The sequence below is a fragment of the Pseudomonas sp. JV241A genome, from assembly GCF_900275665.1.
In the GTDB taxonomy this organism is placed as follows: domain Bacteria; phylum Pseudomonadota; class Gammaproteobacteria; order Pseudomonadales; family Pseudomonadaceae; genus Aquipseudomonas; species Aquipseudomonas wadenswilerensis.
This window is the reverse complement of the sequence record NZ_OPYO01000013.1, coordinates 1-57,671: the sequence shown is the minus strand read 5'-3', so window position 1 is coordinate 57,671 and position 57,671 is coordinate 1. Positions and strand designations below refer to the sequence as shown.

General features: G+C 59.6%; 49 protein-coding genes and 2 pseudogenes (1 of these 51 running past the window's edge). 14 read left to right on the top strand and 37 right to left on the bottom strand.

From position 1 onward, the window contains the following. The 20 genes and pseudogenes from hisH to mtnA all read right to left on the bottom strand — a co-directional run. Positions 1-488 carry the 5' portion of an imidazole glycerol phosphate synthase subunit HisH gene (hisH, locus tag JV241A_RS06865; RefSeq protein ID WP_134061699.1) on the bottom strand. Its footprint begins 127 nt before the window's first position, so 488 of the gene's 615 nt are visible here — the first part of the coding sequence; the start codon lies at positions 486-488; its stop codon lies beyond the left edge, outside the window. Continuing rightward, positions 485-1,633 (bottom strand): N-acetyl sugar amidotransferase, encoded by a 1,149-nt coding sequence (locus JV241A_RS06860; RefSeq protein WP_134061697.1) that lies wholly within the window; start codon positions 1,631-1,633, stop codon positions 485-487. Before JV241A_RS06860 ends, hisH begins: the two co-directional genes overlap by 4 nt. 33 nt (positions 1,634-1,666) lie before the next feature. Continuing rightward, on the bottom strand, positions 1,667-2,884 hold the full coding sequence (locus tag JV241A_RS06855) for a glycosyltransferase (protein ID WP_134061695.1): 1,218 nt from the start codon (positions 2,882-2,884) through the stop codon (positions 1,667-1,669). A 4-nt stretch (positions 2,885-2,888) separates the two neighbouring features. Next, complete coding sequence (locus JV241A_RS06850; RefSeq protein WP_134061693.1) at positions 2,889-4,070, bottom strand: hypothetical protein; 1,182 nt, start codon at positions 4,068-4,070, stop codon at positions 2,889-2,891. Further along, on the bottom strand, positions 4,067-5,440 hold the full coding sequence (locus JV241A_RS06845) for an oligosaccharide flippase family protein (RefSeq protein WP_134061691.1): 1,374 nt from the start codon (positions 5,438-5,440) through the stop codon (positions 4,067-4,069). The genes JV241A_RS06850 and JV241A_RS06845 overlap by 4 nt, the downstream gene beginning before the upstream one ends. Then, a complete protein-coding gene (locus tag JV241A_RS06840) occupies positions 5,440-6,528 on the bottom strand; it encodes a DegT/DnrJ/EryC1/StrS family aminotransferase (RefSeq protein ID WP_134062049.1) in 1,089 nt (362 codons plus the stop codon). Before JV241A_RS06840 ends, JV241A_RS06845 begins: the two co-directional genes overlap by 1 nt. After that, entirely contained in the window at positions 6,521-7,111 is a 591-nt protein-coding gene (gene wbpD / locus JV241A_RS06835; protein ID WP_134061689.1) for a UDP-2-acetamido-3-amino-2,3-dideoxy-D-glucuronate N-acetyltransferase, read from the bottom strand. Before wbpD ends, JV241A_RS06840 begins: the two co-directional genes overlap by 8 nt. 259 nt (positions 7,112-7,370) lie before the next feature. Then, positions 7,371-8,321, bottom strand: a complete 951-nt coding sequence (gene wbpB / locus JV241A_RS06830; protein ID WP_134061686.1) for a UDP-N-acetyl-2-amino-2-deoxy-D-glucuronate oxidase — start codon at positions 8,319-8,321, stop codon at positions 7,371-7,373. A gap of 72 nt (positions 8,322-8,393) precedes the next feature. Further along, complete coding sequence (gene wbpA / locus JV241A_RS06825; RefSeq protein ID WP_134061684.1) at positions 8,394-9,707, bottom strand: UDP-N-acetyl-D-glucosamine 6-dehydrogenase; 1,314 nt, start codon at positions 9,705-9,707, stop codon at positions 8,394-8,396. Between the two features lie 216 nt (positions 9,708-9,923). Continuing rightward, complete coding sequence (locus JV241A_RS06820) at positions 9,924-11,270, bottom strand: Wzz/FepE/Etk N-terminal domain-containing protein (protein ID WP_233673627.1); 1,347 nt, start codon at positions 11,268-11,270, stop codon at positions 9,924-9,926. A 178-nt stretch (positions 11,271-11,448) separates the two neighbouring features. Continuing rightward, on the bottom strand, positions 11,449-12,504 hold the full coding sequence (locus JV241A_RS06815; protein ID WP_134061680.1) for a Wzz/FepE/Etk N-terminal domain-containing protein: 1,056 nt from the start codon (positions 12,502-12,504) through the stop codon (positions 11,449-11,451). Positions 12,505-12,680: 176 nt separating this feature from the next. Further along, the gene (locus JV241A_RS06810) at positions 12,681-12,899 is read right to left on the bottom strand and encodes a lipopolysaccharide assembly protein LapA domain-containing protein (RefSeq protein ID WP_134061678.1); all 219 of its coding nucleotides are present in this window, start codon (positions 12,897-12,899) and stop codon (positions 12,681-12,683) included. A 20-nt stretch (positions 12,900-12,919) separates the two neighbouring features. Next, positions 12,920-13,219, bottom strand: a complete 300-nt coding sequence (ihfB, locus tag JV241A_RS06805) for an integration host factor subunit beta (protein WP_134061676.1) — start codon at positions 13,217-13,219, stop codon at positions 12,920-12,922. A 246-nt stretch (positions 13,220-13,465) separates the two neighbouring features. After that, a complete protein-coding gene (gene rpsA / locus JV241A_RS06800; RefSeq protein ID WP_115085827.1) occupies positions 13,466-15,142 on the bottom strand; it encodes a 30S ribosomal protein S1 in 1,677 nt (558 codons plus the stop codon). A 125-nt stretch (positions 15,143-15,267) separates the two neighbouring features. Further along, positions 15,268-15,954 carry a (d)CMP kinase gene (cmk, locus tag JV241A_RS06795; protein ID WP_115085826.1) on the bottom strand — a complete coding sequence of 229 codons (687 nt, stop codon included), beginning with the start codon at positions 15,952-15,954 and terminating at the stop codon, positions 15,268-15,270. Beyond that, positions 15,951-18,191 carry a bifunctional prephenate dehydrogenase/3-phosphoshikimate 1-carboxyvinyltransferase gene (locus tag JV241A_RS06790; protein WP_177414840.1) on the bottom strand — a complete coding sequence of 747 codons (2,241 nt, stop codon included), beginning with the start codon at positions 18,189-18,191 and terminating at the stop codon, positions 15,951-15,953. Before JV241A_RS06790 ends, cmk begins: the two co-directional genes overlap by 4 nt. Positions 18,192-18,235: 44 nt before the next feature. Next, complete coding sequence (gene pheA, locus JV241A_RS06785; RefSeq protein ID WP_134061674.1) at positions 18,236-19,330, bottom strand: prephenate dehydratase; 1,095 nt, start codon at positions 19,328-19,330, stop codon at positions 18,236-18,238. Then, entirely contained in the window at positions 19,330-20,415 is a 1,086-nt protein-coding gene (serC, locus tag JV241A_RS06780; protein ID WP_166675659.1) for a 3-phosphoserine/phosphohydroxythreonine transaminase, read from the bottom strand. Before serC ends, pheA begins: the two co-directional genes overlap by 1 nt. Positions 20,416-20,607: 192 nt before the next feature. Next, positions 20,608-23,157 (bottom strand): annotated as a pseudogene (gene gyrA / locus JV241A_RS06775) (DNA gyrase subunit A); the annotation flags it as partial. Positions 23,158-23,435: 278 nt separating this feature from the next. After that, a complete protein-coding gene (mtnA, locus tag JV241A_RS06770) occupies positions 23,436-24,512 on the bottom strand; it encodes an S-methyl-5-thioribose-1-phosphate isomerase (protein WP_134061668.1) in 1,077 nt (358 codons plus the stop codon). Between the two features lie 108 nt (positions 24,513-24,620). Here mtnA and JV241A_RS06765 point away from each other — a divergent pair, with 108 nt between their 5' ends. The 4 genes from JV241A_RS06765 (at position 24,621) to JV241A_RS06750 (ending at position 28,250) form a co-directional block, all read left to right on the top strand. Continuing rightward, on the top strand, positions 24,621-25,952 hold the full coding sequence (locus tag JV241A_RS06765) for a TRZ/ATZ family hydrolase (RefSeq protein ID WP_134061666.1): 1,332 nt from the start codon (positions 24,621-24,623) through the stop codon (positions 25,950-25,952). Between the two features lie 61 nt (positions 25,953-26,013). After that, entirely contained in the window at positions 26,014-26,712 is a 699-nt protein-coding gene (ubiG, locus tag JV241A_RS06760) for a bifunctional 2-polyprenyl-6-hydroxyphenol methylase/3-demethylubiquinol 3-O-methyltransferase UbiG (RefSeq protein ID WP_115085820.1), read from the top strand. Between the two features lie 2 nt (positions 26,713-26,714). Next, the gene (mupP, locus tag JV241A_RS06755) at positions 26,715-27,386 is read left to right on the top strand and encodes an N-acetylmuramic acid 6-phosphate phosphatase MupP (RefSeq protein ID WP_115085819.1); all 672 of its coding nucleotides are present in this window, start codon (positions 26,715-26,717) and stop codon (positions 27,384-27,386) included. A gap of 123 nt (positions 27,387-27,509) precedes the next feature. Next, positions 27,510-28,250, top strand: coding sequence for a YciK family oxidoreductase (locus JV241A_RS06750; RefSeq protein WP_010224149.1), 741 nt, complete (start codon positions 27,510-27,512; stop codon positions 28,248-28,250). Positions 28,251-28,252: 2 nt separating this feature from the next. Here the strand turns inward: JV241A_RS06750 and JV241A_RS06745 are convergent, their stop codons facing one another. The 7 genes from JV241A_RS06745 to JV241A_RS06715 form a co-directional block, all read right to left on the bottom strand. Continuing rightward, a complete protein-coding gene (locus JV241A_RS06745; protein WP_115085818.1) occupies positions 28,253-29,047 on the bottom strand; it encodes an iron-containing redox enzyme family protein in 795 nt (264 codons plus the stop codon). 36 nt (positions 29,048-29,083) lie between these two features. Further along, positions 29,084-31,540 carry an EAL domain-containing protein gene (locus tag JV241A_RS06740; RefSeq protein WP_115085817.1) on the bottom strand — a complete coding sequence of 819 codons (2,457 nt, stop codon included), beginning with the start codon at positions 31,538-31,540 and terminating at the stop codon, positions 29,084-29,086. Between the two features lie 105 nt (positions 31,541-31,645). Continuing rightward, positions 31,646-33,478 carry an ABC transporter ATP-binding protein gene (locus JV241A_RS06735; protein WP_115085816.1) on the bottom strand — a complete coding sequence of 611 codons (1,833 nt, stop codon included), beginning with the start codon at positions 33,476-33,478 and terminating at the stop codon, positions 31,646-31,648. Beyond that, the gene (locus JV241A_RS06730; RefSeq protein ID WP_115085815.1) at positions 33,471-34,103 is read right to left on the bottom strand and encodes a DsbA family protein; all 633 of its coding nucleotides are present in this window, start codon (positions 34,101-34,103) and stop codon (positions 33,471-33,473) included. The genes JV241A_RS06735 and JV241A_RS06730 overlap by 8 nt, the downstream gene beginning before the upstream one ends. Before the next feature lie 3 nt (positions 34,104-34,106). Beyond that, entirely contained in the window at positions 34,107-35,045 is a 939-nt protein-coding gene (locus JV241A_RS06725; protein WP_115085814.1) for a rhodanese-related sulfurtransferase, read from the bottom strand. Between the two features lie 107 nt (positions 35,046-35,152). Beyond that, complete coding sequence (locus tag JV241A_RS06720; RefSeq protein ID WP_115085813.1) at positions 35,153-35,452, bottom strand: BolA family protein; 300 nt, start codon at positions 35,450-35,452, stop codon at positions 35,153-35,155. A 15-nt stretch (positions 35,453-35,467) separates the two neighbouring features. Beyond that, on the bottom strand, positions 35,468-35,989 hold the full coding sequence (locus JV241A_RS06715; RefSeq protein WP_038994023.1) for a DUF2059 domain-containing protein: 522 nt from the start codon (positions 35,987-35,989) through the stop codon (positions 35,468-35,470). A gap of 156 nt (positions 35,990-36,145) precedes the next feature. On the opposite strand from JV241A_RS06715, the gene JV241A_RS06710 reads away from it, so the two are divergent. Then, positions 36,146-37,540: a class II fumarate hydratase gene (locus tag JV241A_RS06710; RefSeq protein WP_115085812.1), complete on the top strand. Its 1,395-nt coding sequence runs from the start codon at positions 36,146-36,148 to the stop codon at positions 37,538-37,540. 1 nt (position 37,541) lies between these two features. On the opposite strand, the gene JV241A_RS06705 is transcribed toward JV241A_RS06710, so the two are convergent. Then, positions 37,542-38,498 (bottom strand): DMT family transporter, encoded by a 957-nt coding sequence (locus JV241A_RS06705; RefSeq protein WP_134061664.1) that lies wholly within the window; start codon positions 38,496-38,498, stop codon positions 37,542-37,544. 210 nt (positions 38,499-38,708) lie between these two features. Further along, positions 38,709-40,202 (bottom strand): polyphosphate:AMP phosphotransferase, encoded by a 1,494-nt coding sequence (pap, locus tag JV241A_RS06700; protein WP_115085810.1) that lies wholly within the window; start codon positions 40,200-40,202, stop codon positions 38,709-38,711. Positions 40,203-40,337: 135 nt separating this feature from the next. Between pap and mnmC the strand changes: the two genes are divergently transcribed. From mnmC to JV241A_RS06675, 5 genes are all read left to right on the top strand, one after another. Further along, a complete protein-coding gene (gene mnmC / locus JV241A_RS06695; protein ID WP_115085809.1) occupies positions 40,338-42,353 on the top strand; it encodes a bifunctional tRNA (5-methylaminomethyl-2-thiouridine)(34)-methyltransferase MnmD/FAD-dependent 5-carboxymethylaminomethyl-2-thiouridine(34) oxidoreductase MnmC in 2,016 nt (671 codons plus the stop codon). A 150-nt stretch (positions 42,354-42,503) separates the two neighbouring features. After that, positions 42,504-44,291, top strand: coding sequence for an N-acetylglutaminylglutamine amidotransferase (locus tag JV241A_RS06690; RefSeq protein ID WP_134061662.1), 1,788 nt, complete (start codon positions 42,504-42,506; stop codon positions 44,289-44,291). A 3-nt stretch (positions 44,292-44,294) separates the two neighbouring features. Beyond that, positions 44,295-46,040 (top strand): N-acetylglutaminylglutamine synthetase, encoded by a 1,746-nt coding sequence (gene ngg / locus JV241A_RS06685; protein WP_134061660.1) that lies wholly within the window; start codon positions 44,295-44,297, stop codon positions 46,038-46,040. Positions 46,041-46,054: 14 nt separating this feature from the next. Next, complete coding sequence (locus tag JV241A_RS06680) at positions 46,055-47,239, top strand: osmoprotectant NAGGN system M42 family peptidase (protein WP_115085806.1); 1,185 nt, start codon at positions 46,055-46,057, stop codon at positions 47,237-47,239. Positions 47,240-47,305: 66 nt separating this feature from the next. Continuing rightward, positions 47,306-47,533, top strand: a complete 228-nt coding sequence (locus tag JV241A_RS06675) for a YheU family protein (RefSeq protein WP_010224164.1) — start codon at positions 47,306-47,308, stop codon at positions 47,531-47,533. A 1-nt stretch (position 47,534) separates the two neighbouring features. On the opposite strand, the gene csrA is transcribed toward JV241A_RS06675, so the two are convergent. From csrA to JV241A_RS06660, 3 genes are all read right to left on the bottom strand, one after another. Next, positions 47,535-47,717 carry a carbon storage regulator CsrA gene (gene csrA, locus JV241A_RS06670; RefSeq protein WP_115085804.1) on the bottom strand — a complete coding sequence of 61 codons (183 nt, stop codon included), beginning with the start codon at positions 47,715-47,717 and terminating at the stop codon, positions 47,535-47,537. Positions 47,718-47,852: 135 nt separating this feature from the next. Next, positions 47,853-48,185, bottom strand: a complete 333-nt coding sequence (locus JV241A_RS06665; RefSeq protein WP_115085803.1) for a YnfA family protein — start codon at positions 48,183-48,185, stop codon at positions 47,853-47,855. A gap of 53 nt (positions 48,186-48,238) precedes the next feature. Then, a complete protein-coding gene (locus JV241A_RS06660) occupies positions 48,239-49,054 on the bottom strand; it encodes an SDR family oxidoreductase (protein ID WP_134061658.1) in 816 nt (271 codons plus the stop codon). A gap of 242 nt (positions 49,055-49,296) precedes the next feature. Here JV241A_RS06660 and JV241A_RS06655 point away from each other — a divergent pair, with 242 nt between their 5' ends. Beyond that, complete coding sequence (locus tag JV241A_RS06655) at positions 49,297-49,449, top strand: DUF3309 family protein (protein ID WP_010224169.1); 153 nt, start codon at positions 49,297-49,299, stop codon at positions 49,447-49,449. 142 nt (positions 49,450-49,591) lie between these two features. Here JV241A_RS06655 and JV241A_RS06650 read toward each other — a convergent pair whose 3' ends face one another. The 3 genes from JV241A_RS06650 to JV241A_RS06640 form a co-directional block, all read right to left on the bottom strand. Further along, the gene (locus tag JV241A_RS06650; protein ID WP_115085801.1) at positions 49,592-51,250 is read right to left on the bottom strand and encodes a cation acetate symporter; all 1,659 of its coding nucleotides are present in this window, start codon (positions 51,248-51,250) and stop codon (positions 49,592-49,594) included. Then, a complete protein-coding gene (locus tag JV241A_RS06645) occupies positions 51,247-51,558 on the bottom strand; it encodes a DUF485 domain-containing protein (protein WP_010224173.1) in 312 nt (103 codons plus the stop codon). The genes JV241A_RS06650 and JV241A_RS06645 overlap by 4 nt, the downstream gene beginning before the upstream one ends. Before the next feature lie 191 nt (positions 51,559-51,749). Then, the gene (locus JV241A_RS06640; protein ID WP_115085800.1) at positions 51,750-52,598 is read right to left on the bottom strand and encodes a glycine betaine ABC transporter substrate-binding protein; all 849 of its coding nucleotides are present in this window, start codon (positions 52,596-52,598) and stop codon (positions 51,750-51,752) included. Positions 52,599-52,822: 224 nt separating this feature from the next. On the opposite strand from JV241A_RS06640, the gene JV241A_RS06635 reads away from it, so the two are divergent. Then, positions 52,823-54,379, top strand: a complete 1,557-nt coding sequence (locus tag JV241A_RS06635; protein ID WP_134061656.1) for a beta (1-6) glucans synthase — start codon at positions 52,823-52,825, stop codon at positions 54,377-54,379. 90 nt (positions 54,380-54,469) lie between these two features. On the opposite strand, the gene JV241A_RS06630 is transcribed toward JV241A_RS06635, so the two are convergent. After that, positions 54,470-54,832 carry a hypothetical protein gene (locus JV241A_RS06630; RefSeq protein WP_134061654.1) on the bottom strand — a complete coding sequence of 121 codons (363 nt, stop codon included), beginning with the start codon at positions 54,830-54,832 and terminating at the stop codon, positions 54,470-54,472. Positions 54,833-55,073: 241 nt separating this feature from the next. Between JV241A_RS06630 and JV241A_RS06625 the strand changes: the two genes are divergently transcribed. After that, positions 55,074-56,372: a serine/threonine protein kinase gene (locus JV241A_RS06625; RefSeq protein ID WP_115085798.1), complete on the top strand. Its 1,299-nt coding sequence runs from the start codon at positions 55,074-55,076 to the stop codon at positions 56,370-56,372. Continuing rightward, entirely contained in the window at positions 56,365-57,168 is an 804-nt protein-coding gene (locus JV241A_RS06620) for a VacJ family lipoprotein (protein ID WP_134061652.1), read from the top strand. The genes JV241A_RS06625 and JV241A_RS06620 overlap by 8 nt, the downstream gene beginning before the upstream one ends. 6 nt (positions 57,169-57,174) lie before the next feature. Here JV241A_RS06620 and JV241A_RS06615 read toward each other — a convergent pair. Continuing rightward, a pseudogene (locus JV241A_RS06615) lies at positions 57,175-57,671 on the bottom strand (patatin-like phospholipase family protein); the annotation flags it as partial.

Sequence of the window (57,671 nt, the reverse complement as noted above, 5' to 3'; positions counted from 1 at the left end):
GCCGCAGCCCCTTCGGCACCTTCGCAATCAAAGTAGAAAGAGTGCAGGAAATAGAACCTGGCATCGTCTTCCATACCCTTGAACAACGGAGAGCCCGACGCCGGACGCACATCATTCCAGCCCATGTGCGGCAACGGAAGGTCCTTCAGACCGGGGGCACTGGCAAATGCCTTGACCCGCCCGTTGACCCAGCCCAGCCCAGGCAACGAGCCTTCATCGCTGGCTGCCGCGAGAATCTGCATGCCCACGCAGATCCCCAACACCGGCACCTTCTCTTCACCCACCATACGCTCAAGGGTAGGACGCATGCCTGAAGCGTCCAGGCGCTCCATCGCATGATCGAATGCGCCGACCCCTGGAAGGATCAGGCGCTGTGCGCCCCGCAAGTCATCCGCCTGCCGGGCAACGCTCACGGGAATGTTCAAGCGCTTGTAAACATTGACAAACGCCTGAATGTTACCTAATCCATAATCGATGATCGTGATCATCTGAACAGCCTTCTTTCCAAGCCCAAAGCGCTCATTACACGCGATCCGACGCCAATGAGGAAGCGCTTGTTGCGATAATCGTGATAGGTCTTGTTGTCGCCTTCAAAAATTTCCTGCAACTGCTCAACGGTCAGGTCCAGCTTGTTGGCGACATACTCGAATTCGCCCTTGAGGAACTGCTCGTCCAGCTCTGGCTTGGAGATGCGCTCCAGCGCAGCGTCACGGGTCATCTGGCCGGTCATGATCAGGCTGGAGAAATGGGCACGACGTTTCTCATAACCAAACTTACGAGGCATCCAGTAGTCTTCGTAGAAACGGGTGAAACGCGACTCATGGTGCTTGTGCTTGAAGCGTTTCCAGCCGAACTTCTGCTCGAGGGTATCCTCAGCGTCCTTCTTGATATAGGGCACCAGGTTCAACGGCTTGACCACTTCCATGCCCAAGATACGCTGGTAAAGAATCTTGTAAATGAGGATATCGGTCAGTGGGAAGCTCTTGAGCTGACGAGTACCGAAGCGCCGGTGGATATCCTTGAACAAGGTCTTGTCGATACCCGGATAGCCGCCCCACTCTTCGGGTTCACGGCAGCATTCGGTCGAGTAGTTGGCGCCAGTCAGCACATACTTGATCCGGTGCTCCCGGGCAAACTTGTACAAGCCGGAGAAGAATGCAGCATCCTGAGGCAGATCCTGGTCGGCGATTTGCGAGCGCAAGAAGGCCGTCTGCAGATCCTTCATTTCTTCCCAATTGACCACTTCGGTATAGAGATGAAGACCAAGACCATCCACCAACTTCTCGATGTTGCCCACTGCCTGGTCCGTGTTCCAGCCTGCATCGACGTGGAACAACAGGGGCCGCAAGCCCATTTTCTCCTTGGCGATATAAGCCGCGTAGGAACTGTCTAAACCACCACTTAATCCAATAATGCAGTCAAAGTCCTTGCCTCGACCATGTGCCTTGATCTTTTCGGCCAAGGCCATTAATTCGGCTTCGCCGCGAGGGCCAACGTCCCAGCTCGGCTTAATAGCGCTATCAAAATTCTGGCAATACTCACACTGCCCTGTGGAATCGAATGAGATCCTAGGATCGCTGGTATCCATAATGCAACGGGTACAGATTTTGTACTCAGCGTTATTTTTGCTCATCGAGCAGTGCCTCCGAACATAATATAGAATCAACTAGCGAGATACGACTAAATCACTATAGATATCAAGTAATTTCTTAGCATTGGTTTCAGGGGTAAAATTCTGCAAAGCAAGCTGCCTTGCATTATCACCCATCCGCTTACGCTCTTCAGGATTGTCATTAAAATAGGCTATGGCTTCTGCCAATGCATTTGCATCACGAGCCTTAATCGCCAACCCTGTGTGGTTTGGAACGAAGGTATCAGCGCTAGGATTTTCGACAGCGACAATACTGGGCACACTGGAAAATCCGGCTTCGAAAACAGGACGGCCAGGTGCATCAAAATGAGAAGGGAAAAGCAAAACATCAATTCGATCATAGACATACTTGATGTCTAAAGTCGGACCAAAAAGATGAAAGCACTCGTCCATTTGATCGCGCTCGAGCAAAGACTGCAATTCAGAACCAAAATTTTGTGCAAAGCCAAACTTTGCGAGCAACCAGGCTTTAGCCCCTTTATCCTCAAGCGTTCCTCCGCCGACCATGACGAAATCTATTTGATAACCTTCATCGCGTAAAATTTTGGCAGCCTGAGCAATCTCCAATACACCTTTGGACAGGTGCAAGTTTCCAACAAATCCGACCTTTAGAGTGTTGTTTCTGAGGCCGTCGAACTTCTTAACAAATTCAGCGGTAGGAGCATTGGAAGCAGAGGGTGAAAAAGAGTTGTTAACGATGTGCACAGGAAGCGTAGCGGGCAACGTAACTCGGACGTTCCCATCAATCGCGACGATAGCATCAACCCAGCGGGAAAAGACAAAATTTAATAGTCGAACACGCCGCGAGTCAGCCTGAACACGTGCCAACGCACGAACATGCACCACTAGCGGTGCACGAAACAGCAATTTGGCAATCAACGCCGGCAGGATGTAGACATATTCATTAACATGAATAACATCCACAGAACGCCACTTTTTCTTGGCACGCAACAACGCAACCAACATGAATGGGAAATAGAAAAATTCGCGAAGCAAAATCAACCAACGGCCACCGCGGTAGTAGCCATATCGAGTATTATCAAACTTACTCATACCGCGCGTTTCAACCAAATCAACAGCCACACGCTTATAAAAGTTTGTTGCAGTACCAGAAGACGCGACAAAGTACGATGACACCGTATCAGCGGGAAATCGAGATACCACTTCATACAAACTGCGGGAGGCACCCCCCATGGGGCCATCACCATCAATATAGAGAACTTTTATAGGCATAAAATCAGCAAACCTCAGCCGTAATATTTTTTTGTTTCAAACCAATCTTAAATGCATAGTACATAGCCACGGCGATCGGAATCATCCCATATGTGTATGTTTTGGCTGCAAACAGCAGAAAAATTGAACTTATCAAAAAACAAAACGCGCGCAGCCAATCCGTCTCCTTGTAAAACGAAGGACAGCGCAACAGCAACGACAGTACCGGTGTAATCAACATCAACAAGTAAACCGAAAACCCAAAGATACCCAGATCTACCCATACGGCGAAAACGTTATGGGCATATTCGCCAGGCTGATGACTGGAAAATGCCCCCAACAACGGATGGTTGTTGATTTGATCAAATGCTTCGATCGCAAATTGTTTTCGAGCGTCGAGGGATAGATCTTCGTTGCCGAAAAAGATTGAGAACATTCGAGTATCTTTCAGAACAGAAACATCCACAGACAACAAGAACGCCAGCAAAGAAAAAAGCCCCAGCATCATAGCCACCGTGTAAGCCTGCCAATTACGCGTCAACTCAATAACAGAAACCACCAAAAAAAACGCAAAAAATTCCGAACGCGCACCAATCAGATAGAGCGCAGGCACCACCAGCACATAGTAAAAGTATCGTTTTAGCGTACTCAAGGCAGGCAGTAAGAAGATCGAAACAATCAAATAGCAAAAAGCGACCTGTTGATAGTCAAACTCGAATAAGTAGCCCCCATAGTTTACGGGCGGCAGCACGAACCCCCCACCCGAGGAGTTAAGGATGACATAGGCTGAAAAAAACAACATGAACCAATATAACCGACCCTGGAATTTAGCCCTAGTCAAATACAGAGCAAACATGAAAAAAAACAGAAACACAAACCGAAAAAAGCTAATCTGGATATAGCGTGCAATCTCAGGTTCAACACCAAACAACTCGGACATTACTGCCAAGCCAAAAAATAAACCCATGAAGATCAAAAAAAATCCGAAGCTTAGGCTATGAGTAAAATCCGACAGCCTCAGTGCCTTGCAACAAACAAATAAAACCAATGGGAACGTAACAATTACAGCAGCACTGAAATAACCTTTCAGAAACGGCTGAAACAGAACCGCCTGTACGGCAGCCTGATAAAAAAAGAACAACGGAACCACAGTAAAAACAACAGCTTCCGCCCAGAATGCAACTCTGCTCGAGACCGAAATACTCATACTCCACCGCCCATGACTACTAAACTGTAAAATTCGCGGAGCACGCAAAGTAAAACCACGGCAAGAACAGAGCAGCCCGCGACCAAAGGCACGGATGGCATTAGACTTTTAACGAAGACTTTTGGCGAAACCTGCAAAACTTTCAACACAACGACGAGGTAAATAAAGTAAGAAACAAAACCACTCAGCGCGTACGCCTCAACCATAAAATCTACAGAAAGAAAATAAAATATAACTACCGCAAAAACCCTAATCAAAAATGACGACACCTGCAAGTACAGGGCTGCATCCTGGCGGCCTTTCACATGCAGGCTCATGGAAACAGGTGAGACCAAAAACTGTAGAATGAACCAAGGCGTCATCCAACTAATCAACTCACCTGCTCTTGCCCATTCCTCACCAAATATTATTGGAAAAGCGGTGGGCGCCAGCACTCCGCCAAGAATCAGTGGCCCAATACCAATTTTCGCCAAACGCGTCAGCATTTCTAGAGAAAACCCTGCTAACTCCCCTTTCCTTTCAGCTTCGGGCGCTCGGGAGAGATAAACTTGGGAGACTGCATTCCCGACGAGTCCAATAGGCGCTTGCAACACCCTCATCGCGAGCATGAGAAAGCCCGCTTCGGCACCACCAAGCAAAAATGCAATCAGCAACACCGGAAGTTGAGAGGCCCCCTCATTAGCCAGCGACTCAAGAGCACTATACTTGGGAAATCGTCCATAGCGTCGAAAAAGCGCTCTAATTTCGCGAACCGACAAAAGATCGGTAAACGCATTTCTTCTAAAAAAGGATAGCATGAAGGCAAAACTACCTAGACCGCTACTTGCTATGTAACCAATCAGCAAACCAACTGCCTTTGCCCCTCCCAAACCAATTCCAATCTGAACTAATACCGAAACTAGAGCTTGAGCGAACCTGACGAAAGATATCGTCATGAATTGCCGACTTTTTATATACCAAACCTGAAATGAATTGAAAGCACCAATGGCAAACAAGCCAACACCGACCAAGGCGGCAAACAATCCATTATCCAAACCATAATCAATATCGAAGACGTCCCCCGCCAGCCATACCCCAAGCGATACCAACAGGGAGAGCAACGCCGCGCAAAATATCGCTAACAGCAACAACTTACGTGACTCTTCCTCTGAATCTGGAATAGAGATAGCTATATCAAAACGAAGGCAGATCGCACCGGCAAAAATACCGACAATCGCAACGTACACCGCCAGAGTATTAAAATCTTCCGGTGAGTAAATGCGCGTGAGTAGCGGTAGCGCCAGCAACAGGATTGCCTGTCCCAGAACAGCACCGCTCATCAAGATCCCCGTCGCTTTTGACAGCTGATCCAGCTTCAGAGGAAACTTCATCAATGAATGCTTCCAACCACGGAGACAACGCTCTCGATTTGCTCATTCGTCATGTAGGGGTGCATGGGTAAACTGATAACCTGCTGCGAAAGCGCATCACCGACCGGCAGTAAAACGTCAGGCTGTGCGACAGCCGGTTGCTTGTTTAATGGAATCGGATAGTGGATTGCACTAGGAATACCCTCTACCTTCAAGCGCTCCTGAAGTCTTTCCCGCTCTTCGACGCAGATGGTGTATTGCGCATAAGCACTAAGATTGTAGGATTCCACATGAGGAGTGGTATTAATACCCATGGAATTGAACAGCGAATTATATTTGCCCGCCACCCGCTGACGAGCATCCAGCTCGTCCTGAAAAATAGCCAACTTCGGGAGCAGAATAGCTGCTTGTATTGTATCAAGACGGCTGTTTACACCAACACGGATATGGTGATAACGACGATCTTGCCCATGGCGAGCGATTTGACGCATAACAGTGGCCAATGCGTCATCATTCGTGAAAATGGCCCCACCATCACCATAGCAACCTAGTGGTTTGCTTGGAAAAAAGCTGGTACAGGCGATCGTCGTCAAATTGCAGGAGCGCACGCCTTTGTAAGTTGCACCAAAACTCTGCGCGGCATCTTCGATCACGGGGATACCATACCGTGAAGCGATTTGGTTGATCGCATCATAGTCAGCGCATTGTCCGTACAACGAGACGGGAATGATAGCTTTTGTTCGCGGCGTGATCGCCGCTTCTAGCTGTGCTGGGTCAAGATTATAGGTACGAGGGTCGACATCCACATACACAGGTTTGGCACCCAACAGCGCAACTGTTTCAGCCGTTGCAATATAGGTAAAACCAGGCGTGATCACCTCGTCGCCGACACCTATGCCCAATGCCATTTGTGCAATTTGCAATGCATCAGTACCGTTGGCACAGGTGATGCAATGTTTGGCTCCAACAAAAGAAGCAAGTGCTTGCTCCAGCCTATCGACTTCTGGCCCCAGAATATATTGGCCATGCTCCAGCACACCATGGATAGCGGCATCTATCTCTTTTCTGATGCGAATTTGCTGAGCTTTCAAATCAATAAATTCAATCATTTCCACGACCCAATACTGAAAGTGTGTTACCTGCGAGTACATAGCGTTCACCAGTGTGTTCACACACCGCTTCGGCACTGCCCTGAAGAGGCAACTCTAGCTGCTCACCGTACTTACTCATCCAGCCTATTTGTCGTGCCGGAACACCGACAATCAATGCATAGGCAGGCACATCCTTGTTCACGACGGCCCCGGCGCCAACGAATGCAAACTCGCCAATTGTCACACCACAGACAACGGTGCTATTCGCTCCAAGCGTTGCGCCCTTTTTTACCAATGTATTCCGATACTCGCTTTTACGCTCAATCAGCGAACGCGGATTGTACACATTTGTAAAGACCATACTTGGACCACAAAACACACCCTCTTCCAGGGTGACATTGTCATAAACCGATACATTATTTTGAATTTTGCAGTGATCACCAATGACTACCAAATTCCCGACAAAAACATTCTGCCCCAAGGAGACGCCTTTACCAATTTTTGCTCCACCGCAAACATGAACAAAATGCCAGATTCTTGATCCCTCTCCGATGTCGGCGCCTGGATCAACGATTGCACTTGGGTGTTGGGTATATAGCATGTTGCCTCCTCAGTAATTATCGTTGGGAAAACAGCATTCAAGCGAACTCCAATGAACAGTTCGCCCCCAAAGACATTGCAAGATAGAGCGAAGGGAAAGACCTCGCACACCCTGACGATATTGATCTTGCTGTAGGCCTTGGATCAATCGTAGTATTTGAGCAAGGTTACTATTTAGTACTTGTGTAGTCACTGCGATCAGCTCAAACACGGGCTTCGACAGCCGGGGCAACATCCTATGCTGTCCCGGCAATACAAGCTTACTTGCGCAGGCTGGCTAACATTGGGTGACCTTCACCCGATGAGGCGGGCACCACAGACGCCGAGCGAATGACCTCTACAGTTTCCACACAGTGCCGCGCGTCCTCAATACCATATCCTCTACCCGCCAAAATTTCCTGATAGCTGGTGGTATGCAAATCAGTAAAGCCTTCGGAGAACTCCATTTCCTCACCGTCCACTGTGATAGAACGATAAGTGGGCTTCTTCCCCTTTACTGCTGCAGGTAGGTCGTTGGCGTCAATAGACAAAAACCACCGAACACGGGCGTTCTCATATTCCAGATAGCCGGCTGCCTTATAGTTGTCCGTGTAATGCACAACATTGCGCTGCAATTTTCCAAAAATGAAATGCAACATGTCATAAAAGTGTACACCGATGTTGGTAGCCACACCAAAGGACTTGCGTGGATCGCCTTTCCAGCTTTCCATATACCACTTGCCGCGAGACGTGATATATGTCAGTTCAACCTCATATTTCTGCTCGCGCTGTTGCTGGGCAACCTTGGCTTTTAGATCGAGAATAGCCTGATGGTGGCGCAACTGAAGAATATTGTAAACGCGCTGGCCTGTTTCTTTTTCAACGAGGGCCAATTCATCCAGCACTGCACTGCTAGGTACTAAAGGCTTCTCACAAATCACATCGCAACCCAGGCGCAAACCGGCAGCAATATGTGCATGGTGCAAGTAGTTTGGGGAACAGACCGCTACATAATCCAGCGCTGCCGAAGTATCGCGCTTCAGACGGTAAGCATGCTCCTGAAAGCGCTCAAACTCTGTGAAAAACTCACTTTCTGGCGAGATACTGTCAATGATCCCTACCGAGTCATTGATATCATAAGCGGACACCAGCACGTTGCCGGTGTCCTTGATCGCACGCATGTGACGTGGGGCAATGTAACCGGCGGCGCCGATCAGAGCGAAATTCTTCATCGAGTAAATGTCCTTCTTGGCGGATGTCCCAGGCGGTGCATGATGCAACCGCCCAGGTGTCTGCAATTGAAATCAGGCCTTGATGATATGCCCGGCGTTGGTACGGTACTTACCTCGGCTATCAACAATCAGCCGCGCAGAGGACTTGATAAGATCGTAATCAAACTTGTCATGATCGGTTGCCAGTATCACGGCATCGAACGTAGACAGGTTCTCGCTAGTCAGGGCTTCGCTACTCAGGATAAAGTGATGCTCGCGCATCGCCGGAAAGACTGGGACATGCGGATCACTGTATGCAACCACACAACCTTTAGCCTCAAGCAACTCCATGATTTCTACTGAAGGCGATTCACGCATGTCATCAACGTTCTTTTTATAGGCGATGCCCAAAACCAATACCTTGCTGCCCTTTAGTGGCTTCCCGTGTTCGTTCAAGCCATCAACTAGTTTATTCACAACATATTCAGGCATCGCTTGGTTGACCTCACCGGACAACTCGATGAAGCGAGTGTGCAGGCCATATTCGCGCGCTTTCCAAGTAAGATAGAAAGGATCAATCGGAATACAGTGCCCCCCCAGACCTGGGCCAGGGTAGTACGCAGTGAAACCAAAAGGTTTGGTTGCGGCGGCATCGACCACCTCGAAAATATCAATACCCATACGGTCAGCGACAATTTTCATCTCGTTGACTAGGCCAATATTGACCGCACGATGGATATTTTCCAGCAGCTTGGTCATTTCAGCAGCTTTGGTGGAGCTGACAGACACTACCTTGTCAATAGCCTGCTCATAAAGCGCGATACCTACTTCCAGACACGCGGCAGTATCCCCACCGATGATCTTTGGGATCGTGCGCGTTTCAAAGTTCGGGTTGCCCGGGTCTTCACGCTCTGGTGAATACACCAGGAAAATATCTTCACCAACGATCAGACCGCCCTCTTGAACTCGCGGCCGCAGCTCTTCTTCAGTGGTACCCGGATAAGTAGTACTCTCTAACGAAACAATCTGCCCAGCGCGCAAGTAAGGCTTCAGCGCATCGGTCGTATTGATTACAAAACTCATGTCCGGTTCGCGATACTTATTCAGCGGAGTTGGAACACAGAGAATCAACGCATCACATTCTGCAGCACGGACAAAATCGGACGTTGCTTCAAAGCCGCTTTCACGAGCGGCCGCAATCTTATCCGCAGGAATATGCTCAATGTAACTTTCACCGCTATTCAACTTTGCAACTTTACTATCATCAATATCAATGCCCAGCACATTGAAACCAATGGCATTGTATCGAAGCATTAACGGCAAGCCGACATAACCAAGCCCCACGATTCCGATCAGAGCCTTCCTGTTTTTGAACTTTTCTATGCTGGCTTGCTTCTGCAGCGACATCCCTAATTCTCCAACTGTATAATCGTAAAAAACGAGTCAAAATACTTAACGTCGTTTGCAATGAGGAAATCCTGTGCTGCAAGGCAGCAATATCATCATGACCATGCCCGATCAGGGCCTAGTCTCAGCAAACCACACGACATGCTGTGCATCATATCGCTCCTTGCCATGAACAGCCACTGCCTTTGCCTACCTGACCTCATGATGAGCGCCTCACTACACCCTGGAAGACAACGCGACAGCTGCTTTGCCAGGTTGATCAAGAGTATCGATCAGCGGCTGAGCTTCGACCACAAGGTGGTGGCGAGGAGCCACTAAAAAACGAAGTAACACAAAGATGACGCCAATCAAAAGCCCTCCCAGTATCCCCGAGGCAATAATCAGTAGACGCTTCGGCTTGATCGGTCCACTGGGCTCAACTGCCTGCCGATCGATTGAGGCCAACTGAAGTCGTGCTAGGTCGACGTCAAGATTTTTCAGACGAACCATTTCCTTGTGCATAGCACCGGTATCTTTCAGGAAATTGTCTTCGTCTGTGCGGGCTTTCAACACCTCCACTTCCCGATTCGCTCGCAGGAGCTGGAGACTCCTGTTTATTTGGGCAATGCGAGGTTCCGAAAAATCGTCTGACACACGCCGCAACAGCGCGGCCTTTTCCGCTAATAGCGCATCAGTCCCCAAAAAGTAGAGAGGCGCCTGCTGATTAGTGACTTCGGTATGGACCACATTCACCGCTTTCCCGCCCTCGGCATCCCCTAACAATGAAGGCGTTGTGGGGCGCTTAATACCCAGGGAAGTGGCAATCTGAATAGCTTCGGACAATTCAGCGATTCGGTTTGTACGACGCGTCTTCAGCTCAACACGTAGCGCTTTCAACTCATCTTCCAGTTGCGCGCGCTTAATGCTATCCGCCTCCAGAAGCAGAGCAATTTTAGAGGTTTTTTCGATCGCGTAAAGTGCACGTGCCGCAGTGATCTTATTATCCAGCTCCCTGATACGGTTGTTGATGATTACATCCATATCAGCAGAAATTTTCTCGCGCTCTTGAGCAATAGCGTAGTCAATCAAGCCATTTACGATGGTGACCCCATCGACTCCCTTTTCATAAGTCAACTCCAGCCCAATCGCCGCCGTTAACGAGTTGTTTTTTTTGGGGTCGGGCAGAGTAAGGCGCAACGCCTCGCGATTGAACTGCTGAAAACTTTGCTCAAATGTAAGATCTGGCTTATCAAAGGCTGCCGCAAGCGCTGGATTTTTTTGAAAGAAACCCAAACGTACTTCATACGAGTTCAAGGCATCCGCAGTTTTCATCAACGCTTCCAACGGCGAAAGGTTGTACAACTGCGTACGATTCAATGCATCCAGTTCGTTGATAGCCGCTGGCCGCAGCTCAGCACTCGCGTAGTAAACAGGGGTGGATAGAAAAGCATAGAAAGCTGCACATACCCCAACAAGTACAGCACTGACTCCGAGAGTTGTCTTCTTCGCCCAAACCTCTTTGAGTAAGGCGAAGAAATCACCTTCACTGGAGGATGCGGGGAGTAAATGGTTATGGATAGTCAAAATAAGCCTGCCTTCTGAAAGAAATGCGGGCTCTCTGGAAAGGAGGCTCGGAATCGACTATTCAATATGGAGCATCAGCTCCATTCTTCAGCCCTGCCTGGCCATCGAGCGCCAGGCATTTTGCCATCAATTTGACTTCACACCAAGCGCCAACTGATAGGAACGCTTGAAACCAAATTCACGCCTCCGCTTCTCGCGGCCTGCGACCCAGCATGAAGCTAACCAGGACGATCAACACCCCGACAATCAAACCGATCATACCACCCGCCACCACACTCAAAATCCGCTTGGGCTTGACCGGGGCATCAGGCTGACTGATAGGACCATCGAATCGAAACACCGAAACAGCTTTGGGATCTACTTCGAGATACTTGTAGAAGTCGTACCTCGCCTGCAGCTTTCTCAAACTCTCAATGAAAGGATCGTCCGATTTCCGCTCTTTGAGGTTGTTGATTTCAGCTTCCAGCGCCTTGGTACCCCGCATGTACGTAAGCTCACCATTCATACCGGCAGACACTTCGTTTGATAGCGCCCCACTTATCAGGGGTGGCTTATGCAGATCAACAGCCTGGGCAACAGTAAGCGCCTCACTCAACTGAATAATCAGATCCTCTCGTACCTTCCTCCCCGTTTCGCGAAGGGTGTTAATCTGCTGCCCCAGGTTTCTAGCCCGAACTTCTGCCTCCCGCTCGACGTTGCTGATCATTTCATCTTTTGCCGCAGCACCGGCCTGGTCTATGTAGAGCTTCGCCCACTGGCTCGCCAAGGCAGGATCACTATTCTGAGCGATTACAACATATCGATCGGAAACATTCTTATCGACAAGCGCCACTTGTAATGCACGAGTGAAATCACGGTACAGCTCATTAGCCGACGCCTTGCGACGCTCAGCATCCAACGAAGGCAAATACTGTTCTTCAAAAAAACGACGACGAAGCGTCTCAGAGCGAAGGTTTCTCAAAAACACATCATAAACAGCCGCCACACTGTAAGCAGCCAGCTCGGATTCGCTCGTACGCCCATAGTTTAGTTCGGCGATACCATTTTGCGTAGGCGGTATGACAATGCCTTTTGCCTCGTAAACCGGAGTAGTCACAAAAACATACACCAATCCTAGCACCAAGCCCAAAAGCATAACGCCGGATATCAAAATCTTGCGTAACCACAGCCAGCGCAGCAAATCAAAAAGGTCAATATCATCCTCTCTTGCAACTCGGTCAGATCTACTCTGCATTTAATCATCGGCCTTTTCAGTTTAGCAGTCGTTATTGTTATTTGATTGAAGACGGCATCCTATGCCTATGCGATTACAGAGCAACTACGAACCTGCTCTCATCAAATTAAGAATCCTCCTACGGACTCCCGTTATTGACAGCCAACGCCAGAGCCTCGACACCAGCATCCGACCCGCTACCGCCTAAGCACTCGACTGCCGAGCACCACCAAGGGCCCAACCGATAACCCAAGCACCAAGGCCACAAGCACAAACACCGACAAAGGCATCGAAGGCAACGTCAACCCAAGAAAAGCCAAGGTCGCCGGCTGCTGATTCTCCAAAACAAATATCAATACTGCCGCCACAAGCAGCAAAAAAAATACGACCAGAATCAACCGCTTGAAGTTCCGCACGGTGGCTCCTTTTATCAGAATTAATGTTCGTCCTGCCCTTCTTCCTCATTCACCCGATCCCGCAACTCCTTGCCTGGCTTGAAGTGTGGCACAAACTTGCCATCCAGGCTGACGGACTGGCCGGTTTTCGGGTTGCGACCTACGCGGGGGGCGCGGTAATGCAGGGAGAAGCTGCCGAAGCCGCGGATTTCAATGCGGTCGCCAGTAGCCAGGCATTGGGACATCTGCTCAAGCATGGTCTTGATGGCCAGCTCGACATCCTTGGATGAGAGCAGCCCTTGATGGGTGACAATACGTTCGATCAGCTCCGACTTCGTCATATTTTTCCCTTCTTTATCAAGCAGCTAGATCATTGCTTCGTTGTTTTTAGCACGACCTGAGGGATTTGAACAGGGCGGTTCTTGACTTAATCGGATTCTCAAAAAATGGGCGTAGGACAAATGTATAGTGGCGCTTTACCACTGCCCCCGGCAAAGCGCGCTGGTACAAGGGTTCCAGCCGCAACAAGAAATCGCAGGCACAAAAAAGGGCGACCGAAGTCGCCCTTTTTTAAACACCAGCAGAACTTAGTTCTGTTTGGCCATTGCCTGACGCAGCAGCGCAGCCATGGTGGTGTCAGCAGCTTCCGCAGGAGCTTCTTTCAGGCTCTGGATAGCTTCTTTCTCTTCAGCGTCGTCTTTCGACTTGATCGACAGCTGGATGACGCGCGATTTGCGGTCAACGCTGATGATCTTCGCTTCGATCTCTTCGCCTTCTTTCAGGACGTTACGCGCGTCTTCAACGCGGTCACGGCTGATTTCAGAAGCTTTCAGAGTGGCTTCGATGTCGTCGGCCAGGGTGATGATGGCGCCTTTGGCGTCAACTTCTTTTACAACACCCTTAACGATTGCACCCTTGTCGTTAGCAGCAACGTACTCGGAGAACGGATCGCTTTCCAGCTGCTTGATACCCAGGGAGATGCGCTCGCGCTCTGGGTCAACAGACAGGATGACGGTGTCCAGCTCGTCGCCCTTCTTGAAGCGACGTACGGCTTCTTCGCCGACTTCGTTCCAGGAGATGTCCGACAGGTGAACCAGGCCGTCGATGCCGCCGTCCAGACCAATGAAGATACCGAAATCGGTGATCGACTTGATGGTGCCGGAGATCTTGTCGCCCTTGTTGAACTGGCCAGAGAAGTCTTCCCATGGGTTGGACTTGCACTGTTTGATGCCCAGGGAGATACGACGACGCTCTTCGTCGATGTCCAGAACCATGACTTCCACTTCGTCGCCGACTTGTACGACTTTCGAAGGGTGGATGTTCTTGTTGGTCCAGTCCATTTCGGAAACGTGTACCAGGCCTTCCACGCCTTCTTCCAGCTCTGCGAAGCAGCCGTAGTCGGTCAGGTTGGTAACACGCGCCATGACGCGGGTGCTTTCTGGGTAACGAGCCTTGATAGCAACCCATGGGTCTTCACCCAGTTGCTTCAGACCCAGGGATACACGGTTACGCTCGCGATCGTACTTCAGAACCTTGACATCGATCTCGTCGCCAACGTTGACGATTTCCGATGGGTGCTTGATACGCTTCCAAGCCATGTCGGTGATGTGCAGCAGACCATCAACGCCGCCCAGGTCAACGAATGCGCCGTAGTCGGTGAGGTTCTTGACGATACCTTTGACTTGCTGGCCTTCCTGCAGGGATTCCAGCAGAGCTTCGCGCTCGGCGCTGTTCTCGGCTTCCAGGACGCTGCGACGGGAAACGACAACGTTGTTGCGCTTCTGGTCCAGCTTGATGACCTTGAATTCCAGCTCTTTGCCTTCCAGGTGGGTGGTGTCGCGCACTGGGCGGACATCAACCAGGGAACCAGGCAGGAACGCACGGATACCGTTAACGTCGACAGTGAAGCCGCCTTTAACCTTACCGTTGATAACGCCCTTGACCACTTCTTCGGCGGCGAAAGCTGCTTCCAGAACAATCCAGCACTCGGCGCGCTTGGCTTTTTCACGGGACAGTTTGGTTTCGCCAAAGCCGTCTTCGACCGCGTCCAGCGCAACGTGAACTTCGTCACCGACCTTGATGGTCAGCTCGCCAGCTTCGTTGTAGAACTGCTCGAGCGGGATGACGCCCTCGGACTTCAGGCCAGCATGTACGGTAACCCAGTCGCCGTCGATGTCGACAACGATACCGGTGATGATCGCACCCGGCTGAAGATTGAGGGTTTTCAGGCTTTCTTCAAAGAGTTCTGCAAAGCTTTCGCTCATTTTAATTCCTGTAGATTAGGGCGGGACATACGCCCATCAGCCACATTCCAGACAATGTGGGTTTCGTTCATATAAAGGAAAGCCGACAGGACGTTGACTGGTGCCCCTGCCTGCCTTCCTGGTCATCAGGCGATATCGCGCAGGGCGATCTCGCTCTTGATGCGTTGCAACACCTGCTCGATGGACAACTCCGTGGAATCCAGCTGGATCGCATCGGCCGCCGGTTTGAGCGGGGCCACTGCGCGCTGGGTGTCGCGCTCATCACGCGCACGAATCTCATCTAGCAGACTCGACAGACTAACATCTTCGCCCTTGGCCTTCAACTGCAAGTAACGGCGACGGGCTCGTTCCTCGGCGCTGGCGGTCAGAAATACCTTGAGCGGTGCGTCCGGGAACACCACGGTGCCCATGTCGCGACCATCGGCAATCAGCCCCGGCGCTTCCTGGAACGCCCGCTGGCGTTGCAGCAGGGCTTCGCGCACCGCCGGCAGCGAGGCGACCATGGAGGCGCCGGCACCCACGGTTTCGGTACGGATGACATTGCTGACATCCTCGCCTTCAAGAATGATCTGCTGCAGCTTGCCCGGCTCGGCGGCGATGAACTGCACATCCAGGTGGGCAGCGATCTTGACCAGCAGCTCTTCATTGGTCAGGTCGACACCGTGGTTGCTGGCGGCAAAGGCCAGCAAGCGGTATAGCGCGCCCGAATCCAGCAGCTTCCACCGAAGCTCCCGAGCCAGCAGGCCGGCAACGGTACCCTTGCCCGAACCGCTTGGTCCGTCGATGGTGATGACCGGTGCGTTGGAGTTCACGACTTGCCCTCTTCTGCCACGCGGATACCGACTTCGGCGCACAGGGCGAGGAAGTTCGGGAACGAGGTCGCGACGTTGGCGCAGTCATGGATACGGATCGGTGCCGTAGCGCGCAACGAGGCAACGCTGAAAGCCATGGAAATGCGATGGTCGCCATGACCGTGCACTTCACCGCCACCGATCACGCCGCCGTCGATGATGATACCGTCCGGGGTCGGCTCGCACTTCACGCCCAGGGCCAGCAGGCCGTCGGCCATGACCTGGATGCGATCGGATTCCTTGACCCGCAGCTCTTCGGCGCCGCGCAGCACGGTACGGCCTTCGGCACAGGCGGCAGCGACGAACAGCACCGGGAACTCGTCGATGGCCAGCGGCACCAGATGCTCGGGGATCTCGATACCCTTGAGTTTAGCCCCGCGCACGCGCAGGTCAGCCACTGGCTCGCCGCCGACCTCACGCTGGTTCTCCAGGGTGATGTCGCCGCCCATCAGGCGCAGGATGTCGATGACGCCGGTGCGGGTCGGGTTGATGCCGACGTGCTCGAGCAGCAGCTCGGAACCTTCGGCGATCGACGCCGCCACCAGGAAGAAAGCTGCCGAGGAAATGTCCGCTGGCACTTCGATATGAGTTGCTGTCAGCTTGCCGCCGGATTCCAGCGAAGCCGTAGGACCGTCGACTTTAACGCTGTAGCCGAAACCGCGGAGCATGCGCTCGGTGTGGTCACGGGTTGGCGCAGGCTCGGTGACAGTGGTCTTGCCCTGGGCATACAGGCCGGCCAGCAGCAGGCAGGATTTGACCTGGGCACTGGCCATCGGCAACGTGTAGGTCAAGGCCTTGAGCGTGTGGCCGCCACGGATGGTCATCGGCGGACGACCTTCGGCGGCGGTTTCGATCACTGCGCCCATTTCCCGCAGCGGGTTAGCCACGCGATTCATCGGCCGCTTGGACAGCGAGGCATCGCCAGTCAACACGGTGTCAAACGGCTGCGCGGCCAGCAGGCCGGAGAGCAGGCGCATCGAGGTACCGGAGTTGCCCAGGTAGATCGGGCCCGGTGGCGGCTTCAGACCATTAAGGCCAACGCCGTGGATGGTCACCCGGCCATGGTGCGGGCCTTCGATGACCACACCCATGTCACGGAAGGCCTGCAGGGTCGCCAGGGCGTCTTCGCCCTCGAGGAAACCTTCCACTTCGGTGGTGCCTTCGGCCAGGGAGCCGAGCATGATCGAGCGATGGGAAATCGATTTGTCACCTGGTACACGAATACGGCCAGACACGCGGCCACCAGGATTTGCCAGGAAAATCAGGTCGTTGGAGTTCATAGCGTCCACATAGGCCCGGCGGGCCAGGATTTTACTGAAATGCTCGCGGGCAACACGGGCGCGAGTGAAGACGCCCAGCAGCTGATGCCCATCCCCTGCATCGACCGCGTCGCGCAAGGCGTCGAGATCGCTGCGAAATGTATCGAGTGTGCGCAGGACAGCTTCGCGGTTGGCGAGAAAGATGTCGTGCCACATGACCGGGTCGCTTCCGGCGATTCTCGTGAAATCGCGGAAGCCTCCGGCAGCGTAACGGAAGATGTCGAGGTTTTCATTGCGCTTGGCCAGGGAATCGACCAAGCCGAAGGCCAGCAGGTGTGGCAAGTGGCTGGTAGCGGCCAGGACTTCGTCATGGCGCTCGACCTGCATGTGCTCGACATCGGCCTCCAGCGCACGCCAGAGCTGATCGACCAGCGCCAGGGCAGCCGGATCGGTTTCGGCCAGCGGTGTAAGAATGACTTTGTGGCGGCGGAACAGAGAAGCATTGGAAGCCTCCACCCCGCTCTGCTCGGAGCCGGCAATCGGATGGCCAGGCACGAAACGCGGCAAACGCCCGGCAAGGGCCTCGCGGGCTGCGCGCACGACATTGCCCTTGGCACTGCCGACGTCGGTCAGCACCGCCTGCCCCAGATCGAGCCGAGCCAGGCGGGTGAGGAGTTTTTCCATGGCCAGGATCGGCACGGCAAGCTGAATGACATCGGCGCCGACGCAGGCGACGGCGAGATCTTCTTCGCAGCGGTCGACCACGCCCAGTTCCACCGCCAGCTTGCGCGACTGCGGGTCAAGGTCGACACCGACTACTTCGCGGCACAGGCCGCTTTCACGCAAGCCTTTGGCGAAGGACCCGCCAATCAGGCCCAACCCGACTACCACCAGGCGACCGATGACCGGCCCAGGCTTGTTTACCACGACTTCACCCACGGAGCTGGACCCTGTTCAAAACTGCATGCACGCCATTCATAGCCTCAGAGTACCGCTTTCGGGTAGGAACCCAGCACCTTCAGGGCCACGGCTTCCTGGCTGATCTGCTCGAGCACGGCCTTGATCAGCGGATCGCGGTGGTGGCCGACGAAATCGATGAAGAACACGTAGGTCCATTTGCCGCTGCGCGACGGACGGGTCTCGATACGGGTCAGGTCGATACCGTTCTCGTGGAACGGCACCAGCAACTCGTGCAAAGCGCCCGGCTTGTTGCTCATGGAGACAATGATCGAGGTCTTGTCGTCGCCGGTCGGCGGTACTTCCTGGTTACCGATCATCAGGAAGCGCGTGGAGTTGTCCGGACGGTCTTCGATCTTCTCGGCCAGACGGGTCAGGCCGTACAGGCCCGCCGCCATGTCGCCGGCGATGGCCGCCGAGTTCCACTCGCCCTTGACCCGCTTGGCCGCTTCGGCGTTGCTCGACACCGCCACGCGCTCGACATTCGGGTAGTGGGCATCCAGCCACTTGCGGCACTGGGCCAGCGACTGGGCGTGGGAGTAGATACGGCTGATGCTGTCGGTCTTGGTGTTCTCACCCACCAGCAGGTGGTGGTGAATGCGCAGTTCGACTTCGCCGCAGATCACCATGTCGTGCTCAAGGAAGCTGTCGAGGGTGTGGTTGACCGCACCTTCGGTGGAGTTTTCCACCGGCACCACGCCAAAGTTGACGGCACCGGCCGCCACTTCGCGGAACACTTCGTCGATCGCCGCCATCGGCTTGCTGATCACCGCATGGCCGAAATGCTTCATTGCCGCAGCCTGGGTAAAGGTACCCTCAGGGCCGAGGTAAGCGATCTTGAGCGGCTGCTCCAGGGCCAGGCACGACGACATGATTTCGCGGAACAAGCGCGCCATCTCTTCGTTGCCCAGTGGCCCCTGGTTGCGCTGCATGACGCGCTTGAGCACCTGCGCCTCCCGCTCGGGGCGGTAGAACACCGGCGTCTCGCCTTCGGCCAGGGTCGCGGTCTTGACCCGCGCCACTTCCTGCGCGCAACGGGCGCGGTCACTGATCAGCTCGAGGATCTTCTCGTCGAGGCTGTCAATGCGCACCCGCAGCGCCTTGAGTTCCTGCTCCGACATCAGCCGTGCTCCTTCTCGAATTCAGCCATGTAGGCAACCAGCGCTTCGACGGCGTCCAGGCCCAGGGCGTTGTAGATCGAGGCGCGCATGCCGCCAACCGAACGGTGACCCTTGAGGTTGAGCAGGCCACGGGCATCGGCGCCAGCGAGGAAGGCTTTGTCCAGGCGCTCGTCAGCCAGGCGGAACGGCACGTTCATCCACGAACGGGCGTTGACGCTGATCGGGTTGGTATAGAAGTCGCTGTTGTCGATGAAGCCGTACAGACGGTCCTTCTTGGCCCGGTTGCGCTGCTCCATGGCCTCGACGCCGCCCTGCTCTTTCAGCCACTCGAAGACCAGCCCGGACAGGTACCAGGAATAGGTCGCCGGAGTGTTGTACATCGAGCCGTTGTCGGCCGCGACCTTGTAGTCGAGCATGGTCGGGCAGCTGCTGCGGGCACGGCCGAGCAGGTCTTCACGGACGATCACCACCACCAGGCCGCTCGGACCGATGTTCTTCTGGGCACCCGCATAGATCAGGCCGAAGTCGGAGACGTCAACCGGACGCGAGAGGATGTCCGACGACATGTCGACCACCAGCGGTACGTCACCGGTCTGCGGCACCCAGTCGAACTCCAGACCACCAATGGTCTCGTTCGAGGCGTAGTGCACGTAGGCAGCGTTCTTGCTCAGGTTCCATTCGTTCTGGCCAGGGATGGCCAGGTAGTCGTAAGCCTTGGCGCTGGCAGCAACGTTGATGTTGCCGTAGCGACGGGCTTCCTCGATGGCCTTTTTCGACCAGATACCGGTTTCGATATAGTCGGCAGTGCCGTCTTCAGGCAGCAGGTTGAGCGGGATTTCAGCGAATTGCTGGCTCGCGCCGCCCTGCAGGAACAGCACCTTGTAATTGGAAGGAATGGACATCAGGTCGCGCAGATCCTGCTCGGCCTTCTCGGCGATCGCCACGTAGTCGTCGCTACGGTGACTCATCTCCATCACCGACAGGCCTTTGCCACGCCAGTTCAGCATTTCAGCCTGGGCGCGCTGCAGTACAGCGTCAGGGAGCGCAGCAGGGCCTGCGCAGAAGTTAAAGGCTCGTTTGCTCACATCCACTCTCGCTCTGCTCTCGATGTCCGCAGGAGCCGGCCGGGCAGCGAGCTGTGCTCGACTGCCGCGGCCTTCCCCCACCAGGGTTGCGCTACTAATTTATTCCGGCTGTGCCTCTTCGTCGGCAGCGGCGTCGGCCTGTGGTGCCGCATCGGCGTCCACTTCAGCGCGATCCACCTCGGCGTCGAAGTCCTCGTCGCCTTCCTCTTCAGATGGCTCCTGGACCCGTTCCAGCCCCACCAGGGTCTCGTCGCTGGCCAGTTTGATGAGGGTCACACCCTGGGTGTTACGACCCAGGCTGGAGACTTCACCGACACGGGTACGCACCAGGGTGCCCTGGTCGGAAATCAGCATGATTTCCTCGCCATCCTGCACCTGCACTGCACCCACCAGGCGACCGTTACGCTCGTTGCTGACCATGGCGATAACGCCCTGACCGCCACGTTTGTACTCGGGGAACTCGGCGATTTCGGTACGCTTGCCGTAACCACGCTCGGAAGCGGTAAGGATCTGGCTGCCTTCTTCCGGGATGATCATGGAGATCAGCTTCTGCCCTTCGGTCAGACGCATGCCGCGTACACCGCGGGCGGTACGGCCCATGGCGCGAACGTCGGATTCCTTGAAGCGGGTGACCTTGCCGGCGTCGGAGAACAGCATGACCTCACGCTCGCCATCGGTGATGGCCGCGGAAATCAACACGTCGCCTTCGTCCAGCTCCAGGGCGATCAGGCCGACGCTGCGCTGACGGCTGAAGGACTCCAGCGGGGTCTTCTTCACCGTACCGTTGGCGGTCGCCATGAAGATGAAATGACCTTCGGTGTATTCCTCGACCGGCAACATGGTCGAGATGTACTCGCCCTCGTCCAGCGGCAGCAGGTTGACCAGCGGTCGACCACGCGCAGCACGGGAGGCCTCGGGAATTTCATAGGTCTTGAGCCAGTACACCTTGCCCTTGCTGGAGAACAGCAGCAGGGTGGTGTGGCTGTTGGCGACCAGCAGGTGCGAGATGTAGTCCTCGTCCTTGACGCCGGTAGCCGACTTGCCTTTACCACCGCGACGCTGGGCCTGGTAGGCGGCCAGCGGCTGGGTCTTGGCATAGCCGCCATGGGAGATGGTCACGACCCGGTCTTCTTCCGGAATCATGTCACCCAGGGTCAGGTCCAGGCGTGCATCGAGGATCTCGGTGCGGCGCACGTCGCCGTATTCGGCACGGATCAGTTCCAGCTCTTCGCGGATCACTTCCATCAGGCGCTCGGCGCTGTTGAGGATGCGGATCAGCTCGCCGATCTGGTTGAGGATCTCCTGGTACTCGGCCAGCAGCTTCTCGTGCTCAAGACCGGTCAGGCGGTGCAGGCGCAGGTCGAGAATGGCCTGGGCCTGTTCCGGCGACAGGAAGTACTTGCCGTCGCGCAGACCGAACTGCGGATCGAGGTTTTCCGGGCGGCAGGAGTCGGCGCCAGCGCGCTCGACCATCACCTGCACGGCGCTGGATTCCCACGGCGTGCTGATCAGCGCTTCCTTGGCCTCGGAAGGCGTCGGCGAGGCCTTGATCAGGGCAATTACCGGGTCGATGTTGGACAGGGCAACCGCCTGGCCTTCAAGGATGTGCCCGCGCTCACGCGCCTTGCGCAGTTCGAACACGGTACGACGGGTGACCACCTCACGACGGTGACGAACGAAGGCTTCGAGCAGATCCTTGAGGTTCAGCACCCGCGGACGGCCGTCGATCAGCGCAACCACGTTGATGCCGAAAACGCTCTGCAGCTGGGTCTGGGCGTAGAGGTTGTTGAGGATCACCTCAGGCACTTCGCCACGACGCAGTTCGATGACGATGCGCATACCGTCCTTGTCGGACTCGTCGCGCAGCTCGGTGATGCCTTCGAGTTTCTTCTCCTTGACCAGCTCGGCGATCTTCTCGATCAGACGCGCCTTGTTCAGCTGGTACGGCAGCTCGGTGACGACGATCTGCTGGCGGCCACCGACCTTGTCGATGTCTTCGACCATCGAGCGGGCGCGCATGTAGATGCGGCCGCGACCGGTGCGGTAGGCCTCGATGATGCCCTGGCGGCCGTTGATGATCGCGGCGGTCGGGAAGTCGGGGCCCGGGATGAACTGCATCAGCTCATCGATGGTGATGTCGGCGTTGTCGATCAGTGCCAGGCAACCATCGATGACTTCACCGAGGTTGTGTGGCGGAATGTTGGTCGCCATGCCCACGGCGATACCGCTGGAACCGTTGACCAGCAGGTTGGGGATCTTGGTCGGCATGACCGCCGGGATCTGCTCGGTACCGTCGTAGTTGGGTACCCAGTCGACCGTCTCTTTATGCAGGTCGGCCAGCAGTTCGTGGGCCAGCTTGGTCATGCGGACTTCGGTGTATCGCATGGCGGCGGCGTTGTCGCCGTCGACCGAACCGAAGTTACCCTGGCCGTCGACCAGCAGGTAACGCAGCGAGAACGGCTGGGCCATGCGTACGATGGTGTCGTAAACGGCGGTATCACCATGCGGGTGGTACTTACCGATCACGTCACCGACCACACGGGCGGATTTCTTGTACGGTTTGTTCCAGTCGTTACCCAGTTCGCTCATCGCATACAGAACGCGGCGATGCACGGGCTTCAAGCCATCACGCGCATCGGGCAGTGCACGCCCGACAATGACGCTCATCGCGTAGTCGAGGTAGGACTGTCTCAGTTCGTCTTCGATATTGACCGGGAGGATTTCTTTGGCCAGTTCGCCCATGAGAAGCCTGATTCCTTTTTCTGGTGAAACCTCGTCACATCCATATGGGACGAACGAAGCTCGCCGCTGCAAAGTGACTCCTTGCAACGACTTACGACAAATCAACGAGTTATGCCATGGATCTGCGCAGTAAAGGCAGCCCCGCGGGGCAGCCTTGGAAACCGTCGGATGTTACCACAATCGCCCAGAGGGTGGGAGTAGGCTGCGGCACTACTACCCTACTGCTCGTCGAGAACGCCCGCTAGCCGCTACAGCAGGCCGCAGACGGGGGCAAAGTCTCAATGCAAACGCTTGCGACACATCAGTTGCGCCATCTTCACCGTGTCCGGGCGCTCGACGATGCCTTTCTCGGTGATGATCACGTCGATCAGGTCGGCCGGGGTCACGTCGAACACCGGGTTGAACGCCTCGAAAGCAGCGCCCAGCGGCTCGCCGCCAAGCGCCAGCAACTCGCTGGCGCTGCGCTCTTCGAGGAGGATGTCGTCGCCGCTCTCCAGGTTCATGTCGATGCTCGAACTCGGCGCCACGACCATGAAACGCACGCCGTGGTGCATGGCATTGACCGCCAGCTGGTAGGTGCCGATCTTGCTCGCCACATCGCCATTGGCGGTGATGCGGTCGGCGCCGACGATCACCCAGGTGATGCCTTTGGTTTTCATCAGGTGGGCGGCGGCGGAATCGGCGGTAATGGTTGCCGGGATGCCCTCGCCTGCCAGTTCCCAGGCACTCAGGCGCGAACCCTGTAGCCACGGGCGGGTTTCATCGACATAGACGCGCTCGATCATGCCCTCCAGGTAAGCGGCGCGCACCACCCCGAGGGCAGTGCCGAAGCCGCCGGTGGCCAGGGCGCCGGTATTGCCGTGGGTAAGGACTGCCTGCTCGTTACCCTGGTGCTTGCGGATCAGGTCGACACCCAGCTGTGCCATGGTCAGGTTGGCTTCGCGGTCGCTTTCATGGATGGCCATGGCTTCGGCCTCCATGATGGCCAGCACGTCATCACCTTCCTTGAGCCGCAGCAAGCGCTCGCGCATGCGGTTCAGGGCCCAGAACAGGTTGGCGCCGGTCGGCCGGGCATGCACCAGCAGCTCGAAATCCTCTTCCAGGGCCATCTCCCAGTCACCACCGGCGGCCAGGCGCTGACGAATCGCCAGGGCCAGGCCATAGGCGGCGCTGATGCCAATGGCCGGCGCACCGCGCACCACCATCGAACGAATGGCCTCGGCCACTGCGGCGGCATCGCTGCAGGCCAGCCAGACCTGCGTGCCCGGCAGCGCGCGCTGGTCGAGCAGATAAAGGGTGCCATCCCGCCAATCGATGGCTTTCACCTTCTCTGCAGCCATTAGTCGATCGCGCATGCCTCACCCCATCATTCGGACATCAAAAGCGGACGATTATAGCGAGCCCCAGGCGCGGACGCTCGGGTATACTTCGCCCTCACCTTCAGTCGCCCAGGGAAACCTGTCATGCCCAAACCCGCTACGCCGCTCGACCTGCTGCTCCTGCCTACCTGGCTGGTGCCGGTCGAACCTGCCGGAGTGGTTTTGAAGGATCATGCCCTGGGCATCCGCGACGGGCAGATCGTGTTCATCGGCCCGCGCAGCCAGGCCCAGGCGTTCATCGCTGGCGAAACCCGCGAACTGCCGGGCTGCCTGCTCAGCCCGGGGCTGGTCAACGCCCACGGCCATGCGGCGATGACCCTGTTCCGCGGCCTGGCCGATGACTTGCCGCTGATGACCTGGCTCGAAGAGCACATCTGGCCGGCCGAAGGGCGCTGGGTCGATGAAGACTTCGTCCGTGATGGTACCGACCTGGCCATCGCCGAGCAGGTCAAGGGCGGCATCACCTGCTTCAGCGACATGTATTTCTACCCCAAGGTGGCCAGCGAGCGCGTGCACCACAGCGGCATCCGTGCGCAGATCGCCGTGCCCCTGCTGGATTTCCCGATCCCCGGCGCGCGCAGCACCGAAGAAGCCCTGCAACTGGGCATCGAGCTGTTCGGCGACCTGCGCCACCACCCGCGCATCACCGTGGCCCTGGGCCCGCATGCGCCGTACACGGTGAGCGACGACAACCTTGAAAAGATCCGCGTCATCGCCGAAGAGCTGGACGCGCCGATCCACATGCACATCCATGAAACCGCCTTCGAGGTCGAGCAATCGCTGCAGACCCGCGGCGAGCGCCCCCTGGCCCGGCTTGCCCGCCTCGGCTTGCTCGGCCCGCGCTTGCAGGCGGTTCACATGACCCAGGTCAGCGACGAGGATCTGGCCCTGCTGGTAGAAAGCAACACCAGTGTGGTGCACTGCCCGGAGTCCAACCTCAAGCTGGCCAGCGGCTTCTGCCCGGTCGAGCGCTTGTGGCAGGCCGGCGTCAACGTTGCCGTCGGTACCGACGGTGCGGCCAGCAACAATGACCTCGACCTGCTCGGCGAAACCCGTACCGCTGCCCTGCTGGCCAAGGCCGTGGCCGGCTCGGCCAGTGCCCTGGATGCCCATCGGGCGCTGCGCATGGCAACCCTCAACGGCGCCCGGGCCCTGGGCCTTGAGGCGATTACCGGCTCGCTGGAGCTGGGCAAAGCTGCCGACCTGGTCGCCTTCGATCTTTCGGGCCTGGCCCAGCAGCCGGTGTATGACCCGGTTTCGCAACTGATCTACGCCAGCGGCCGGGACTGCGTGAAGCACGTCTGGGTCGCCGGCAAGCCACTGCTTGACGACCGGTGCCTGACCCGCCTGGACGAACAGGCCCTGCACGCCACCGCCTGCGCCTGGGGCCAGCGGATCGGCGAGCACAACGAATAAGCGCCCGGCAGCCAGTGCTGGCGGGCAAGAGCAAATTATCCAAGTTTCAGAGGACTGTTCCATGAGCAACGTCGACCACGCCGAAATCGCCAAGTTCGAAGCCCTGGCCCACCGCTGGTGGGACCGCGAGAGCGAGTTCAAGCCGCTGCACGACATCAACCCGCTGCGGGTCAACTGGATCGACGAGCGGGTCAAGCTGGCCGGCAAGAAGGTCCTCGATGTCGGCTGCGGCGGCGGCATCCTCAGTGAAGCCATGGCCCTGCGTGGCGCCACCGTCACCGGCATCGACATGGGTGAAGCGCCACTGGCCGTGGCCCAACTGCACCAGCTCGAATCCGGGGTCAACGTCGAGTACCGGCAGATCACCGCCGAGGCCCTGGCCGAAGAGCTGCCCGAGCAGTTCGACGTGGTCACCTGCCTTGAGATGCTCGAGCATGTGCCAGACCCGTCCTCGGTGATCCGCGCCTGCTTCCGCATGGTCAAGCCGGGTGGCCAGGTGTTCTTCTCGACCATCAACCGCAACCCCAAGGCTTATCTGTTCGCCATCATTGGCGCCGAATACATCATGAAACTGCTGCCGCGCGGCACCCATGACTTCAAGAAATTCATCCGCCCGTCCGAACTTGGTGCCTGGAGCCGCGACGCCGGCCTGACCGTCAAGGACATCATCGGCCTGACCTACAACCCGCTGACCAAGCACTACAAGCTGGCCAACGACGTTGACGTCAACTACATGATCCAGACCCTGCGCGAGGAATAAGCATGCGTTTGCGAGCGGTACTTTTCGACATGGACGGCACCCTGCTCGACACGGCGCCGGACTTCATCGCCATCTGCCAGGCCATGCTCGCCGAGCGCGGCCTACCGGCCATCGAGGACCAGAAAATCCGCGACGTGGTCTCCGGCGGCGCCAAGGCCATGGTCTCGGTGACCTTCAACCTCGACCCTGAAGCCGAAGGCTTCGAGGCTCTGCGCCTGGAATTCCTCGAGCGCTACCAGCAAGGTTGCGCGGTGCACAGCAAGCTTTACGACGGCATGGCCGAACTGCTGGCCGACATCGAGAAAAGCAACCTGATCTGGGGCGTGGTCACCAACAAGCCGGTGCGTTTCGCCGAGCCGATCATGCAGCAGCTGGGCCTGAGCGAGCGTTCGGCGCTGTTGATCTGCCCGGACCACGTGAAGAACAGCAAGCCGGACCCCGAGCCGCTGATCCTCGCCTGCAAGACCCTCAACCTGGACCCGGCCAGCGTGCTGTTCGTCGGCGACGACCTGCGCGACATCGAGTCGGGCCGCGATGCCGGCACCCGCACTGCGGCAGTGCGCTACGGCTACATTCATCCAGATGACAACCCCAACAACTGGGGCGCGGATGTCGTGGTCGATCATCCGCTGGAGCTGCGCAAGGTGCTCGATAACGCGCTTTGCGGCTGCTGAAACCTTCGTACTGGCAAGGCTTTGCCTTGCATCGCCGGCAAGGCCGGCTCCCACAGGCCACCATCAACCTTGTGGGAGCTGGCTTGCCAGCGATGAAGCCATCACCTACCTAGAGGTAACCCCATGTTCGATTACTCTGCCCGCCCCGACCTGCTCAAAGGCCGGACCATCCTGGTCACCGGCGCCGGTCGCGGCATCGGCGCGGCTGCGGCCAAGAGCTATGCCGCCCATGGCGCCACCGTCTTGCTGCTGGGCAAGACCGAAGCCAACCTGAGCCAGGTCTACGACGAGATCGAAGCGGCCGGCCACCCGAAACCCGCGGTCATCCCGTTCAACCTGGAGACTGCCCTGCCACATCAGTACGACGAGCTGGCAGCGATGATCGAAGCCGAGTTCGGCCATATCGACGGCCTGCTGCACAACGCCTCGATCATCGGCCCGCGCACGCCGCTGGAGCAGCTTTCGGGCGACAACTTCATGCGCGTGATGCAGGTCAACGTCAATGCCATGTTCATGCTCACCAGCACCCTGCTGCCGTTGCTCAAGCTGTCGGCGGATGGTTCGGTGATCTTCACCTCCAGCAGCGTCGGGCGCAAAGGCCGGGCCTACTGGGGTGCCTATGGAGTGTCGAAGTTCGCCACCGAGGGCCTGATGCAGACCCTCGCCGACGAGCTTGAAGGTGTGGCGCCGGTGCGTGCCAACAGTGTCAACCCGGGCGCCACCCGTACCAGCATGCGCGCCCAGGCCTACCCTGCGGAAACACCGGAAAACAATCCGCTGCCAGAGCAGATCATGCCGGTCTACCTGTACCTGATGGGTCCAGACAGCACCGGCATCAACGGCCAGGCGTTCAACGCCCAGTAAGCTCAGCCCTCGGCCAGCTCCGCCCGGGCCCGGGCGGGCTGCTGGCGCTGTTCCTGCTCTTGCTGCATGCAGCGCTCAAGGAACAGGAACATATAGTCATAGCTCTTGCAGATGGCCCGACGCAATTCGGTTTGCAGCGCCACCGACGGGTTATTGCCGGCCAGGGTGCAGACGATCTCCAAGGCCTCCCAAGGGTGTGCGTCATCGTACTGGGCGTGCATCTTCAGCCACTTCATCGCGCGCTTGCGGCCTTCTTCCGGGAAGCCCTGGGCGTAGACGCCAGTCGAGCAAACCACCGCCGACCACTCACCGGTTGCGCCTTCGATGGCGTAGTTGGTGGCAGCAATGGCAACCACCAGCGAATCGGTCGCGCAGGTATGCCAGCACCAGTCGCTGAGGGCGTTGAGTTCGCTAGGTACTTCCTGCGCCTGCAGGTCTTCGAGGCTGACGCCATGGGCCTGGGCCCAGAACAGCCAGTAATCGGCATGGTTGAGTTCGACGCGAATGTTGCGCATCAGCCAGCGCCGCGCCATGTCTTCGCCGGGGTGGCGGGCGTACTGGGTCTTGGTGAGGTTCTTGGCCATGTACAGGGAAAACTGCTCGACCACCGGCCAACCGCCGATCAGGTACTGGCGCATGGTCCGGCCACTGAGGCGGCCATCGCGCATGCGTTGATAAAGCTCGTGCTCCACCACCCGACGCTTGCTCTCGCTGCAGTCCTTGATCAACTGCTGGGCCCAAAGCGGGTAACTGCTGGGGTCCATCAATGGACCAGTACGAATAAACGCGTCAATCACTGTCAGCTCCTTGTTCCTTGTGATTATCGGTGGATCTCAGCGAAAGGTCCCCGGCGCCTTGAACAACAGGGGCCTTGCAGCAATCCGTTTGCGCTGCAAGCTGTCACAGGTGAACACCTGTGGCCGCTCGATCAGGTATCCCTGGGCGTAGTCCACGCCTATTTCCTGCAGGGCCTGCTCGATCAACGGGGTTTCGACGAACTCGGCGATGGTGCGTTTGCCCATCACGTGACCGATGTGATTGATCACCTCGACCATGGCCCGGTTGATCGGGTCATCGAGCATGTCCTTGACGAAACTCCCGTCGATTTTCAGAAAGTCTACAGGCAAATGCTTCAAATAAGCGAACGACGACATACCGGCGCAAAAGTCATCCAGCGAGAACCGGCAACCTAGGCCCTTGAGCTCGTTGATAAAGCGGATGGCACTGCCGAGGTTGGCGATCGCGCTGGTTTCGGTGATTTCGAAACAAATCATGTGCGGCGGGATGGCGAACTCGCTGAACAGCCGCTGCAGGTACTCGAGGAACTTGTCATCACCGATGCTGCTGCCCGACAGGTTGATCGCGCACATGGCCAACGGGCCATCGCGCTGTTCGTCCAGGCACTGGCGGATGACCTTGAACACACTGCGCACCACCCAGCGGTCCAGCGCGGTCATCAGGCCATAGCGCTCGGCGGCGGGAATGAAGCTGTCAGGGAGGATGATGCGGCCGCCCTCGTCGTGCAGGCGCAGGAGGATCTCGATATGCCCGGCGCCTTCATGGGGTCCAAGGGCGGCAATTTCCTGGGCATAGAGGCAGAAACGGTTTTCTTCCAGGGCCACGTGCAGGCGCTGGATCCAAGCCATCTCGCCAAAGCGCATGGACAGCTCGCTGTCATCGGCGTGATACACCTGCACGCGGTTGCGGCCCTTCTCCTTGGCCATGTAGCAAGCCATGTCGGCGGCCCGCAGCGAGGCTTCGAGGGTGGTCGGCCCTTGGGCAATATGCACCAGGCCCAGGCTGACGGTGGTCATGAACGGCCGCCCTTTCCACACGAAGTGCAGGCTCTGCACGGCCTGGCGCAGGCTCTCGGCAATGCGCTCGGCCTGCTCCTGGGGGCAGTTCTCCAGAAGGATACCGAACTCGTCACCACCCAGCCGCGCCAGGGTGTCGCCTTCGCGTAGGCCGGCCTGGAGCACAGCACAGATATGCCGCAGCAACTCATCGCCGGCGGCATGACCGCAGGTGTCGTTGACCAGCTTGAACTGGTCCAGGTCAAGGAACATCAAGGAGTGGCGCGCCGGTTTGCGCGCCATGGCGTTGAGCGCCAGTTCCAGGCGGTATTCGAATTCGCGGCGGTTGGCCAGGCCGGTCAGGGCGTCGTGGGTCGCCTGCCAGGACAGGTTGGCGATGTACTGACGCTCCTGGGTCATGTCGTGCAGCACCAGGACGATGCCGCTGATCTTACCCTCAGCCATGATCGGCGCACCTACCAGGGTGACCGACACGGTGCTGCCGTCCAGGCGCTGGATCAGCTTGGTATGTTCACTGCCGCCCTTGAGGCCACCTTCGAGCACGCGCTCGACCAGGGTCAGGCTGTCCTTTTCGGCATTCTCGTCGAGCAGGCTGAACAGCGCAGCCAAGGGCAAGCCCTGGGCCTGGGCCGCATGCCAGTGGGTCAACTGTTCGGCGGCCGGGTTCATGTAGGCGATGCAGCCTTCGACATCGGTGGTGATGACGCCATCGCCGATCGACTCAAGGGTGATCTGCGCCCGCTCCTTCTCCACTTCGAGGGCATTGGCAAAGGCCTGGCGCTGAGCCAGCAGCTTGCTCGAACGCATCCAGGCCAGTGCAATCAGGAACAGCGCAGTGGCCAGGTTGGTGACCAGCAATACCCGCAGCAACATCCGCGACCCTTCACCCAGGGCATCGCTGAACGCCCGGGCAGCCGGGGTCACGGCATCGTTGATCGAAGCAATCTGCGCCTTCCAGCCCGCGACGCTACGGGCATCGGCACGGCCAGCACGAAAACCGCTGTACATCTGCTCGGCCACTTCATCCAGCTGGCGCAAAAATCCGTCACCGACCGCCCACAGCTCGATGGCCTTCTGCATATAGCTGACCTGATGAAAGTTCAGGTACAGCCAGATCACACTGGAAACGTCGTCGGGATGGTTGCCGCCCTGGAGGATGCCACGGCGTGCGGCGTCGATATCCGGGGTCGGCAGGTCGAGGGCCACGCGCAGGTCATGCCCGCCCTGGGGCACGGCAATCGCCTTGCGATACTTCTGAAAGGCCGCCTCGTCGCGGCTGTCAGCGTACTGGTTGAGGTAATAGATGGCGTCTTTCTGGCCCTTGGACCACAGGCTCTCCCCCGCCACATAACCACGCACTGCCGACAGCGCGTACAGGCTGATGCTCCCGAGCAAGGCCTGAAACAGCACCACAGCAACAAATGGCCAGATAATGCCCAACAACTTTGGCGCTTCGAGAGTCCGTTTTCGCTTCATGAGGTCCCTTGCAACAGAGCCGGATGAATCCCACCTACCAAAGCACAGCCTAGGCTATTTGCCATTAATACTGCAGAGCTTTTCTCACTTGCACACCAATTTGCCCTAACTCTGTTGCAAATGGCCGTACAGCTTGGCGTACAAGCCACCATCGGCGATCAGTTGCTGGTGATCGCCGTCCTCGGCGACATGGCCGCCGTCGAACACCAGCACCCGGTCGGCCTGCTTCACTGCAGATAGGCGATGGGCAATGATCAGGGTGGTACGGGCGCTGAGAAAGCGGGTCAGGGCCTGATGCAGGTTGTATTCGGTGGCCGCGTCCAGCGCCGAGGTGGCCTCGTCGAGGATCACCACCTTGGGTTCGGCCAGGACCATCCGCGCAATCGCCAGGCGCTGGCGCTGGCCACCGGACAAACGCACCCCGGAGCGGCCAACCACGCTGTCCAGGCCTTGCGGCAAGGCGGCGATGGTGGCGTCGAGCTGGGCGATGTTCAGCGCCTGCCAGCAGGCATCATCGCTGCAGTCGCGGCCCATGGTCAGGTTGGCGCGCACCGTGTCGTTGAACAGTGACGGGTGCTGCAGCACGACCGCGACATGCTCGCGCAGGGTTTCCAGGCCGATTTCCTGCAGGGTCGAGCCACCAAAGCGGATGGTCCCGGCCTGGGCGCTGTACAAGCCCAGCAGCAGTTGCACCAGGGTGCTCTTGCCGCCGCCGCTGGCGCCGACGATGGCGACCTTCTCGCCCGGGGCGATCGACAGGTTGAGCTGATCGAGCACCGGCTCGTCGTTGTAGGCAAAGCGCAAACCCTGCACTTCGATGCCGACGGTGTCGCGGCCCTTGAACGGGTCGATGCCGCCGGGATACTGCGGCTCGTCGGCACGCGCCAGCAGCTCGTTGAGCCGGCTCAGGGCGCCGCCGGCGGCGTAATAGGCGTATTGCAGGTTCAGCAGTTGCTCGACCGGGCCGATCATGAACCACAGGTAGCTGAACACCGCCAGCATCTGCCCGATCGACAAATCGGAGAACAGCACCGTGAGCATCGCCGCCGCGCGGAAAATATCGATACCGAACTGGAACAGCAAGCCACTGGCACGCCCGCTGGCATCGCTTTTCCATTGCGAGGCGACGGCGTAGTTACGCACCTCCTGGGCGCGCAGGCCGAGGCGACCGAGGAAATAGCCCTGGCGGTTACTGGCGCGGATTTCCTGGATGGCATCGAGGGTTTCGGTCAGCGCCTGGGTGAAGCGCGAGGTGCTGTCGTTCTCCAGCTTCTTCAGGTGCTTGACCCGCTTGCCCAATTGCACCGTGGCGAAGATCACCAACGGGTTGAACAGCAGAATCAGCAGCGCCAGCTTCCAGTGCATCCACATCAGGATGGCCGCGGTACCGGTCAGGGTCAGCATGGCCACCAGAAAGCGGCTGAGGGTTTCGCCGACAAACTTGTCGAGGGTGTCCAGGTCGGTGACCAGGTGGGTGGTCACGGTACCGCTACCGAGGCTCTCGTACTCGCTGAGGGAGATGCGCTTGAGGCGCTCGATCAGGCGAATGCGCAAGCGGTAGACGATGTCCTTGGCCAGGCCCGCGAACAGCTTGGCCTGCACCACGTTGAAGGCCAGGGCGGCGCAGCGCAGGGTCAGGGTGAACAGCAGCATCAGGCCGATGTAGCCAGCAGCAACCTGCCAGTTACCGGGCAGGAACTGGTTCATCCACTTCAGTGCGGCATCGCCATGGCCGAGTAGTACTTCGTCGACCAGCAACGGCAGCAGCAAGGGGATCGGCACACTGCACAATGCCGCCAGCACGGCCACGCCATTGGCGATCCACAGGGCTTTTTTATGACGCAAGGCCAGGCGGCGGATTTCTGCCCAGCTCAAGCGATCAGCATGCACAGGGCCCGGCCCTGGTACCGGGTCGGGTGAACCCGGCAGGTCAAGCACAGGCGGCCTGCTTCAGCCAGCGGCCGAGCAGCGGTTCGAGGGATTCGAGGGTCTGGTAGCCGTTGGTCAGCAAGGCCAGCTGGCCATTGCGCTCGGCCAGCAGGGTCGGGAAACCGGCGATGCCCAGGTCCTGGACCCAGGTGAAGTCTGCCGCCGTGGCCGAGCGTTGTTCGGCGCTGGTAAAGGCGTCGGCAAAGGCTGTGCGGTCGTAACCGGCCTGCTCGGCGAGCTCCACCAGCATCGGCGCGCGAGTAACATCTTCGCCACGCTGGTAGAAGGCTTGCTGGATCAGCTTGAGCAAAGCGCCGACACGCTGCGGGTCAAGGCTGCGCGCGGTGACCAGGGCCCGGCAGGCAGGCTCGGTGTCGTAGACAAAACCGTCTGGCAGCGCACCTTCGAACTGAAAATCCTGCCCGGTGGCGTCGTGCACCGCCTGCCAATGATCGAGGATGTAACCGCGCGTCGAGGCATCCAGCGCCCGGCTGCCGGAACGCAGGCCGCCAAGCACTACCTGGGTCGGCACGCCCGCAGCCTGAGCCTGGGCGATCAGGGCCTCGGCGACGGGAGCAAAGCCCCAGCACCAGGAACACATCGGGTCCATCACATAGAGCAGGCGTGCGGACATCAATCAGGCCTCGGCAGCTTTGCGGTAGTTATGACCGATCGGGTGAGGCTGATTGCGTGCCTTGGCCAGCTCGATCTGCTTCTGCCGGTCAATGGCGCTGCGACGGGTCTTTTCGCTCAGGCTGTCCCAGCAATGCGGACAGCTGATGCCTGGCGAATAGTGCTCGGACGCACGTTCTTCCACACTGATCGGGGTGCGGCAGGCATGGCACTGGTCGTAATCGCCCTCGGTCAGGTCGTGACGCACGGTGACCCGGTTGTCGAACACGAAGCAGTCGCCCTGCCAGCGGCTTTCATCCTGTGGCACCTCTTCGAGGTATTTGAGGATCCCGCCCTTAAGATGATAGACCTCTTCAAAACCCTCGCCGAGCATATAGCTGGAGGCTTTCTCGCAACGGATGCCGCCGGTGCAGAACATCGCCACTTTCTTGTGTTTGGCCGGGTCGAAATTGGCCTTGATGTACTCGGGGAACTCGCGGAAGGTGGTGGTCTTCGGGTCGATCGCACCCTCGAAGGTACCGATCGCCACTTCGTAGTCGTTGCGGGTGTCGATCAGCAGCACTTCAGGATCGCTGATCAGCGCGTTCCAGTCCTGGGGTTCGACGTAGGTGCCGACCTTGTGGTTCGGGTCCACGCCCGGCACGCCAAGGGTGACGATCTCTTTCTTGAGCTTGACCTTGGTGCGGTAGAACGGCTGTTCGTCGCAGTAGGATTCTTTATGGTCGATATCGACCAGGCGCGCATCGCTGCGCAACCAGGCCAGCAGGCCGTCGATACCTTCACGGGAAGCCGACACGGTGCCGTTGATGCCTTCTTCGGCCAACAGCAGGGTGCCTTTGACGCCATTCTTTTCCATGGCCTCGAGCAGCGGTTCGCGCAGCTCGACGTAATCTTTCAGGGTGACGAATTTGTACAACGCCGCGACGACGATAGCTTGGGACATGCAGTAAATCTCCAGGTGGTCACCCTCGCAAAGGGCGGACCGGATAACAAAAAAAACGCGCCGACGAGCGGCGCGTTTTTTATTCTAGCAAAAACCTGGCGAGGAAATCAGTGCTTGCTGCCACCGGCACAGGTAGGCGACGCCGGAGCGACCCCTACTTTTTGCCATTCCTGCGGCGTGTAGGTGTGCAGCGCCAGGGCATGGAACTGGCCCATCAAGTCGCCAAGGGTGGCGTAGACTTTCTGGTGGCGCTTGACGCTGTTCAGCCCCTCGAACTGCTCGCTCACCAGCACGGCCTTGTAGTGGGTCTGCTGACCGCGGCTGTGCATGTGGCTTTCGTCGAGCACCTGCAGGTGCTGAGGTGCCAGCGCTTGCAGGCTTTGCTCGATCTGTTGCTGCATGGTCATGTCAGGCTCCGCTCGTTACTTCTTGGCCGGCGCGGCCTTGCCGGCGTTCGGGTCGAGTTCCTTGGTCATGTCAGCCAGCAGCTTGTTGACCACCGGTACCGCGCTTTCCAGTTTCTGCTGGGTCAGCTGGGCCGATTGCTGGGTCACTTGCGGCATCTTTTCCAGGACTTTCTTGCCCAGTGGCGACTGGTAGAAGGCTACCAGGTCCTTCAGTTCGCTTTCGGTGAAAGTGCTGGTGTAGAGCTTGACCATGTCCGGCTTGAGCTTGTTCCAGCCGATGGCCTGGTCCAGGGCGGCATTGGCCTTGGCCTGGTAGCTGTCGAGCACGGATTTCTTCGAGGCTGGGGCCTTGGTTTGTTCGAAACGCTGGGCAAACATCTGCTGCACCTGCATGTAGACCGGAGTACCGAGCTTGTCGGCATGCGCCATCATGAGGAATTTTTCAGCACTGGCGTTGTGACTGGCGGTATCTGCAAGCACCTGGCCGCTGGCGCAGACCAGCGCTACAGCAGTGCAGAGGGCGCGAAGACGGGTCATCGGAATTCCTTCAATAGACAGAGGAGGTAGTACCCCAGAGTAGAGCATTCTGCGCCGACAGTGGCACAGTGCTCAAGTAGGGCGACGTGCGATGGAACCGCTACGCCAAATAAGGACCTAAACTGCGAATTCAGACCACAAGGGAGTGAGCGCAGCATGAGCCGTATCGAAACTGACAGCCTGGGGCAGGTCGAAGTTCCTGACCAGGCCTACTGGGGTGCCCAGACGCAACGCTCGCTGATCAACTTTGCCATCGGCAAGGAGCGCATGCCGCTGGCGGTTTTGCATGCCCTGGCACTGATCAAAAAAGCCGCAGCCCGGGTCAACAACCGCAACGGAGACCTTCCGGCGGATATCGCCCGACTGATCGAACAGGCCGCCGACGAAGTGCTCGACGGGCAACTGGACGACCAGTTTCCACTCGTCGTCTGGCAGACCGGCAGTGGCACTCAAAGCAACATGAACGTCAACGAAGTGATCGCCGGTCGGGCCAACGAACTGGCCGGCAAGGGCCGTGGCGGCAAAGCGCCAGTGCACCCCAACGATCACGTCAACCGCTCGCAGAGCTCCAACGACTGCTTCCCCACCGCCATGCACATCGCGGCTGCCCAGGCGGTACAGCACAAGCTGCTGCCGGCGATCATCGAGCTGTCTTCGGGGCTGGCCGAATTGGCAGTGCGCCATCAACACCTGGTGAAAACCGGCCGCACCCATATGATGGATGCCACGCCGATCACCTTCGGCCAGGAACTCTCGGCTTATGTCGCCCAGCTCGACTACGCCCAGCGCGCCATTCGCTCGGCCTTGCCGGCGGTGTGCGAGCTGGCCCAGGGCGGCACCGCCGTGGGCACCGGGTTGAACGCCCCGCACGGTTTTGCCGAAGCCATCGCCGCAGAGCTTGCCGCCCTTTCCGGCCTGCCTTTTATTACCGCGCCGAACAAGTTCGCAGCCCTCGCCGGCCATGAGCCGCTGACCACCCTCGCCGGCGGCCTGAAAACCCTGGCCGTGGCCCTGATGAAACTGGCCAACGACCTGCGCCTGCTCGGCTCCGGGCCACGCGGCGGCATTGCCGAAGTACGCCTGCCGGCCAACGAGCCGGGCAGCTCGATCATGCCCGGCAAGGTCAACCCGACCCAGTGCGAGGCCCTGTCGATGCTGGCCTGCCAGGTGCTGGGCAACGACACTGCGATCGGCTTTGCCGCAAGCCAGGGGCACTTGCAATTGAACGTGTTCAAGCCGGTGATCATCCACAACCTGCTGCAGTCCATCGAACTGCTGGCTGACGGTTGCAGTAACTTCCAGCAGCACTGCATTGCCGGCATCGAACCGGACCCCGAACAGATGGCCGCGCACCTGGAGCGCGGGCTGATGCTGGTGACCGCACTCAACCCGCACATCGGCTACGACAAGGCCGCCGAAATCGCCAAGAAGGCCTACAGCGAAGGCACCACCCTGCGCGAGGCGGCGCTGACCCTGGGCTACCTGACCAACGAGCAGTTCGACCAGTGGGTGCGCCCGGAAAAAATGCTCGAACCGGGCGGCAAAGGCTGAGTCACCGGGCCAGGCGTACGCGCCTGGCCCGCCAGCCGGCCATGATCGACGGGCCCAGGGCGGTCAGTACCGAGCCCAGCACCACCACCAGCGCACCGATATAACCCAGGGTGTTGATCTGCTCGGCGTGCACGTAGTCAGGCCAGAACCAGGCTGCCAGGGCCACCGCGACAAAGGTAATCAGCGGAGTGATCGCCAAGGTCGCACTGACCTTGGAGGCTTCCCAGTGCGCCAGGGCTTCGGCAAAAGCGCCATAGGCCACCAGGGTGTTCAGGCAGCAGGCGAGCAGCAGCCAGCCTTGCAGCGGGCTCAGTTCCAGCGCCTCGGACGGATGCACCCAGGGCGTCAGCAACGCCGCGCAAAACAGGTAGATCACCATCATCACCTGCACCGAATTCCACACCGTCAATAGCTGCTTCTGGCTCAGCGCATAAAACACCCAGATGGTGGTCGCCAGCAGGATGGTCAGCACGCCGGTGGTGTAGACGCTCAGGGAGGTGAGCAACTCATCCAGGCGCTGATTGAAGAACAGGCCGAAGCCCATCAGCAGGATCACCAGGCCCATGCCCTGCCCCAGGCTGAAGCGTTCCTTGAACAGGAACACACTGGCCACCAGCAACAGCACCGGGCCCATTTGCACCACCAGTTGCGCAGTCCCGGGGCTGAGAAGCTTGAGCCCGACCAGGTAGAGGACGTAGTTGCCGACCAGGCCGCAGGTGGCCAGCAATACCAATCCCCAGCCCTTGCGCCCGAGGGTTTTGAACGACGGCAGGCGCTTGCTCGCCGCCAGCCAGGCCAGCAGCAGACCACCGGAAACCAGCAGGCGAAACCAGGTCACGGTGATCGGGTCCATCACCTGCAGCACCTGTTTGAGCTTGATCGGCAGGATGCCCCAGAGCACGGCGGTCAACAGTGACAAGGACAGACCGTAGACCCAGCGTCCGGAAGAAATATGCATAACCAGCCTCGATAGCCCTTTGGTGGGGGGGAAACCGGATTCTACGGGGTGGGCTGATGGGGAGACAGGCGCGATTGCGGAAAAGAATTCAGTACTTCATTCCCTGAGTTCCTGCTGGGGCCGCTACGCGCCCCATCGCCGGCAAGGCCGGCTCCCACAAGGCCAGGTTTGCACCATTTCTGTGGGAGCTGGCTTGCCAGCGATGAGGTCCTATTTCTTGTGCTTCTTGAACGCCGCCTCCAGCGCCTCATTGATAGTGCGCAACACCTTGACCCGCGCCCAGCGCTTGTCATTGGCCTCGACCAGGGTCCAGGGCGCGATCTCGGTGCTGGTCCGGTCGACCATGTCGCCCACCGCCTCTGCGTACTGCCCCCACTTGTCGCGGTTGCGCCAGTCTTCTTCGGTGATCTTGAAGCGCTTGAACGGGATCTGCTCGCGCTCCTGGAAGCGTTCGAGCTGGGTCTGCTCGTCAATCGACAACCAGAACTTCACCACCACCACACCCGCGTTGCTCAGCTGTTCTTCAAAGTCGTTGATTTCGCCATAGGCGCGCATCCAGTCGGCCTGGCTGCAAAAGCCTTCGACCCGCTCGACCAGCACCCGGCCGTACCAGGAACGGTCGAACACGGTGAACTTGCCACGCGCCGGAATATGCCGCCAGAAGCGCCACAGGTACGGCTGCGCACGCTCCTCGTCGGTGGGCGCGGCAACCGGCACGATGCGGTACTGGCGTGGGTCGAGCGCTGCCGCCACCCGGCGAATGGCGCCGCCCTTGCCCGCCGCGTCGTTGCCCTCAAACACGGCAATCAAGGCATGCCGGCGCATGCGCTTGTCACGCAACAAGCCGGCCAGGCGTGCCTGTTCGGTAATCAGTTGTTCCTGGTAGTCGTTCTTGTCCAGACGCAGACTCAGGTCGAGGCTGCCGAGCAAGCTGCGCTGGTCGATGCTTTCGCCCAGCGGGGCGATGTTGGCCTGGTGAATCGGCGCATGATTGACCTTGAGCGCGGTCTGCAGCCCTTCCAGCAGAATTTTGCCCACGGCCAGGCTGCGGTAATGCGGATCGACGCCTTCGATCACATGCCAGGGCGCGTAGTCCCGGCTGGTTTGCCGCAGCACCCGCTCACCAAAACGCACGAAACGGTCGTAGGTTTCCGACTGTTGCCAGTCCAGCGGGCTGATCCGCCAGCTGTGCAGCGGGTCGTCCTGGAGCGCCTTGAGCCGGGCTTTCATCTGTTTCTTTGACAGGTGGAACCAGAACTTGAAGATCAGCGCACCTTCATCGCAGAGCATCTCCTCCAGGCGCTCGGCGCCGCGGATAGCCTGGTCGAGCACGGCATCCTTGAACTGGCCGTGCACCCGGCCCTGAAGCATCTGGCTGTACCAGTTGCCGAAAAACACGCCCATCCGCCCCTTGGCCGGCAGCGCCCGCCAGTAACGCCAGGCGGGGGGGCGAGCGAGTTCTTCGTCGGTCTGCTGGTCGAAAGTGCGCACCTCGATCAGGCGCGGGTCCATCCATTCATTGAGCAGCTTGACCGTCTCGCCCTTGCCCGCGCCTTCGATGCCGTTGATCAGCACGATCACCGGGAACCGCGCCTGCTGCTTGAGTTCGAACTGGGCCTCGAGCAGCGCTTCACGCAGCGCCGGGACCTCGGCTTCATAGGTGTCTTTGTCGATGGCGTGACCAATTTCAGCGGATTCGAACATACCAGGCTCCCTACTTGGATAAGCAAGACTAGCGGATTGTCGAAACCTTTGTCGGCACAAAACAAAGCCTGCCACAGGTCAAACAGCCTGGCGCCGATCAGCTAAAATGGCCCTCTTGCCAATGCTGAGCCGAACATGACCGAAGTAACCCAATACGCCCAGATCGACTGGGATGACCAGGGCCGACCGCACTCGCGCCAATACGACGACATCTATTTCTCCAAGGAGCAGAGCCTGGAGGAAACCCGTCATGTGTTCATCGACCAGAACGATCTGCGCCAGCGTTTCAGCGCGCTGGGGCCGGGCCAGTGCCTGGTGATCGGCGAAACCGGCTTCGGCACCGGCTTGAATTTCTTCTGCGCCTGGCAGCTGTTTGCCGAGTGCGCCCCAGCCGATGCGCGGCTGCATTTCATCAGCGTCGAAAAATACCCCCTGACCCGTGCCGACCTCAGCCGCGCCCTGGCCCTGTGGCCGGCGCTGGCGCCGTTCAGCAGCCAGTTGCTGGCCCAATACGTGGCGGTGCACGAAGGCTTCCAGCCGTTCGAGTTCGAACAGGGCCGGGTGCGCCTGACCTTGATGATCGGTGATGTGCTGGAGCAATTGCCGCAGCTCGATGCCGAAGTCGACGCCTGGTTTCTCGACGGTTTTGCCCCGGCCAAGAATCCGGAAATGTGGACCCCGGAATTGTTCGCCCAGATCGGCCGGCTGTCATCGCCCACCGCCACCCTCGGCACCTTCACCAGTACCGGCTGGGTACGCCGCGGCCTGATTGCCGTGGGCTTTACCATGAAGCGCATTCCTGGCATCGGCAAGAAATGGGAGATCCTGCGCGGCACCTTCAACGGTTGGCCGGCCGAACAACCGCTGCCGCCCGCCAGCGCGCCGTGGTTTGCCCGCCCGCCCGCAGTGCCCGGGCCGCGCCAGGCGCTGGTGATCGGCGCCGGCCTTGCCGGTTGCGCCAGCGCCGCCAGCCTTGCTGCCCGCGGTTGGCAGGTGAAGGTGCTGGAACGCCATGCAACGCCGGCAGCAGAAGCCTCGGGTAACCCGCAAGGGGTGCTGTACCTCAAGTTGTCCGCTCACGGCACGGCGTTGTCGCGCTTGATCCTCAGCGGTTTCGGCTACACCCGGCGACTGCTCGAACGCCTGCAGCGCGGGCAGGATTGGGATGGCTGCGGGGTACTGCAACTGGCCTTCGACGCCAAGGAAGACCAACGCCAGCAACAACTGGCCGAGGCTTTCGATCCGCAATTGCTGCAACGCCTGGACCGTGAGCAGGCTGAACAACTGGCCGGGGTTGCCCTGGGTAGCGGCGGGCTGTTCTATCCCGAAGGCGGCTGGGTGCATCCGCCGGCGCTGTGCCAGGCGCAACTGCAACACCCGAACATCACCTTGCTGCCCCATCATCAAGTGCTGCAACTGCGCAAGGCCGATGGCCAGTGGCAGGCCTGGGAAAGCGACAAACTGCTGGCCAGCGCGCCGCTGGTGATACTGGCTACAGCCGCCGAAATCCAGCGTTTCGAGCCTTGCGCCGGCCTGCCGCTCAAGCGCATTCGCGGGCAGATCACCCGCCTGCCGGTCACTGGGCAAAGCCAGGCGCTGGCCACAGTGGTCTGCGCCGACGGCTATGTAGCACCGCCACGCAACGGTGAACACACCCTCGGCGCCAGCTTCGACTTCCACAACACCGACCTCACGCCCACCACCGGCGAGCACGTCGGCAACCTCGGCTTGCTCGAAGAGATCTCCAGCGACCTGGCCGAACGCCTGGGTGCCCACAGCCTCGACCCGCATGCCCTGCAAGGGCGCGCCGCCTTTCGCTGCACCAGCCCCGACTACTTGCCGATTGTCGGCCCGCTGGCTGACCAGGCGCAGTTCAACCAGGACTACGCGGTACTGGCCCGGGATGCCCGGCAAATTCCCGCCACCCCCTGCCCCTGGCTCGAAGGCCTGTTCATCAACAGCGGCCATGGTTCGCGCGGGCTGATCACCGCGCCGCTTTCAGGCGAATTGATCGCCGCCTGGGCCGACAACGCCCCCCTGCCAGTGCCCCGCGCGGTGGCCGAAGCCTGCCACCCGAATCGCTTCATGTTGCGGGAGTTGATCAGGGGGAAAAAAGCAGCGGCAAGCGGCAAGCCACACACTAAAAGCTGATTGACCCGGCGCCCTCTTGCAGCTTGAAGCTTGTCGCTTGCAGCTACAGCTTATAACCGATTGATCTAAAACTCTCGCTATCCGCACCGGTCAGTTTCCATGTGCCCGCGGTTCGGGCACTTTCCCCAACGGCAAAACCGGTAAGGACTTATGTGCGGATTAGCTGGAGAGTTTCGTTTCACCCCTGTTGCCCACCCACCACGCCCGGCGGACCTCGCCGCAGTCGAGCGGATCACCCATCACCTGGCACCTCGCGGCCCCGACGCCTGGGGCTTTTATAGCCAGGGGCCGATTGCCCTCGGCCATCGCCGACTGAAAATCATGGACCTGTCCGACGGCTCGGCCCAGCCCATGGTCGATAATCCGTTGGGCCTGGCGCTGGCCTTCAACGGTGCCATCTATAACTTCCCCGAGCTGCGCAGCGAGCTGGAAAGCCTCGGTTATGCCTTCTATTCGGACGGTGATACCGAAGTGCTGCTCAAGGGTTATCACGCCTGGGGCGCCGACCTGCTGCCGCGCCTGAACGGCATGTTTGCCCTGGCGATCTGGGAGCGCGACAGCCAGCAACTGTTCCTCGCCCGCGACCGCCTCGGGGTCAAACCCCTGTACCTGTCGCGCACCGGCGAACGCCTGCGCTTTGCCTCAAGCCTGCCAGCGCTGCTCAAAGGCGGCGACATCAACCCGGTGCTCGACCCGCTGGCGCTCAACCACTACCTGAACTTCCACGCCGTGGTGCCGGCGCCGCGCACCCTGCTGGCCAATGTCGAGAAATTGCCACCGGCCAGCTGGATGCGCATTGACGCCCAGGGCCGCTGCGAGCAGCAGGTCTGGTGGCAACTGCATTACGGCCCGCGCACCGATGAACAGGACCTGAGCCTGGAGGACTGGCGCGATCGTGTACTCGACAGCACCCGCGAGGCGGTGGCGATTCGTCAGCGCGCCGCCGTGGATGTCGGCGTGCTGCTCTCCGGCGGTGTCGATTCGAGCCTGCTGGTCGGCCTGCTGCGCGAGGTCGGCGTCGACGACCTGTCGACCTTCTCCATCGGCTTCGAGGATGCCGGCGGCGAACGCGGCGACGAGTTCCAGTACTCCGACCTGATCGCCCGCCATTACGGCACCCGTCATCATCAGTTGCGCATCGACGAGCGGGAGGTCATCGAGCAATTGCCGGCAGCTTTCCGCGCCATGAGCGAGCCGATGGTCAGCCACGACTGCATTGCCTTCTACCTGCTGTCGCGGGAGGTGGCCAAGCACTGCAAAGTGGTGCAAAGCGGCCAGGGCGCCGACGAGCTGTTCGCCGGTTATCACTGGTACCCGCAGGTCGACGGCGCACGCGATCCGTTCGCGGCCTATCGCGAGGCCTTCTTCGACCGCAGCTACGACGACTACGCCGCCACCGTGCAGCCGTCCTGGCTGCTCGATCACGACGCTGCCGGCGACTTCGTCCGCCAGCACTTCGCCCAGCCCGGGGCCAGCGATGCGGTGGATAAAGCCCTGCGCCTGGACAGCACGGTGATGCTGGTCGACGACCCGGTCAAACGGGTCGACAACATGACCATGGCCTGGGGCCTGGAGGCGCGCACGCCGTTCCTCGACTACCGCCTGGTCGAACTCTCGGCGCGGATTCCGGCACGCTTCAAGCTGCCCGACGGCGGCAAGCAGGTGCTCAAGGAAGCCGCGCGGCTGGTCATCCCCAGCGAAGTCATCGACCGCAAAAAGGGCTACTTCCCGGTGCCGGGCCTCAAGCACCTGCAGGGCGCAACCCTGGACTGGGTGCGTGAACTGCTGCTCGATCCCAGCCAGGACCGCGGCCTGTTCAACCCCGCCGCCCTCGACCGCCTGCTCAGCGATCCCCATGGTCAGTTGACGCCGCTGCGCGGCTCCAAGCTCTGGCAACTGGCCGCCTTGAACCTGTGGCTCAGCGAACAAGGAATCTGATCGATGAAAGCCCATGCCTCACCTTACGGCCAGCGCCTGCTGCGCGGCCAGGTGCCGTCCTATGAGCGACTGCAGGCGCAACTGGCCGGCGATGGCAGCCAGCCCCACGACCAGCCGCGTTCGCTGCATTGCGGCTGGGGCCGGCTGCTGATCGGCCACACCTACCCTGACCCGGCCAGCCTGGCCAGCGCCTTGCTCGACGAACGCCCCGGCGAGCGCGATATCGCCTTGTACGTGGCGGCGCCGCAGCAAGTGCTGGCTCAGGCGCCCCAGCAACTGTTCCTCGACCCGTCCGATACCCTGCGCCTGTGGTTCAGCGACTACCGTCCGGCGCAGCGGGTGTTTCGCGGCTTTCGTATCCGCCGGGCGCAGAGCGACAGCGACTGGCAGGCCATCAACGCCCTGTACCAGGCTCGCGGCATGCTGCCGATCGACCCCGAGCTGCTGACCCCGCGCCACCATGGCGGGCCGGTCTACTGGCTGGCCGAAGACGAAGACAGCGGCGCGATCATTGGCAGCGTCATGGGCCTGAATCATTACAAGGCCTTCGCCGATCCGGAGCATGGCTGCAGCCTCTGGTGCCTGGCGGTGGACCCACAGTGCACCCGTCCCGGTGTTGGCGAAGTGCTGGTGCGGCATTTGATCGAGCACTTCATGAGCCGCGGCCTGACCTGCCTCGACCTCTCGGTGCTGCACGACAACCGCCAGGCCAAGCGCCTGTACGCCAAGCTGGGGTTTCGCAACCTGCCGACCTTCGCGGTCAAGCGCAAGAACGGCATCAACCAGCCGCTGTTCCTCGGCCCAAGCCCTGAAACCGGGCTCAACCCCTATGCGCGGATCATCGTCGAAGAGGCGTACCGGCGCGGTATCGAGGTGCAGGTCGACGATGCCGATGGCGGCCTGTTCACCCTTATCCATGGCGGTCGGCGGGTACGTTGCCGGGAGTCGCTGAGCGACCTGACCACGGCGGTCAGTATGACCCTGTGCCAGGACAAAAGCCTGACCCACAAGGTGCTCGCCAACGCTGGCCTGCAAGTCCCCGCGCAGCAACTGGCCGGCAATGCCGACGACAACCTGGCCTTCCTCGAAGACCACGGCGCGGTGGTGGTCAAGCCGCTGGATGGCGAACAAGGCAACGGCGTGGCAGTCAATCTGACCACCCTGGAGGAAATCAATGAAGCGGTAGAAGCCGCCCGGCAATTCGACAGCCGCGTGCTGTTGGAAAGCTTCCACGCCGGCCTCGACCTGCGCATCGTGGTCATCGGTTTCGAGGTGGTGGCCGCCGCCATCCGCCATCCGGCGCAGATCGTCGGCGACGGCCAGCACGCCGTCGGCGCCCTGATCGAAGCCCAGAGCCGTCGGCGCCAGGCGGCGACCGGCGGCGAAAGCCGCATCCCGCTGGACCACGAAACCCAGCGCACCCTGCACGCCGCCGGCGTCGACTACGACAGCGTACTGCCCGCCGGCCAGCGCCTGGTGGTGCGCGGCACTGCCAACCTGCACACCGGAGGCTGCCTGGAGGACGTCAGCGAACGCCTGCACCCAGTGCTGGTGGACGCCGCCATCCGCGCCGCCCGCGCCCTGGACATTCCGGTGGTGGGCCTGGACCTGATGGTCAAGGCCGCCGACCAGCCCGACTACGTATTCATCGAAGCCAATGAGCGGGTCGGCCTGGCCAACCATGAACCGCAACCAACTGCCGAGCGCTTCGTCGACCTGTTGTTCCCCCACAGCCGACCGGCGCCATGAGCACAGGAGTTCGCATGCCAGAACAGATCCCCGAACCGGACCTCAACTACCTGCAGAAAGTCCTGCTGGAAATGCTCGCCATCCCCAGCCCCACCGGCTTCACCGACACCATCGTGCGCTACGTCGCCGAACGTCTGGAAGAGCTCGGCATCCCCTTCGAGCTGACCCGCCGCGGCACCATCCGCGCCACCCTCAAGGGCCGCAAGAGCTCACCGGACCGTGCGGTGTCCGCGCACCTGGACACCATTGGCGCCAGCGTGCGGGCGATCCAGGACAACGGCCGGCTGTCGCTGGCAGCGGTGGGTTGCTGGTCCAGCCGCTTTGCCGAAGGCAGCCGCGTCAGTGTCTTCACCGACACTGGCGTGCTGCGCGGCAGCGTGTTGCCGCTGATGGCCAGCGGGCATGCGTTCAACACCGCCATCGACCAGATGCCGGTCAGTTGGGAGCACATCGAACTGCGCCTGGATGCCTACTGCACCACCCGCGCCGATTGCGAGTCGCTGGGCATTGGCATCGGTGACTTCGTCGCCTTCGACCCGTTGCCGGAATTTACCGAGAGCGGCCATATCAGCGCCCGCCACCTGGATGACAAGGCCGGTGTCGCAGCGCTGCTGGCATCGCTCAAGGCCGTGGTTGAAAGCGGCGCGCAGCCGTTGATCGACTGCCACCCGCTGTTCACCATCACCGAAGAGACCGGCTCGGGCGCCGCCGCAGCCCTGCCTTGGGACGTCAGTGAATTCGTCGGCATCGACATTGCCCCGGTGGCGCCCGGGCAACATTCCAGCGAGCATGCAGTCAGCGTGGCCATGCAGGACTCCGCCGGCCCCTACGACTACCACCTGTCCCGCCACCTGCTCAAGCTTGCCCGCGAGTACGAGCTGCCGGCGCGACGCGACCTGTTTCGCTACTACTTCAGCGACGCGCACTCGGCGATCACCGCCGGCCACGACATCCGCACCGCCCTGCTGGCCTTTGGTTGCGACGCCACCCACGGCTACGAGCGCACCCATATCGACAGCCTGGCGGCGCTGAGCCGCCTGCTGACCGCCTACCTGCTCAGCCCGCCGGTGTTCGCCAGCGACTCGCAAGCCACCGGCAGTTCGCTGGAAAGCTTCAGCCATCAGCTTGAGCACGATACGCAGATGGAAAGCGATACCCGCGTGCCGGCAGTCGATAGCCTGGTCGGCAACAAGCACTAGCGCCTACACAGCCAGGACAGGTTTCGCGTAGCATGGCGGTACCTTTTCGCCAGACCTGTCCTGTTCATGCTGATTCCCTACGACCAACTGGAAGCCGAAACCCTCACCCGCCTGATCGAGGATTTCGTCACCCGCGACGGCACCGACAACGGTGACGACACCCCGCTGGAAACCCGCGTGCTGCGAGTGCGCCAGGCGCTGGCAAAAAAACAGGCGTTCATCCTCTTCGATCTCGACAGCCAGCAATGCCAGCTGCTGGCCAAGCACGACGTTCCCAGGGAACTGCTCGACTGATTCAGCCCGCTTGCTTGGCCAGATGTTCGACGATGCGTTTGTAGATCTCCGCCCGGTGCACTTCGATGTGCCGTGGCGCGCTGATGCCGAAGCGCACCGTGTTGCCTTCCACCGACAACACCTTGATCTTGATGTGATCGTCGATGGCGATGATTTCACCTATTTCCCGGCCTATTACCAACATGCTCCGCTCCTCCACAAATCAGGGAATCCGGAGACTGCACGGGGTACCGGACGCCTTCAATGCTCCGGCGGCTAATTAGACAAATCCCACTTTCCCAAGCGACTTTGCCTACAGATTTCCTTGGTTTTCGCTCCTTCAAGCACTCTGCAGGCGTGGCCCCAGGACGATGATGCTCGCGCCCAATACACACAGCAGCGCGCCGATCCAGTCACTGCCCAGCGGCCGGGCACGCTCGACCAACGCCAGCCACAACAGCGACGTGACGATGTAGATACCGCCATAGGCGGCATAGGCGCGCCCGGCATAAGCGGCCTCGACACGGGTGAGAATCAGGGCGAACAGGGTAAGGCTGAGCAAGGCCGGGGCAATCCACCACGCGCTCTTGCCCAGGCGCAGCCACATGTAGAAGGCATAGCAACCGGCGATCTCGAAGACCGCCGCGAGGAAAAACCACAGGTAATTGATCACACCAGGTACTCAAGGCTGTTTCAGGGATGGCCAAGAATACCTGACACCGGCGCTCACGCCTGGGAAGGCCGGGCCTTGGCGCGCATTTTCTCGGCCATGCTGGCCATTTCGTCGTAGAGCATCTGCGGGTTGCGCTGCTTGAGCTTCCAGGCTTCGCGGCCCTGCTCATGGGGCAGGATCAGGAACTCGCCGGCGGCCACTTGCTGGTGGATGTAGTCGGCAATATCGGCGGCGCTGATCGGCGAGCTTTCCAGCAGCTTGCCGACCTGGGCTTTCATCGCCGGGGTCGGGCCGCGGAACGAGTCGAGCAGGTTGGTCTGGAAGAACGACGGGCATACCACGTGCACCGCCACTTCCTGCTGGCGCAACTCGATCAGCAGGCTTTCCGACAGGGCCAGCACCCCGGCCTTGGCGACGTTGTAGTTGCTCATCGCCGGGCCCTGCATCAAGGCTGCCATCGAAGCGATGTTGATGATCTTGCCCTTGCTGCGCTCCAGCAACGGCAGGAAGGCCTTGCAGCCCTTGACCACGCCCATCAGGTTGATTGCGATCTGCCAGTCCCAGTCTTCCAGCGACAGCTCGGCGAAAAAGCCGCCAGAGGCCACCCCGGCGTTGTTGACGATGACATCGATACCGCCGAGTTTTTCTTCACAAGCCTGGGCCAGGGCGGTGAGCTGGCTGTAATCGCGCACATCGCAGCGCTGCACGAAGCCGTCGGCACCAGCCTCACGCACCAGCGCCAGGGTTTCCTTGAGGCCGGCCTCGTTGACATCGGCCAGGGCCAATTGCCAACCCTCGCGCGCCCAGCGCAAGGCTATTTCGCGCCCAAGCCCCGAGCCGGCACCGGTGATCATCATGCGCTTTTGCATAGCAGGCTGCCTTGTACTGTTCTGGAAAGTTCAGGCCAGTGTAGCGAAGCCGACGCCGCGACCCACGCAGTATCAGGATGCTGAATGGCCAGGGCAAACAAGGGTGAAAGTGCCGAGTAAAGATGCAATAAAACTTTTAGCCACTGGCAGGAGTCGGAATTAACAGGCGGGCATGAAACACATGACCGAAGAGATGGATTGCACCGTAACGCCTACTTCTCAAGTCAAACAAGGATACTGCCATGGGCACCATACTTATCATCATCCTGATTCTGCTGTTGATCGGTGGCTTACCCGTCTTTCCGCACTCCAGAAGTTGGGGCTATGGGCCGTCCGGCATCATCGGTACCGTGCTGATCATCCTGTTGATCCTGTTGTTGCTCGGCAAGATATAGAAAAGCTGCAAGCCATAAGCGGCAAGCCGCAAGTCAAAGCAGTACGCGCACGGCTTCAACTTGTGGCTTGTGGCTTGTGGCTTGTGGCTTGTGGCTTGTGGCTTGTGGCTGAAAAGGCAGCCAAAGGCTGCCTTTTGCCTACTTAGTGAGACACCGCACCGCTGGCACCCAGGCCAGTCTGCGAGCGCACGAACTGCGGGAAGAACAGCGCACGTTCATCGTCGGCTGCCTTGGACTTGTCGGTGATCGAGAAGAACCAGATACCGGCAAAGGCAATGATCATCGAGAACAGCGCCGGGTACTCGTACGGGTAGATCGCCTTCTCGTGACCGAGGATCTGCACCCAGATGGTCGGGCCGAGGATCATCAGCGCCACGGCACTGATCAGGCCCATCCAGCCGCCGATCATGGCGCCACGGGTGGTCAGTTTCTTCCAGTACATCGACAGCAGCAGAACCGGGAAGTTACAGCTGGCGGCGATGGAGAATGCCAGGCCGACCATGAAGGCAATGTTCTGGCTTTCGAACAGGATGCCCAGGCCGATCGCCAGCACCGCGAGGGCGATGGTGGTGATCTTCGAGACGCGGATTTCATCCTTCTCGTTGGCCTTGCCCTTCTTGATCACGCTGGCATACAGGTCGTGGGACACCGCCGAGGCACCGGCCAGGGTCAGGCCGGCAACCACTGCCAGGATGGTGGCGAAGGCTACCGCCGAGATGAAGCCGAGGAATACGCTGCCACCCACGGCATCGGCCAGGTGCACCGCCGCCATGTTGTTGCCGCCGATCAGGGCGCCGGCGGCGTCCTTGAACTCAGGGTTGGTGCTGACCAGCAGGATCGCGCCGAAGCCGATGATGAAAGTCAGGATGTAGAAGTAGCCGATGAAGCCAGTAGCGTACAGCACGCTCTTGCGCGCTTCCTTGGCGTCGCTGACAGTGAAGAAGCGCATCAGGATGTGCGGCAGGCCAGCGGTACCGAACATCAGCGCCAAGCCGAGCGAAAACGCCGAGATCGGATCCTTGACCAGGCCGCCCGGGCTCATGATCGCTTCACCTTTGGGGTGAACCTTGATCGCCTCGGAGAACAGCGCATTGAAGTCGAAGTTGACGTGTTTCATTACCATCAGCGCCATGAAGCTGGCACCGGAAAGCAGCAGCACCGCCTTGATGATCTGTACCCAGGTGGTCGCGAGCATGCCGCCAAACAGCACGTACATGCACATCAGGATGCCGACCAGAATCACCGCGACGTGGTAGTCGAGGCCGAACAACAGCTGGATCAGCTTGCCGGCACCGACCATCTGCGCGATCAGGTAGAAGGCCACCACCACCAGCGAACCCGAGGCCGAGAGGGTGCGGATTTCCTTCTGCCCGAGGCGGTATGAGGCCACATCGGCAAACGTGTATTTACCCAGGTTGCGCAGGCGTTCGGCGATCAGGAAGAGGATGATCGGCCAGCCGACCAGGAAGCCGATCGAGTAGATCAGGCCGTCGTAGCCAGAGGTGAACACCAGGGCGGAAATACCCAGGAAAGAGGCTGCCGACATGTAGTCGCCGGCAATCGCCAGGCCGTTCTGGAAACCGGTGATACGCCCGCCGGCGGCATAGTAGTCGGAGGCGGACTTGTTACGTTTGGAAGCCCAATAGGTGATGCACAGGGTGGCACCGACGAAGGCGACGAACATGACGATCGCCGACACGTTCAACGGTTGTTTCTGCACCGCGCCGGTGAGGGCGTCAGCGGCCCAGACGGCGGGTGCAAAAACGCCGAAGGCCAGGGTTGCCAGTAGACGCCGGATCATTGCTGAGCCTCCTTGAGGATCGCCTTGTTCATCTCGTCAAACTCGCCGTTGGCGCGACGCACGTAGATGGCCGTGAGGATGAAGGCCGAGACGATCAGACCAACACCGAGGGGAATACCCCAGGTGATCGACGAGTCAGGGCTGAGCTTGGCACCCAATACATGCGGGCCATAGGCAATCAACAGGATGAAGGCGGAATAGAGACCGAGCATGATCGCCGAGAGAATCCAGGCGAAGCGTTCGCGTTTTGATACCAGCTCCTTGAACCGCGGGCTGTTTTGTATCGAGAGGTAAATGCTGTCGTTCATTGTTTTTGTCCTCGCAGCACAGATTAGGTAGAACCCACTCCACTTTATGCTGCCTTCGAACGCACTCCAGACGACCTTAGTCTTAGATGCAAAACTCTTTTACCGATTCGGTAACAGCCTGAAACGACAGGGCCGCGACAGCGTTTTCGCTGCCGCGGCCCTGGAAGGTGCCAGATAGAGGCTTTAAGCCATTACTTGCCGGTCCATTCCGCTACGCGTTCCGGGTGTTTGGCCACCCAGTCCTTGGCCGCGGCTTCGGGTTTTGCGCCCTCTTGAATGGCCAACATGACCTCACCGATTTCATCCTTGGACTGCCACTGGAACTTCTTCAGGAACGCCGCCACTTCCGGCGCCTTCTTGTCCAGGTCCTTGCTACCGATACTGTTGACGGTTTCCGCGGCGCCATACACGCCTTTGGGATCCTCGAGGAACTTGAGCTTCCACTTGGCGAACATCCAGTGCGGCACCCAGCCGGTCACCGCGATCGATTGCTGCTTGGCATAGGCGCGGCCCAGTTCTGCGGTCATCGCTGCGCCGGAGCTGGCCTGCAGCTTGTAACCGGCCAGGTCGTAGTCCTTGATTGCCTGGTCGGTCTTGAGCATGACGCCGGAGCCGGCGTCGATGCCGACGATTTTTTTCTTGAAGCTGTCATCGGTCTTGAGGTCGGCCAGGGAACTGGCCTTGACGTACTCGGGGACGATCAGGCCGATCTTGGCATCCTTGAAGTTGGGGCCGTAGTCGACCACGTTGTCCTTGTTCTTGGTCCAGTATTCGCCATGGGTTACCGGCAGCCAGGCCGAAAGCATGGCGTCGAGCTTGCCGGTGGCAACCCCCTGCCACATGATGCCGGTGGCCACGGCCTGCAGTTTGACGTCATAGCCGAGTTTCTGCCTGATGACTTCGGCGGCGACGTTGGTGGTCGCCACACTGTCGGACCAGCCATCGACATAGCCGATGCTCACTTCCTTGGCCAGCGCGTGCCCCGCGCCAATGGCCATTACCAGGGCGGTGCCCACCCCCAGGAGTCGTCGCATTTTCATCCAAGCATCCCCTCGTCACGTCACGGAAGCTGCATCATCAACCGCGCATGGTCGCTGACCTGCTCTGGTAACGACCTCAAGGCAACGAGAAACGACATCACATCGCCAGCAAGGCAGATCGTTACATCAAGCAACACCCACCCTGGCTAAGTTTGTAGCCCAAGGCTTTGGCCGGCGCCATTTGCGGGTACTATTGGCGGCTTTGTTCCCAGACGGTCCGATCCATGCCCTCGACTGCGCGCTTCCCGCTCCTACCCTACCTGTTCGCCTGCCTGCTGGGCCTGTTTGCCCTGGGAGGGCTGTGGTACGGCCTGGGCAAGCCGGTGGTGCTGCCGGATGCGGCCAGCGCTTCGCACAAGCTGCAATGCGCCTCCTACACCCCGTTCGACAAGGACCAATCGCCGTTCGACCAACCGTTCCAGCTGCGCCCGGCGCGCATGGACGCCGACCTGGCCCTGCTGGCCCGGCGTTTCGAGTGCATTCGCACCTACTCGATGACCGGCCTTGAGGCCATCCCGGACCTGGCCCGCAAGCATGGCCTGAAGGTGATGCTCGGCGCCTGGATCAACGCCAACCCGGTGGACTCGCAAAAAGAGGTCAAGGCCCTGATCGCCTCGGCCAACGCCAACCCGGATGTGGTCAAGGCGGTGATCGTCGGCAACGAAACCCTGCTGCGCAAGGAAGTCACCGGCCCGCAACTGGCGGCGCTGATCAACCAGGTGAAAAGCCAGGTCAGCGTGCCGGTGACCTACGCCGATGTCTGGGAATTCTGGCTGCAGCACCCGGAGATCGCCCCGACGGTGGACTTCTTGACCATCCACCTGCTGCCCTACTGGGAAGACGATCCGAAGAGCATCGACGATGCCCTGGTGCACGTCGGCGAGATTCGCCAGGTGTTCGGCAACCGCTTCGCGCCCAAGGATATCGTCATTGGCGAAACCGGCTGGCCGAGCGAAGGCCGCCAGCGCGAGACCGCCCTGCCCAGCCGGGTCAACGAGGCGCGGTTTATCCGTGGCTTCGTCGCCATGGCCGAACAACAGGGCTGGAAGTACAACCTGATCGAAGCCTTCGACCAGCCGTGGAAACGTGCCAGCGAAGGCGCCGTGGGTGGCTACTGGGGCCTGTATGACGCCGACCGTCAGGACAAGGGCATTCTTGAAGGGCCGGTGAGCAACCTGACGTTCTGGCCGCAATGGCTGGGTGCCGGTGTCGTGCTGTTCGGCATCACCCTGCTGCTGGCCGGGCGTGTGCGCGGTACCCGCGCTGCGTTGCTGCTGCCGCTGTTGGCAGCGCTGGGCGCAGCCAGCCTGGGCTTGTGGGGCGAAATGGTGCGAATCAACAGCCGTTTTGCCGGAGAGTGGCTCTGGGCGATCCTGCTGGTGGGGCTGAACCTGCTGGTGCTGGCCCATGCCGCGCTGGCATTGGCGCAGCGCCAGGGCTGGCGCGAACGGGCGTTTGCCTGGCTTGAAGCGCGTGCGGGCTGGTGGTTGCTGGCGGCAGGTTTTGCTGCGTCGGTAAGCATGCTGGCGCTGGTGTTCGACCCGCGGTACCGCAGTTTCCCGAGCCCGGCCTTGCTGTTGCCGGCGGTGGTGTACCTGCTGCGGCCGGTAGCGGCACGACGGGCTGAAGCGGCCTTGCTGGCGTTGATCATTGGTGGCGGCATTGCCCCGCAGTTATTCCTTGAGGGGCTGAGCAACCAGCAGGCGCTGGTCTGGACCGGGGTCAGTGTACTGATGGTGGCGGCGTTGTGGCGCAGCCTGAGGGTTCGGGTTCAGCAGTGAGCCATCGCGGGGCAAGTCGAGGCGTCGCACCGCCGCTCCCACAACAGATCCTGTGGGAGCTGGCTTGCCAGCGATGGCAGCGCCGCAATGTCAGCTGGAGCGCCGCACCAAGCGCAACCCCGCCAGCACCACGGCAAACACGGCAATGCTCGCGGTGTACAGCACCAACGCCGGAACGCCGCACACCAGTGCCGCAACCGCCAGGCGCCAGCCTGCGCGTCCGGACACCAGCATGGCCAGCAACGCCAGGCCCAAAGCCGACCACGCCAGCACCCTGAAGTGAATCATCAAGCCCATCACCGAACGCGCCTGGCAGCCCCAGAGTTGCGCCTGGTCGGCGCAGGTAGCGACCCAGTGGGCATCTTCCATCAGCACATAACGCAGCCCATAGCTCGCCGCCAGCCACAAGGGCAGAAAAACCAGCAAAGCGATCAGCGGTAAACGGCGGGACATGCGACACTCCAGAAACTTGAAATCGGCGCCCAGCATAATCGTCCGGGGCGTCTATGCAAGGCAAAAGCGCCAGCCTCAGCTACTTTGTCCTATAGAGAAATGGAACCAATTGTTGCGAGCCCTCATGGGGCAGCGGCAACATCTGGGACGATAAATGCCGGAGCGCCAGGCAACTTTGCCAGGGCCACCATGGTCCTAGCCTGCGTAACGCACTTTGCTGCTGCTTTTTTGGGGATCCGTCATGCTTCGTTCTCTGCGCCTCGCTGCCCTGTTGGGTGGCTTTATCTCGAGTGCGTGCGCTTGGGCACAAACCATCGACGCCGCCACTTATGGCTATCCGTTGACCAACCCGTTCGAGGCGACCATCGCCACGACGCCGCCGGAGCTACGCCCGGAACTGCCCAGCGACGACGACATCACCCAGTCCGACTACAGCCTGAACATGCGTCCGGAGCGGGCCTTCACCCTGCCGGACAACTTCTGGGCGGTGAAACAACTCAAGTACCGCCTGGCCCGCCAGGACCACGAAGCGCCGCTGATCTTCCTGATCGCCGGTACCGGCGCGCCCTACTCCAGCAGCATCAACGAATACCTGAAGAAGCTCTACTACAAGGCCGGCTACCACGTAGTGCAGTTGTCGTCGCCGACCAGCTTCGACTTCATCACCGCCGCCTCGCGCCACGCCACCCCAGGCGTAACCAAGGAAGACGCCGAAGACCTCTACCGGGTGATGCAGGGTGTGCGTGCCCAGCACCCGCGCCTGCCGGTCAGCGAGTACTACCTCAGCGGTTACAGCCTCGGCGCCCTGGACGCAGCCTTCGTAAGCCACCTGGACGAAACCCGGCGCAGCTTCAACTTCAAGCGCGTGCTGCTGCTCAACCCGCCGGTCAACCTCTACACCTCGATCAGCAACCTCGACAAGCTGGTGCAGACCGAGGTCAAGGGCGTCAACAACAGCACGACTTTTTATGAGCTGGTACTCAACAAGCTGACCCGTTACTTCCAGCAGAAAGGCTACATCGACCTCAACGATGCGCTGCTCTACGACTTCCAGCAGTCGCGCCAGCACCTGTCCAATGAACAGATGGCGATGGTCATCGGCACCTCGTTCCGCTTCTCGGCGGCCGATATCGCCTTTACCTCCGACCTGATCAACCGCCGTGGCCTGATCATTCCGCCCAAGTACCCGATCACCGAAGGCAGCAGCCTCACGCCGTTCTTCAAGCGTGCCCTGCAATGCGACTTCGACTGCTACCTGACGGAGCAGGTGATCCCCATGTGGCGTGCCCGCACTGACGGCGGCAGCCTGCTGCAACTGGTCGATCAGGTCAGCCTCTATGCGCTCAAGGACTACCTGCAGAAGAGCCCGAAAATCGCCGTGATGCACAACGCCGACGACGTCATCCTCGGCCCTGGCGACCTGGGCTTCCTGCGTAGCGCCTTTGGCGACCGCCTGACCCTGTACCCTCACGGCGGCCATTGCGGCAACCTCAATTACCGCGTCAACAGCGACGACATGCTGGAGTTCTTCCGTGGTTAAACGCCTACTGATTATTAGCGCGCTGCTGGCCAGCGGCCTGGCCCAGGCAGCCGAAGAAACCGCGCCGCGCGCCAGCGTCATCGAAGCCGACAAGGTCGATACCGATGGCTTCACCGAACCGCTCAAGGAACTGAAATTCAACCCGGGCCTGGACCAGCGCGAATTCGAACGCTCGACCCTGGCGGCGCTGAACGTCTATGACCCGCTCGAGTCGATGAACCGCAGGATCTATCACTTCAACTACCGCTTTGACCAATGGGTATTCCTGCCGGTAGTCAACGGCTACCGCTACATCACCCCGCACTTCGTGCGTTCCGGCGTGAGCAATTTCTTCAGCAACGTTGGCGATGTGCCCAACCTGCTCAACAGTCTGTTGCAGTTCAAGGGCAAACGCTCGATGGAAATCACCGCGCGGCTGCTGCTCAACACCACCATCGGCGTTGCCGGCCTGTGGGACCCGGCGAGCAAGATGGGCCTGCCGCACCAGAGCGAAGACTTCGGCCAGACCCTGGGTTTCTATGGCGTGCCGGATGGCCCGTACCTGATGCTGCCGATCCTCGGTCCGTCGAACCTGCGCGATACCGGGGGCCTGGCGGTGGACTACAGCGCCGAGAACTGGATCAACTTCCTCAACGTTGCCGAAGTCAGCAGCAATCATCCGGAAGTCTGGATATTGCGGGGTGTCGACAAGCGCTACACCACCAGCTTCCGTTATGGCCAGCTGAACTCGCCGTTCGAGTACGAGAAGGTGCGCTACGTCTACACCGAGGCGCGCAAGCTGCAGATCGCCGAGTAAGCTGTTCTAGGCAAGCGGCGGCAGGCCGAGAAAGCTACACAGTTCGCGGCGCTTGGCCAGCGCGTCGCGGCGCCCCAGCTCGATCAGCTCGCAGCAGTAACCGGCTTCGAACAGCAGGTAGCTGAGCACCCCGGCGCCACTGGTTTTGGTCGCTCCCGGGCCGCGCAGGAACAGGCGCAGGGCGGCCGGCAATTCACGCCGGTGGCGGGCGGCGATCTCGTCCAATGGCTGGCTGGGCGCGACGACCAGCACCTCGACCGGCGCCAGGCCCAGGCGCCGGCGTTCCAGGTGCTCGGGCATCAAGTGGCTGAGATGATTGAGCCGCTGCAGCAGTTCGATATCGTCTTCCAGGCTGTCAATGAAGGTGCTGTTGAGCATGTGCCCGCCGATCTGCGCCAGGCTCGGTTGCTGACCGCTGAAGATGCGCTGGCGCATCTCGCCTTCATTGGGCCGCTGCGGGTTGCCGCTGACCCCGACCACCAGCACCCGACTGGCCCCTAGAT

Coding starts and splice junctions, on each gene's coding strand:
- JV241A_RS06715 (WP_038994023.1), bottom strand. CDS start 35,989: ATGACCCGTCTTCGCGCCCTCTGCACTGCTGTAGCGCTGGTCTGCGCC.
- JV241A_RS06680 (WP_115085806.1), top strand. CDS start 46,055: ATGCCAGAACAGATCCCCGAACCGGACCTCAACTACCTGCAGAAAGTC.
- ihfB (WP_134061676.1), bottom strand. CDS start 13,219: ATGACGAAGTCGGAGCTGATCGAACGTATTGTCACCCATCAAGGGCTG.
- JV241A_RS06645 (WP_010224173.1), bottom strand. CDS start 51,558: ATGAACGACAGCATTTACCTCTCGATACAAAACAGCCCGCGGTTCAAG.
- JV241A_RS06710 (WP_115085812.1), top strand. CDS start 36,146: ATGAGCCGTATCGAAACTGACAGCCTGGGGCAGGTCGAAGTTCCTGAC.
- JV241A_RS06740 (WP_115085817.1), bottom strand. CDS start 31,540: ATGAAGCGAAAACGGACTCTCGAAGCGCCAAAGTTGTTGGGCATTATC.
- ubiG (WP_115085820.1), top strand. CDS start 26,014: ATGAGCAACGTCGACCACGCCGAAATCGCCAAGTTCGAAGCCCTGGCC.
- JV241A_RS06690 (WP_134061662.1), top strand. CDS start 42,504: ATGTGCGGATTAGCTGGAGAGTTTCGTTTCACCCCTGTTGCCCACCCA.
- JV241A_RS06635 (WP_134061656.1), top strand. CDS start 52,823: ATGCCCTCGACTGCGCGCTTCCCGCTCCTACCCTACCTGTTCGCCTGC.
- JV241A_RS06650 (WP_115085801.1), bottom strand. CDS start 51,250: ATGATCCGGCGTCTACTGGCAACCCTGGCCTTCGGCGTTTTTGCACCC.
- JV241A_RS06815 (WP_134061680.1), bottom strand. CDS start 12,504: ATGCAGAGTAGATCTGACCGAGTTGCAAGAGAGGATGATATTGACCTT.
- JV241A_RS06750 (WP_010224149.1), top strand. CDS start 27,510: ATGTTCGATTACTCTGCCCGCCCCGACCTGCTCAAAGGCCGGACCATC.
- wbpA (WP_134061684.1), bottom strand. CDS start 9,707: ATGTCGCTGCAGAAGCAAGCCAGCATAGAAAAGTTCAAAAACAGGAAG.
- csrA (WP_115085804.1), bottom strand. CDS start 47,717: ATGTTGGTAATAGGCCGGGAAATAGGTGAAATCATCGCCATCGACGAT.
- mtnA (WP_134061668.1), bottom strand. CDS start 24,512: ATGCGCGATCGACTAATGGCTGCAGAGAAGGTGAAAGCCATCGATTGG.
- JV241A_RS06675 (WP_010224164.1), top strand. CDS start 47,306: ATGCTGATTCCCTACGACCAACTGGAAGCCGAAACCCTCACCCGCCTG.
- JV241A_RS06720 (WP_115085813.1), bottom strand. CDS start 35,452: ATGACCATGCAGCAACAGATCGAGCAAAGCCTGCAAGCGCTGGCACCT.
- JV241A_RS06630 (WP_134061654.1), bottom strand. CDS start 54,832: ATGTCCCGCCGTTTACCGCTGATCGCTTTGCTGGTTTTTCTGCCCTTG.
- JV241A_RS06655 (WP_010224169.1), top strand. CDS start 49,297: ATGGGCACCATACTTATCATCATCCTGATTCTGCTGTTGATCGGTGGC.
- pheA (WP_134061674.1), bottom strand. CDS start 19,330: ATGTCGGAGCAGGAACTCAAGGCGCTGCGGGTGCGCATTGACAGCCTC.
- rpsA (WP_115085827.1), bottom strand. CDS start 15,142: ATGAGCGAAAGCTTTGCAGAACTCTTTGAAGAAAGCCTGAAAACCCTC.
- JV241A_RS06705 (WP_134061664.1), bottom strand. CDS start 38,498: ATGCATATTTCTTCCGGACGCTGGGTCTACGGTCTGTCCTTGTCACTG.
- JV241A_RS06725 (WP_115085814.1), bottom strand. CDS start 35,045: ATGTCCCAAGCTATCGTCGTCGCGGCGTTGTACAAATTCGTCACCCTG.
- JV241A_RS06860 (WP_134061697.1), bottom strand. CDS start 1,633: ATGAGCAAAAATAACGCTGAGTACAAAATCTGTACCCGTTGCATTATG.
- JV241A_RS06640 (WP_115085800.1), bottom strand. CDS start 52,598: ATGAAAATGCGACGACTCCTGGGGGTGGGCACCGCCCTGGTAATGGCC.
- JV241A_RS06840 (WP_134062049.1), bottom strand. CDS start 6,528: ATGATTGAATTTATTGATTTGAAAGCTCAGCAAATTCGCATCAGAAAA.
- JV241A_RS06660 (WP_134061658.1), bottom strand. CDS start 49,054: ATGCAAAAGCGCATGATGATCACCGGTGCCGGCTCGGGGCTTGGGCGC.
- wbpB (WP_134061686.1), bottom strand. CDS start 8,321: ATGAAGAATTTCGCTCTGATCGGCGCCGCCGGTTACATTGCCCCACGT.
- JV241A_RS06850 (WP_134061693.1), bottom strand. CDS start 4,070: ATGAGTATTTCGGTCTCGAGCAGAGTTGCATTCTGGGCGGAAGCTGTT.
- JV241A_RS06845 (WP_134061691.1), bottom strand. CDS start 5,440: ATGAAGTTTCCTCTGAAGCTGGATCAGCTGTCAAAAGCGACGGGGATC.
- pap (WP_115085810.1), bottom strand. CDS start 40,202: ATGTTCGAATCCGCTGAAATTGGTCACGCCATCGACAAAGACACCTAT.
- JV241A_RS06765 (WP_134061666.1), top strand. CDS start 24,621: ATGCCCAAACCCGCTACGCCGCTCGACCTGCTGCTCCTGCCTACCTGG.
- JV241A_RS06855 (WP_134061695.1), bottom strand. CDS start 2,884: ATGCCTATAAAAGTTCTCTATATTGATGGTGATGGCCCCATGGGGGGT.
- JV241A_RS06625 (WP_115085798.1), top strand. CDS start 55,074: ATGCTTCGTTCTCTGCGCCTCGCTGCCCTGTTGGGTGGCTTTATCTCG.
- wbpD (WP_134061689.1), bottom strand. CDS start 7,111: ATGCTATATACCCAACACCCAAGTGCAATCGTTGATCCAGGCGCCGAC.
- JV241A_RS06730 (WP_115085815.1), bottom strand. CDS start 34,103: ATGTCCGCACGCCTGCTCTATGTGATGGACCCGATGTGTTCCTGGTGC.
- mnmC (WP_115085809.1), top strand. CDS start 40,338: ATGACCGAAGTAACCCAATACGCCCAGATCGACTGGGATGACCAGGGC.
- mupP (WP_115085819.1), top strand. CDS start 26,715: ATGCGTTTGCGAGCGGTACTTTTCGACATGGACGGCACCCTGCTCGAC.
- ngg (WP_134061660.1), top strand. CDS start 44,295: ATGAAAGCCCATGCCTCACCTTACGGCCAGCGCCTGCTGCGCGGCCAG.